At 42.0% G+C, this 42,736-nt stretch carries 32 protein-coding genes; 11 read left to right on the forward strand and 21 right to left on the reverse strand.

The features are described 5' to 3' along the window. Nucleotides 1-139: 139 nt before the first annotated feature. From pstB to HWQ36_RS26995, 7 genes are all read right to left on the reverse strand, one after another. Complete coding sequence (gene pstB, locus HWQ36_RS26965; RefSeq protein WP_292708604.1) at nucleotides 140-919, reverse strand: phosphate ABC transporter ATP-binding protein PstB; 780 nt, start codon at nucleotides 917-919, stop codon at nucleotides 140-142. Nucleotides 920-1,044: 125 nt separating this feature from the next. After that, nucleotides 1,045-1,926 (reverse strand): phosphate ABC transporter permease PstA, encoded by an 882-nt coding sequence (gene pstA, locus HWQ36_RS26970; RefSeq protein WP_292708606.1) that lies wholly within the window; start codon nucleotides 1,924-1,926, stop codon nucleotides 1,045-1,047. Between the two features lie 52 nt (nucleotides 1,927-1,978). Then, on the reverse strand, nucleotides 1,979-2,956 hold the full coding sequence (gene pstC, locus HWQ36_RS26975; protein ID WP_292708608.1) for a phosphate ABC transporter permease subunit PstC: 978 nt from the start codon (nucleotides 2,954-2,956) through the stop codon (nucleotides 1,979-1,981). A gap of 179 nt (nucleotides 2,957-3,135) precedes the next feature. After that, on the reverse strand, nucleotides 3,136-4,179 hold the full coding sequence (pstS, locus tag HWQ36_RS26980) for a phosphate ABC transporter substrate-binding protein PstS (protein WP_292708610.1): 1,044 nt from the start codon (nucleotides 4,177-4,179) through the stop codon (nucleotides 3,136-3,138). Between the two features lie 676 nt (nucleotides 4,180-4,855). Further along, nucleotides 4,856-5,065, reverse strand: coding sequence for a hypothetical protein (locus HWQ36_RS26985; protein WP_292708612.1), 210 nt, complete (start codon nucleotides 5,063-5,065; stop codon nucleotides 4,856-4,858). A gap of 39 nt (nucleotides 5,066-5,104) precedes the next feature. After that, nucleotides 5,105-5,674 carry a Uma2 family endonuclease gene (locus HWQ36_RS26990; protein WP_292708613.1) on the reverse strand — a complete coding sequence of 190 codons (570 nt, stop codon included), beginning with the start codon at nucleotides 5,672-5,674 and terminating at the stop codon, nucleotides 5,105-5,107. A gap of 101 nt (nucleotides 5,675-5,775) precedes the next feature. Continuing rightward, nucleotides 5,776-6,729: a stage II sporulation protein M gene (locus HWQ36_RS26995; RefSeq protein WP_292708615.1), complete on the reverse strand. Its 954-nt coding sequence runs from the start codon at nucleotides 6,727-6,729 to the stop codon at nucleotides 5,776-5,778. 80 nt (nucleotides 6,730-6,809) lie between these two features. On the opposite strand from HWQ36_RS26995, the gene HWQ36_RS27000 reads away from it, so the two are divergent. Both HWQ36_RS27000 and HWQ36_RS27005 read left to right on the forward strand, forming a co-directional pair. Beyond that, a complete protein-coding gene (locus HWQ36_RS27000) occupies nucleotides 6,810-7,655 on the forward strand; it encodes a hypothetical protein (RefSeq protein ID WP_292708617.1) in 846 nt (281 codons plus the stop codon). 45 nt (nucleotides 7,656-7,700) lie between these two features. Then, the gene (locus HWQ36_RS27005; RefSeq protein WP_292708619.1) at nucleotides 7,701-8,486 is read left to right on the forward strand and encodes an RDD family protein; all 786 of its coding nucleotides are present in this window, start codon (nucleotides 7,701-7,703) and stop codon (nucleotides 8,484-8,486) included. A gap of 271 nt (nucleotides 8,487-8,757) precedes the next feature. Here the strand turns inward: HWQ36_RS27005 and HWQ36_RS27010 are convergent, their stop codons facing one another. Beyond that, on the reverse strand, nucleotides 8,758-9,549 hold the full coding sequence (locus tag HWQ36_RS27010) for a DUF1868 domain-containing protein (RefSeq protein ID WP_292708621.1): 792 nt from the start codon (nucleotides 9,547-9,549) through the stop codon (nucleotides 8,758-8,760). Between the two features lie 270 nt (nucleotides 9,550-9,819). Between HWQ36_RS27010 and holA the strand changes: the two genes are divergently transcribed. Both holA and HWQ36_RS27020 read left to right on the forward strand, forming a co-directional pair. Next, nucleotides 9,820-10,809, forward strand: a complete 990-nt coding sequence (holA, locus tag HWQ36_RS27015; RefSeq protein ID WP_292708623.1) for a DNA polymerase III subunit delta — start codon at nucleotides 9,820-9,822, stop codon at nucleotides 10,807-10,809. A gap of 109 nt (nucleotides 10,810-10,918) precedes the next feature. After that, nucleotides 10,919-11,401, forward strand: a complete 483-nt coding sequence (locus HWQ36_RS27020; protein ID WP_292708625.1) for a DUF4168 domain-containing protein — start codon at nucleotides 10,919-10,921, stop codon at nucleotides 11,399-11,401. 177 nt (nucleotides 11,402-11,578) lie between these two features. Here the strand turns inward: HWQ36_RS27020 and HWQ36_RS27025 are convergent, their stop codons facing one another. Next, nucleotides 11,579-12,190, reverse strand: a complete 612-nt coding sequence (locus HWQ36_RS27025) for a LuxR C-terminal-related transcriptional regulator (RefSeq protein WP_292708626.1) — start codon at nucleotides 12,188-12,190, stop codon at nucleotides 11,579-11,581. Nucleotides 12,191-12,768: 578 nt separating this feature from the next. Here HWQ36_RS27025 and recR point away from each other — a divergent pair. Further along, entirely contained in the window at nucleotides 12,769-13,398 is a 630-nt protein-coding gene (gene recR / locus HWQ36_RS27030) for a recombination mediator RecR (RefSeq protein WP_292708660.1), read from the forward strand. A 425-nt stretch (nucleotides 13,399-13,823) separates the two neighbouring features. On the opposite strand, the gene HWQ36_RS27035 is transcribed toward recR, so the two are convergent. The 3 genes from HWQ36_RS27035 to HWQ36_RS27045 form a co-directional block, all read right to left on the reverse strand. After that, a complete protein-coding gene (locus tag HWQ36_RS27035; protein WP_292708628.1) occupies nucleotides 13,824-17,750 on the reverse strand; it encodes a tetratricopeptide repeat protein in 3,927 nt (1,308 codons plus the stop codon). 176 nt (nucleotides 17,751-17,926) lie between these two features. Beyond that, entirely contained in the window at nucleotides 17,927-18,619 is a 693-nt protein-coding gene (locus tag HWQ36_RS27040; protein ID WP_292708630.1) for a hypothetical protein, read from the reverse strand. 61 nt (nucleotides 18,620-18,680) lie between these two features. After that, nucleotides 18,681-18,806: a hypothetical protein gene (locus HWQ36_RS27045; protein ID WP_292708632.1), complete on the reverse strand. Its 126-nt coding sequence runs from the start codon at nucleotides 18,804-18,806 to the stop codon at nucleotides 18,681-18,683. A 260-nt stretch (nucleotides 18,807-19,066) separates the two neighbouring features. Here HWQ36_RS27045 and dnaX point away from each other — a divergent pair, with 260 nt between their 5' ends. Further along, nucleotides 19,067-22,150, forward strand: coding sequence for a DNA polymerase III subunit gamma/tau (gene dnaX / locus HWQ36_RS27050; RefSeq protein WP_292708634.1), 3,084 nt, complete (start codon nucleotides 19,067-19,069; stop codon nucleotides 22,148-22,150). 134 nt (nucleotides 22,151-22,284) lie between these two features. Here dnaX and HWQ36_RS27055 read toward each other — a convergent pair whose 3' ends face one another. Continuing rightward, entirely contained in the window at nucleotides 22,285-23,691 is a 1,407-nt protein-coding gene (locus tag HWQ36_RS27055) for a glycosyltransferase family 2 protein (RefSeq protein ID WP_292708636.1), read from the reverse strand. Between the two features lie 727 nt (nucleotides 23,692-24,418). Here HWQ36_RS27055 and ebsA point away from each other — a divergent pair. Then, on the forward strand, nucleotides 24,419-24,793 hold the full coding sequence (gene ebsA, locus HWQ36_RS27060; RefSeq protein WP_292708638.1) for a type IV pilus biogenesis protein EbsA: 375 nt from the start codon (nucleotides 24,419-24,421) through the stop codon (nucleotides 24,791-24,793). Nucleotides 24,794-24,903: 110 nt separating this feature from the next. On the opposite strand, the gene HWQ36_RS27065 is transcribed toward ebsA, so the two are convergent. The 3 genes from HWQ36_RS27065 to HWQ36_RS27075 all read right to left on the reverse strand — a co-directional run bounded on the left by HWQ36_RS27065 (nucleotide 24,904) and on the right by HWQ36_RS27075 (nucleotide 26,927). Next, the gene (locus HWQ36_RS27065) at nucleotides 24,904-25,167 is read right to left on the reverse strand and encodes a type II toxin-antitoxin system death-on-curing family toxin (RefSeq protein WP_292708640.1); all 264 of its coding nucleotides are present in this window, start codon (nucleotides 25,165-25,167) and stop codon (nucleotides 24,904-24,906) included. A gap of 120 nt (nucleotides 25,168-25,287) precedes the next feature. Next, nucleotides 25,288-25,485, reverse strand: coding sequence for a DNA-binding protein (locus tag HWQ36_RS27070; protein WP_292708642.1), 198 nt, complete (start codon nucleotides 25,483-25,485; stop codon nucleotides 25,288-25,290). Between the two features lie 260 nt (nucleotides 25,486-25,745). Further along, nucleotides 25,746-26,927, reverse strand: coding sequence for a hypothetical protein (locus HWQ36_RS27075; RefSeq protein WP_292708644.1), 1,182 nt, complete (start codon nucleotides 26,925-26,927; stop codon nucleotides 25,746-25,748). A gap of 215 nt (nucleotides 26,928-27,142) precedes the next feature. Between HWQ36_RS27075 and HWQ36_RS27080 the strand changes: the two genes are divergently transcribed. Beyond that, on the forward strand, nucleotides 27,143-29,062 hold the full coding sequence (locus HWQ36_RS27080) for a GTPase family protein (protein WP_292708646.1): 1,920 nt from the start codon (nucleotides 27,143-27,145) through the stop codon (nucleotides 29,060-29,062). A 395-nt stretch (nucleotides 29,063-29,457) separates the two neighbouring features. On the opposite strand, the gene nifJ is transcribed toward HWQ36_RS27080, so the two are convergent. The 3 genes from nifJ to HWQ36_RS27095 form a co-directional block, all read right to left on the reverse strand. Then, nucleotides 29,458-33,201, reverse strand: a complete 3,744-nt coding sequence (gene nifJ, locus HWQ36_RS27085) for a pyruvate:ferredoxin (flavodoxin) oxidoreductase (RefSeq protein ID WP_292708648.1) — start codon at nucleotides 33,199-33,201, stop codon at nucleotides 29,458-29,460. Between the two features lie 592 nt (nucleotides 33,202-33,793). Continuing rightward, nucleotides 33,794-34,513, reverse strand: coding sequence for a DUF6875 domain-containing protein (locus tag HWQ36_RS27090; RefSeq protein WP_366829775.1), 720 nt, complete (start codon nucleotides 34,511-34,513; stop codon nucleotides 33,794-33,796). A gap of 625 nt (nucleotides 34,514-35,138) precedes the next feature. Further along, a complete protein-coding gene (locus HWQ36_RS27095; RefSeq protein WP_292708650.1) occupies nucleotides 35,139-36,785 on the reverse strand; it encodes an alpha/beta hydrolase in 1,647 nt (548 codons plus the stop codon). Between the two features lie 642 nt (nucleotides 36,786-37,427). On the opposite strand from HWQ36_RS27095, the gene HWQ36_RS27100 reads away from it, so the two are divergent. Next, nucleotides 37,428-37,886: a hypothetical protein gene (locus HWQ36_RS27100; protein ID WP_292708651.1), complete on the forward strand. Its 459-nt coding sequence runs from the start codon at nucleotides 37,428-37,430 to the stop codon at nucleotides 37,884-37,886. A gap of 272 nt (nucleotides 37,887-38,158) precedes the next feature. On the opposite strand, the gene HWQ36_RS27105 is transcribed toward HWQ36_RS27100, so the two are convergent. Next, nucleotides 38,159-39,214, reverse strand: coding sequence for a M28 family peptidase (locus HWQ36_RS27105; protein ID WP_292708652.1), 1,056 nt, complete (start codon nucleotides 39,212-39,214; stop codon nucleotides 38,159-38,161). A gap of 196 nt (nucleotides 39,215-39,410) precedes the next feature. After that, complete coding sequence (locus HWQ36_RS27110) at nucleotides 39,411-39,998, reverse strand: hypothetical protein (protein ID WP_292708654.1); 588 nt, start codon at nucleotides 39,996-39,998, stop codon at nucleotides 39,411-39,413. Nucleotides 39,999-40,576: 578 nt separating this feature from the next. Here HWQ36_RS27110 and HWQ36_RS27115 point away from each other — a divergent pair. After that, nucleotides 40,577-41,824, forward strand: a complete 1,248-nt coding sequence (locus HWQ36_RS27115; RefSeq protein WP_292708656.1) for a sulfite exporter TauE/SafE family protein — start codon at nucleotides 40,577-40,579, stop codon at nucleotides 41,822-41,824. Further along, a complete protein-coding gene (locus HWQ36_RS27120) occupies nucleotides 41,799-42,479 on the forward strand; it encodes a hypothetical protein (protein ID WP_292708658.1) in 681 nt (226 codons plus the stop codon). The genes HWQ36_RS27115 and HWQ36_RS27120 overlap by 26 nt, the downstream gene beginning before the upstream one ends. The last annotated feature ends 257 nt before the right edge of the window (nucleotides 42,480-42,736 follow it).

Below are 42,736 nucleotides of genomic sequence, written 5' to 3' on the forward strand. Positions count from 1 at the left end.
GAGAGGGATTTAGGGTGAGGGCGAAAACTACGGTTCTCAACTTAGATGAGGTTTAGTAACTTTTTTCAACTACACTTTATGAGTATCTTCTAGCGCGAGGTAGTTTGACAAAAATCAATAAGTCACGCTAGAACATACCTTAACCGAAACGCCCTGAAATGTAGTCGCGGGTGCGAGAGTCTAGTGGGTTGTTAAAGATTTGCTCTGTAGCGCCAAATTCAATCATTTGACCAATTCGACTTTCATCGGTGCTAAAGAAAGCCGTAAAATCAGAAACGCGAGCGGCTTGCTGCATATTGTGAGTAACGATCGCAATTGTCAATTCAGACTGTAAGCTATGAAGTAGTTCCTCAACTTTCATGGTGGCGATGGGGTCAAGAGCGGAGCAAGGCTCATCCATCAGCAGAACTTTTGGCTTGACTGCTAAAGCGCGGGCAATACATAATCTTTGTTGCTGACCACCAGAAAGCCCTAAAGCTGATTTATCGAGCTTATCTTTCACTTCATCCCAAAGAGCAGCGCTGTGAAGTGCAGATTCAACAATTTCATCTAATTCTAATTTTGAATGCCTACCTGCTATTCTCATACCGTAAGCAACGTTTTCGTAAATACTTATTGGAAAAGGATTTGGTTTTTGAAACACCATACCAATTTGACGGCGTAATCGATTGATGTTGACACGAGGATCATAAATATTCTGACCAAAAAATTCTACATTTCCTTCAACTTTCACAGGCCCTTCTAATTCGCTAATGCGATTAAGAATTTTGATGAAGGTAGATTTGCCACAACCACTAGGGCCAATAATGGCGGTTACTTGTTTTTGATAAATATCTATTGACACCTTTTCAATTGCTTTTGTTGTGCCATAGTAAAAGCTGATATTTTTAACTTTGATAGCTGGAATTAGGTTACTCATGCAATTCGTAATTCGTAATTCGTAATTCGTAATTAAGACATATAAAATAAGCCTTGATCCTGGCGGCTTACCATTTTAATATCATACTTTGCCAAGATAGAAAACAATACAAAAAATTATTTATTTTACTTTAGTCTTCTCTGTCTAATAACTAAGCGAGAAATAATACTGACACATAAAATTAAGCCGAGTAAAACTATAGAAGTAGTCCATACCAATTGGCTTTTTTCTGGGTCGGGGTCGTTGTAGAGGTTAAAAATCAATACTGGTAAAGAAGCTGTTGGACTTAACAATCCTTCTGACCAATCTAGACTAAATAAAGCGGTAAAAATTAAGGGTGCTGTTTCACCAGCAGCACGAGCTACAGCTAATAAAATGCCTGTAGTAATTCCGGGGATTGCAGTAGTTACAACAATGCGAAAAGTAGTTTGGAAGCGAGTTCCACCTAAAGCAGCAGAGGCGAGACGTTGAGATGTGGGAATCAGTTTTAAGGATTCTTCCGTTGTCAGTATAATCACAGGTAGCATAATCACGGCTAAAGCAAAACCACCTGCGATCGCACTAAATCCTTTAGTTACTAAAACTATCACACCATAAGCGAATACACCTACAACAATTGAAGGCACACCTGTAAGAATGCTGGTGATAAAACGAACAATACTAGCAATTGTGTTACTTTGTCCAAATTCTGCTAAGAAAATTCCTGTCATAATCCCTGTGGGAATGCTTAAAATAGCACCAATTATCACCATAATTATGGTTCCCAGAATGGCATTGCCAAAGCCATTATCAATTACTGCTTTGACAAACATTTCTGATTTCAGTCCAGATATTCCCCGGATGAAAATTTCCCACAAAATTGATAATAAAGGAATGAGTGCTAAACCTGTAAAACCAAAGGCGATCGCATTCATTGCATAAGTAAATATTACTCGCTCTGTTGGCAGAGGACTGCATAATTCTGCTGCCAAAGATTCATCCGTTTCTGACTGGATGTAACCACTCATAAGTTTTACAAATTTTGATTGATAAACGTCTTGCTACACCAATGAAAAAGTATCATTTGTTTTCCCTGCCAACCCACTTCACCAATAGTACAGCGCCAATATTTACAGCTAGAGTCAACCCAAACAAAATCAATCCCAAATAGCTTAAAGCACCTATATGCAATCCCGGTTCAGCTTCGGCAAATTCATTAGCTAATACAGAGGGAATTGTATAAGCTGGATCGAGTAAAGAAGCGCTGATTTGAGCAGAGTTGCCAATCACCATAGTGACAGCCATTGTTTCACCCAAAGCACGTCCTAAAGCAAGCATTGCTGCACTCACAATTCCAGAAAATCCAGATGGTAGCAAGACTCGAAAAATTGTTTCCCAACGAGTGCCACCCAAAGCCATAGATGCACTACGTAATTCTTTAGGGATAGCCATTAAGACATCACGACTAATTGCTGCCATTGTGGGCAAAATCATGATGGCTAGAATAACTCCAGCAGTCAACATATTAGTCCCAGAAGGATCTTCTGTATTAAACAGTGGTATCCATTTAAAAGTGCTGGCTAGCCACTTTTGTAGAGGTTCTAGAACTGGAATAAAGACAAAAATCCCCCATAAACCAATAATTACACTGGGAATTGCTGCAATTAATTCAACAACAAATGCTAGGATGGTTCGCAGCGATGTAGGTAAGAAATTTTCACTAGTGACTAAAGCTACTGCCATTCCCACCGGGACAGCGAATAAAATAGCGATCGCACTACTTACCAAAGTTCCATAAATATAGGGTAATGCACCAAAAATCTGATTACCTGTATCCCAATCTTTTCCCCACAAAAACCCCAGTCCAAACTGCTTGATGGCTGGTAGAGCTTCTGAGAAAATTACCCAACTCATCAAAAATAGTACTGCGACAGTAATCACGGCAAAAAAGTATACTAGCCGTGTAAAACCTTGGTCAAACCAGAAATTTGTGCCACTGATACCTGTTAGATTAAAACTTTCATCGCCTAAATTTGAATCATCTGATGAATTTGCCATTACAAATCAATAAAATAGATTTTTTATTGCTACTAGAGCGAGTTATTAACTCACCCTATTAATAGAGGAAATTAGTAAGATAATCCCCCTTGTTCCCTCCTTTTCAAGAGAGAATCTTAAAAGCCCTCTTTTTAAGGAGGTTGGGGGATCTCTTCTACGTAAGTCTTAAAGATTGCAAATTAAGGCTTGACAGAGCTATTCACTGTTTGAAGCACCCGATTTACTACATCAGATGGAATTTTGGTGTAGTTGAGGTCATCGTTATACTGCTGACCGTCTTTCAATACCCAATTAATCCATTTCTTAATTGCATCAGCTTTAGCAGCATTAGCATACTGTTTGTAAACCATCATCCAAGTAAGACCAACAATCGGATAACCTTGTGTTGGCTCTCCTACAAAAACGCGGTAATTTTCTGGAAAAGTGACAGTTGACAAAGCTGCATTTGCAGATTGTAAAGAAGGAGCAACAAATTCTCCTTTCTTATTTTGTACCAGTGCTGATTTCAGATTATTTTTGAGAGCGTAGGCATATTCTACATAACCAATAGAACCAGGAGTACGAGCAACTATAGCAGCTACGCCTGGATTCCCTTTGCCTTTGAGGACATTTGGCAGATTCCATTTTGGAGCAGTGTTAGCTCCAACTCTGCCTTTAAAATAACCACTAGTAGCACTTAAGTGGTTAGTGAAAATGAAAGTTGTACCGCTACCATCGGCGCGAACAGCAAATTTAATTGCTTGATTTGGTAGATTAGCACCTGGATTATCAGCTTTAATTTTCGGGTCATTCCAATTGGTAATTTGACCTGAGAAAATTGCTGGTAATGTAGCGCGGGACAATTTGAGTTCATTAACACCTGGAAGATTGTAAACCACAGAAACAGCACCGCCTGCTGTGGGTACTAAGATTACACCGTTCTTGACTTTACTGATTTCATCATCTTTCATTGCAGCATCACTACCACCAAAGTCAACGGTTCCTGCGATGACTTGACGAATGCCGCCACCACTACCAATTGCTTGGTAGTTAATTTTCAAGTCTGGATATTTCTTCTTCACTTCACGAGCATACCGTTCGTAAAGCGGAGCCGGAAAAGTTGCTCCTGCACCATTGAGAGTTTCAGCTTGTGCGATCGCACCAAAAAATGGACTAAGTGCAACAGAAGTTGTCACCAATGAAGTAGCAACGACACGATTCAAGGTGGTGGTCGAAAAAATCATATTACCTCTGATTAAAGGAATATCTTCCTGCTGTAATTCCAGCCTTAATCAAGTTACATTTGTTGTGGTTAAACTTTCTTTAACGATTGATAAACAAAAAATTAAGATACGTTTAAATATTAATTTCCAAAATTTTTTGCTTATTGATATTTGATTGATTAGATTAGTTAGTAAAAAAGATGCTAATAAAAAAATAAATTTAATTTAAATAATTAAAAATGAGTAAATCACAAAATTTAAAAAATATAATTACAGTAGAAATGATAAATTATGTTTTTACACATATGGGATGTTTCCAACTAATCCAATTAATATTTAGGGACTTCCAAATAAAAAAACATCCAACAATTTTTTGTGGGGTGGGCCGAAAAGCCATAGGTGTCAAGTTAACGTGAAACCCTCGCAATGACGTTATATTAAGCCTACTCAATTACCAATTAAGTCGTCGGAACCCCACCCCGCTTTTGTCTAGCGACAAAATCTCCCCTCCCCGTGAACCTACGGTGTATACACAAGTGACTTATTTTGCTCAAAGCGCTCTCAGACCTAACCCCCAGCCCCTTCCCTACGAGGGAAGGGGAGCCAATCTTTAAAGCCCCTCTCCGCGTCGGAGAGGGGTTTGGGGAGAGGTCTGGCGACTTGTGTATACACGGTAGCCCCGTTCACGGGGAGGGGATTAAGGGGAGCCAGTGCGGGAACAGGGGTTTCCCCCGCCGCAGGATGCGCGTAAAGCCTTCTCTACGAGACGCTGCGCGAACGGCATAGCTTCGCTTAACGCAAAGCGTCTCCAAGAGTTGCGCTGTAGTGGAGCATCTGGCGTGTGGGGTAAAACGCCTGTGGGATAAGCATTTGCTCTTAAGTTGACACCAATGGCTTTTCGGCCCACCCCACAAGATTGGATAATTTATTTGTTGGAAATCCCTTATTACGTAGTCACCTTTAACCATCCAAAAATATCACCTACCGTCAACTGTAACCCCTGACAGAATTCTGGCACTGGTAAAACAGACTCAATTTCCTCAAAAGGTAAAGGTTGTTGTCCCGCAGGATAAACAGCAATGAATCTCTCATCAGGGTCAATTAACCAACCCATTTTAGTCCCGTGATTGAGAGCGTGTAAGATTTTTTTTGTAACTTTTGTATGGCTTTGTTCCGGGGAGAGAATTTCGATTAGCCAGTCGGGTGCTGCGGCAAATGTATTAGAAATATCACCATTTTCGTCTATAGGAAGCCTTGCCCAAGAAAATACAGCGACATCGGGAACTATAGAACGTCCTGCAAAAGTGCAACGCAATTCTGGAAAAGCCCAACCCATTTTTTGTACTTTGATAACAGAATTGATTGTGAGACAGAGTTCTCCTTGAATGGTGCTATGTTTTCCTTGAGGCATAGGTTTTGGAATGATTTTCCCATCGATGTATTCGCAATACGGTTTAGTTTCTGGTAGTGCGATAAACTCTTCTAGGCTTAATATTTTATTTGATGTTTGTACCATGATTATCCTCGCTTCAACTTATAATATTTTTTGACATCGTTAGTATTTACCTTATTTTAAAATATTTTTCAATTTACCAATCCGTCAATATCTAAATTATTTCATGCTTTCTTGCGGCTACAATACATTACCAAAAGTATAAATAATCCCATTCCTGCCAAATATTTAATTGCATCAGGTACATTAGGATTAGGTGAAAAAAAGCCTTCGATCGTACCAGCAATAATCAACATTGGTACAATGCCAAATACTAGCTGCACCGCCTGAGAACCATAAAATTTCAGTGCATCTCCACGGCGATATTTACCAGGAAATAAAATTGCTCTTGCTAATAAAAATCCTGCACCCCCAGCAAAAAAGATTGCGGGTAATTCCAAAGAACCATGCGGGAATACAAAGGCCCAAAAAGGATAAGCCAGATTATTTTGACCAACCAAAGTGCCAACAGCACCAATTAATAAGCCATTAAATACCATCAAATAGGCTGTATATAGTCCAACAGTGATGCCACCGGCAACAGCACCAAAGGATACTGACAGATTATTGATCGTAATACTACTGGATGCCAGAGGTTCAACACCGACAATTGACCCCATCCATAATTTATGATCGTCTCGCACTTTGGTAATCAAACTTTCAGGTACAATCAAAGCCATAAAGCTAGGGTTTTGCCAAGAATACCACCAAGCAACTAGTGCCCCCAGTAGGAACAGTGCCGTGGCTACAGCAATATATGCAAATGTTTTCTGAACTACAGATGGTAATCCCCATCGGTAAAATTCTAGGATTGCCTGCCATTCCTGTCGCCGCGAACCTTGGTAAATCTGCGTATAGGCACGAGTTGTTAAAGATTGTAAACTTTGTATCAAAGTATTGCCGATTTGCTGGGTACGGGCACGAGCCAAATCTGCCGCTACTGAACGATATAAACTCGCTAACTCTCTAATTTCTGCTGCCCGTAGAGACTTTAGCCCTTTTTTTTCTATCTGCTTTAATAAGGCATCCAGACGCTGCCAATTTGGTTCTCGTCGCGCAATCCAACGTTGAATATTCATGAATTTTGGGAACACTGAGTTTAACTTAGCTTAAGATAGCCTCAAATTCATCTCCGTAGTTTCAAGGGAAATTTGCCATTATGTCTGAAAATTTGGGATCTTCCGGCCAGATACAACCACTGAGTGTAGGGAATGTTGTCAGTGCTGCGGTGCGATTGTATCGTTCTCATCTGAAGACTTATCTTAATCTGGCTTTGACTGCTCACTTGTGGGCTATAGTTCCGATTTATGGCTGGGCAAAATATGCAGCCATCTCTGGACTAATTTCACGCTTGGCTTTTGGAGAATTGATTTACCAACCTGAAAGTGTCCAAGCCGCCAGTAGCCATGTTAATCCCCGTCTGTGGTCATTTTTAAGAGTTGGTTTTCAGGTAGCAGTATCTTTGCTGCTAGTTTATTTAGGATTGGCGATCGCAGGTGGTATTCTGGCTGGATTGCTGGGAGCGTTATTAGGAGGGATATTAGGTACTGCGGGTGTTGTAGTCGCAACTCCATTGGCAATAATTTTAATGGTAGTTATTTTACTGTTGGGACTAACCTGGTTCTACTCTCGTTGGATAGTAGCTGAAGTACCGCTAGCAGTTGAAGAAAATATTAATGGTGGCGAAAGTGTTGCTAGAAGTTGGGAGTTAACTAAAGCCTCGGTACTTCGTATTCAGGGCGTTGTTTTAGTTGCTTTTTTCGTTACACTGCCATTAGTGTTTGTATTAAACTATATACCTAGCTTATTCCTTATCAAGCTTGAGCCAGGTACTGTCATCTACGGAATTGTGTATTTTATTTCTTTGATTGGCAGCTTAGTAGGTGGAGTTTTGATAATGCCATTCTGGCAAGCACTAAAAGCTGTTTTATACTTGGACTTGAGGACTCGGCGTGAAGGTCTAGGTTTGCAGTTACGGCAACCTCCTACACAAGATTTTCGTTGAGTCAACATCTTAATTCAACTCTATTAATTTTCAATTGGTTAAAATATGCGCTTTTTTAATCGCATCACATTCCAGACTCCAGAAAGTGTAGAGTTGGAATTTACTTTAGCGGGAATTGGTAATCGAGCTTTAGCGCTGCTGATTGACTATACAGTGTTGGGTGTAACTTTGATTCTGTTTGTCCTTACCTGGACTGTCTTCTCAACGCAGCTGATAAATTTTATTGAAGACTTTTTTACGACTTTACCAAATTTAGATATTTGGTTGTTAGCAATTTTCTTCATTATCGCCTTTGCAATTTACATCAGCTATTTTGTATTTTTTGAAACCTTATGGTTTGGGCAAACTCCTGGTAAACGGGTTGCTAAAATTCGCGTAGTTCGAGATGATGGTAGGCTCATCGGGTTACAACAAGCAACTCTCCGGGCCCTATTGCGACCCTTTGATGAGACTTTATTTATTGGCGCTTTTTTAATTATGTTGGGTAGTCGTGAAAAGCGTTTAGGTGATTTGGCTGCCGGTACAATTGTAATTCAAGCTGAAACACCCACTGCATCCGCGACATTGACAATTTCAGAACAGGCAAAGGAACTTCATGAACAGTTAATCCAAATTGCCGATTTATCGAAATTATTGCCCGATGATTTTGCTGTGATTCGTGAGTATTTGCAGCGACGGGCTGCAATGTCATTAAAGGCAAGAGCCTCACTATCTCTAAAGTTAGCCGAGCAAGTAGTAGCTATTATTAATTTAGAAAAGTTGCCAGAAGCTGTTACACCTGATGTTTTTTTAGAAGCTGTTTATCTCGTTTATCAACAACCTGAGTTTTAAAGAAGAATTCAGAATTCAGGACGGGCTAAACGCCCCGCTATCGCTAACAGAATTCAGGAGTTAGAATCAATAAGTAAGGTATTTAGACTTACCACTCAATTGTTAGAAAAACTATAGCAATATTGAATCATTCGGGAAAAACAAGATCCCCGACTTCTTTGAGAAGTCGGGGATATGCGGGTTGCAATTGTCACAAATCAAATAGGATTGCTATATGACTCCTGAATGCTGAATTCTAAGGTTTATTGTTTAGATTAATGCTTGTGTGAGGTCAAAAATCTAAAATCGGCCAGTCTGGTTCACGATAATAGTGTGTCATGTTGTCAAATTTTCGCAATTCGACACGATTGATCGAAACTTCTGGCAAATTAAACAGCCATTTTTCATTCAATTCAGAAAGCTGTGTGCTGAAACTTGTGCGGTCTAAGTCAGATGAAACCTCCCCAAAATACGCTAATGTAACATGGGCCGTGAAATGATAATGCTGCTCAATACCCAAGGCAATCAACTTGGGATTTTGATAAATTGTTCGGCGGAATTTAATAATTTCCTCATAGCAGCTTTCATTTTGAGGTACTAAACAAACGGCTATAGCTCTTGGCATCAGTATCAGTCCCAGCATTTGCCATTTAATCGGATGACTCCTATTTGTCATCAATTGTTGATATTGCTGAAACATTTCGGCTAAACAAGAGGGTAACTCCTCGTCAAATTTAGGATTCTTTTCGCGGGCATCAAGGTAAGCATTGTCCCAAATTAAATCCGCTAAAGTTACATGAAAGCTAGCAGGAGGTACAGGTATAATCAAATTACGGTTTACAGGCAACTGCAAAAGTTCCTGTTGGTAAGTCTGTAATTTGGCATAGAAAGCAGAGTTTTCTGATTCTCCTTCTGCCGCAGGCGGTGTAATTAGCGTATAGCCAGGAAAAGACGCTGGTTGTCTCAAGCCAGAATTTGGCTGAAATTTAGAAGATTCCTGAATATGCTGGGCTTGGGATCTGTAGGCTTCTGGCAGCGTCAGTCGTGCTAACCGATTTAAGTAAGTTTGATAGTTGTCGTCCAATCTTCTATAGCCTCACGCTCTCACTTGATAGATTTTAGGGAAAATTATCCCGAATAAGAGAATGATTTTAAAAGTATTTAGTTTTTGGGAGTGGGGAGTGGGGAGGAAGCAGGGGAGCAGGGGGCAGGGGAGATGTGGTTCGACTTCGCTCACCAACCGGGGGATGAGGAAGATGGGGAGCTCTTAGCTCTTAGCAAGGGAGAAGAGTTTTCCCCCTGCCCCTCTGCCTCTTTTCCATGCCCCATTCCCCATCTACTAAGAGGTTTATCTATGCCAATCTATGTTTACTGGGGTGAAGATGATTTTGCGATGGAAAAGGTGATCGCTATGCTGCGCGATCGCGTCCTCGATCCCAATTGGATAAGTTTTAATTACACTGCATTCACCCCAGATCAAGCTGATGCTGCTATCCAGGGGTTAAATCAGGTGATGACACCCACTTTTGGCGCTGGTGGGCGCTTGGTATGGCTGATAAATACAACCCTGTGTCAGCACTGCCCAGAGAATGTCTTAGCGGAACTGGTGCGATCGCTAAAAGTCATTCCCGAAAACTCATTTTTATTACTCAGCAGCCGCAACAAGCCAGATGAACGCCTCAAATCCACGAAATTGTTAAAACAATTTGCTACCGAATTCCGAGAATTTCCCCTCATTCCCCCTTGGAAAACCGAATTACTAGTGCAATCTGTTAATCAAGTAGCCCAAACTGTGGGCGTAAAACTGACTGCCAATACTGCCCAGTTGTTGGCAGAATCCATCGGAAATGATACGCGATTGCTCTATAATGAAATAGAGAAATTACGGTTATATGCCCACGGTAGCAACAAGCCTTTAGACGTAGATACCGTTACTAAGTTAGTAAGAAATACTACTCAAAATAGTTTACAATTAGCAGCAGCAATCAGAACAGGAGATACAGCGAAAGCTTTAACAACCTTGGCAGATATGATCAATGCTTCCGAGCCGGGATTACGAATAGTTGCTACACTGATTGGACAATTTCGCACCTGGCTATGGGTCAAGACTATGATAGAAAGTGGTGAGCGTAACCAACAAGCGATCGCTCAAGCTGCTGATATCGGTAATCCCAAGCGGATCTACTTCTTACAGCAAGAAATCAAGCTGCTTTCTGTACAACAGTTAATCTCCTGCTTACCTCTACTATTGGAGTTAGAAGTCAGCCTCAAGCAAGGAGCATCAGAAATGTCAACATTTCAGACTAAAGTCATCGAACTTTGTCAAGTATGCCAAGGAGGTTGACAATAAAATATAAAAACTTGATGTATTGAACAGTTGCTGGAACTTCCAACTCCGAAAATAATTCAAAGTCCTTATAATATCCCTGATGTAGTTTTGTGTCACACACTATATGAATAAAATTTCCGATTTCCTTTCCCGATCTAGCCGAAAGCGAATCCTTTGCCAATCATTATTTTTCGGCGCGATCGCTACTGTGAGTGTGATTTCCAACACTTTTTCATTTAGTTCAAAAGCTTATGGTCAAACTCCATCACCAATAGCTAACAATACTCAAATTGACAGCTACGCTCAAGCAGTGCTAGCAATGGAACCAGCCCGTCAAAAGGCTTTTGAAACAATTAAAAACCTTATTGGCAATGGAGAAATTCCCAAAATTGTTTGTAACGATTCTAACAGCATAAATGGTCTTCCTAGAAAGGCTCAAGATATCGCAGTAAGTTACTGTAATAGCTCTCAAAAAATTGTCCAAGATAATGGTTTAAGCATCGATCAGTTTAACAAAATTACTATAGAACTACAAAATAACGATCTGTTAAAACGGCAGGTTTATAATACCTTATTACGTCTGCAAAAAAGTCCTGATTCTCCGTAGTTAAAATTAGAGAGGATCGGGGTTAAAATAACCACCCTTGTATGAAAGCGAGGGCAAGTATTTTTTCTCTAAAAAACAATCAAAAATTGATTCATAAAATACTTGTTTGTGGATAATAGGTTAATAAGTAATAATCTCTTGCATTCTACGAATCAACTTTTATTACCATCCTATTATTCAATTATCAGAAAGGTTTGCTTGTCGCTTAGTGTGAATATTTTTCATGTGCTTCTTCACGGTGTTTATGGTGATGTAAAGCTTCATCGCAATTTCTTTGTAGCTGTAGTTGCTTCTATAGAGAAACCAAATTTCAGCTTCTCGTGGCGTGAGGTCAAATTTTTTAACTTCAGTGAGTGCTACATTTTTTACAGACTCATATTGGTTTTCTATGGTAACTAATAAGCAAGGCGCTTCAAACCCATCTAAATCTAGCAGTCTCACCCTAATCCGAAAAATATTTGACTTATCAAGCACAATGTCATCCGACAAAATCAGAAGTTTATCAGAAAACAAATATCGACTACTGAGTAACGATTCACAAAGATTCCAGATAGCTGGCGGTACAAAATTCGGGTTGAAATTGTCTTGATTGAATTGACAACAAAGGCGATTAGCAGATGCATTAGTATGTACTACTTCACCAGTTTGGCTTAAAATTAATATACCGTCTTCTAAACCTTCAATTACTTCTTGTAAGAAATTAGCTCGCTTCGAGTTAAGTAAATTAATACTCTCTAGCTGTTCTGGTTCCGCTACTGTTTTTACTAATGTCTTTGTTAGGGCAATCATAAGATGTATATTAATGTCTAAAATCATGCTTGTTTGTTAGACTCGTGCAACTTAGAAGATCTACCAATCTATTTTTTGGATGATTATCTGAATAAATTGGGTGAATATTGCAGACTAATCATACTCATCAAAGTAAATGCAAGTGTTCTTTCTAACACAAACTCCTGAGAAGACTCAATCAATAATTCATATATTTTGTTTGAATTAATTTAGGTTACACATTTTAAATACAACTCTGAAATAGCCTATTTCGGAAGACGCAAAATTTGACTGGGCTGCCGTAATGCGTCTTTACTAGATTAATTGTCTAAAATCAAACATATTGTTTTGAATGGGAGCCACTTCTACTAAATAGCTATCACCCCAATAAAGAACAATTATTCAGATGAAAATAAACATATACACATAAATATTTGTATATGCGTGTATTCACTAGGTATACTAAATTGCAGACTAAATTTTACATTGATTAAAGTAAGCGATCGCACTTCACAGTTAACCTCGCCAACTTGATAGGCTCAAAAGCTTCCGTAATAAACGCCATACCAGACAGATGGAAGTACCTGAAAAATGTCATCATAGTTAAGGTAAAACATTCTGGAGATAAGACAACGGTTTACGCACGCCCTTTAGCACGGTTAATTGAGCAATTGCAACGCCTGCCGGGAGTTGGCCCTAAATCTGCCCAAAGACTGGCTTTGCATATTTTGAAGCGTCCAGAAGCAGAAGTAGAAGCTTTGGCACAAGCTTTAATTGAAGCAAAAAAACAGATAGGCTTGTGTTCTGTTTGCTTTCACTTATCTGCTGAACCTGTTTGTGAAATCTGCCGCAATGCCAACCGTGACAACAATACTATCTGTGTAGTAGCAGATCCCCGCGATGTAATTGCGCTGGAAAAAACCCGCGAATATAAAGGCAAATATCACGTTTTGGGTGGGGTGATTTCTCCAATTGATGGAATTGGGCCAGAACAGTTGACTATACTGGCTTTGCAGCGACGGGTGAATCAGCAAAAACCTAAAGAAGTGATTCTGGCAATTAGTCCAAGTGTAGAAGGGGAAACAACAACACTATATATAGGTCAACTACTGAAACCATTTACCAAGGTGACGCGGATTGCCTTTGGTTTGCCTGTAGGTGGTGATTTGGAATACGCCGACGAAGTGACCCTGGCAAGGGCATTGGAAGGACGTAGGGAGTTAGATTAAGCTAATTCGTAATTCGTAATTCGTAATTCGTAATTAAGTTTTGCAATGGGGATTTTAACTCCACCGCATAAACTTATCGCGCAATATAAGCGAGGGACTTAGACCCCTCAAAAATGTTAAAAGGTTTATATGCTAAAAGAAAGATTTTGAGGTAAGAGGTTGTTTTAAAAGTGTTTCGCTGTGACTTTAGGCCTTTGAGATCCCCCCTAACCCCCCCTTAAAAAGCTACGGTGTACACACAAGTCTGCTAGAGTTGCGCCACAGGCTTTAGATCCCCCCAACCCCCCTTAAAAAGGGGGGCAAAAAACTCTCAAAGTCCCCCTTTTTAAGGGGGATTTAGGGGGATCTAAAACTTTTGTTACCAAGAAGAGGACTTTTCAAACAACCTCTAAGGGCAATTCATGAATTGCCCCTATCTCAAAGGATTAATTCGGCTTACCCGTAATCGTAAATGCTGCCCAGTAGTAAGGATGATTATAAAGATTTTTATCTGATGCCATTTTACTATTTCTATATAGTTGTGTCGCTAAATAAGTTTGAATTCGTAATTCTTCAGGATGCAGATTATTCAAAATATCTTCATACCATTTTGTCAGTTCTCCAGCAGTTAGTTCTTTCAGCCACTGTGTTGCTTCCGCTAAGGCCGTAACTGCTGATTTATTAGGTTGTAATCTCCGGTAAAACTCTATCATTACCAAGGCACTAGCTGAAGATTCTACACTCCAGAGAGTACTAACTATATGAGGAACACCCTGGCTTACAAAACCACTAGCTAAACTCACATATTCACTGCTGATAGTGTGGTTGCTAGTACTTAAATTTTCACACGCAGAGAGAGTAATCAAGTTGTAAGTTGATAGATTTTCTCGATAGATTTCATCTAGAGTCAGTTTTTCTTCACCTGCTAATACTAATTCTGATTTTTTGGGTTCAGCCAAATTATTAATCACATGACCTGTAAAATGAAAGATGTTGTAATTATCAAACAAGGCATTTTCGACAATGTTTTTTGCCGCTTCTGCTCCCTGAATTCGTTGGATATTATTGAACATCTGGCTAACAACTTCAGACTCGATTTTGGCAAATTTTAGTGGAGGATAATCTGCACTTTCAGGATGTTCAACACTGAGCAATAACTGATTTTGCCACTGCCAAATATCTTCAGTTCTTATTGATAAACCTATTTGGGCACTAGGTAGATAGGTAACGGTGAAATTGGACTCCACATTCGGCAACTCTTCCTGGGATGGAGGAGAAAGATGGAAAAGGGTATGAATGGGCAATCTGTACAAGTCACGGTGAGGAATTAAAATCAGTTGGGTGATGCCTTCGAGTTCTTGGGCAATTGTGGAAATATTCAAGATGCCATACAACTGCACCAGCTTCTGTTCCATATCCACTCGCCAAGAATGCTGGCTTTTACTTTCTTTGTCTTGGGCTGTGGTGCGATATTCTTGGTATTGTTGATGCCAATCTTCTAGCCAATTTTCAAATTCAATTAGGCGTTGCACGGCTTCGGGTAGCGGCAATTCATTGAGACGGATAGCGTCTTCTCCTAAAGGTATTGCCCCGGCATCTTGCATGGGTGTAAACAGGAGAATTGGTGATGGCGCTTGGTCTTTGAGAATGAAAGTATGTAGGGCGACTGGACTAATATGCCAGTAAATAATTGCTGTTGTGGGATTGAATAGTTGTTGAATTGCACCATAATGGGGCGAGTAAATACGATCGTTCCAGCCAGAAAGCAGCAAGTTTAAACAAGCATTTTTGCCTTGTTCAGCAATTTCCCAAGCTTCAACTAAATCACCAGACTCTACTGCTAAATCTACTGCCAATTGATCGAAGCCTGCAAATTTCAAAGCTAGCTGTTTTTTACTTTCGTCTGAACGAGTTTCTTCACTCAGCAATTGTCGCAATAAATCTGTACCGCGTTGCAGCAATTCTTGAACTTGTGTTGTTTGTCCTAAACCCATCAATACTTTGCTTAGAGACTGCAAAACCTCTAGGTGGAACAGGGGAAAATATTCTAGTGTCAGGGTTAACAGCGCCTGCTGGTACTCAGATGCAGCTTTGCGCCAATAATCGCGGGGATTAGGATGTTTTTTGCCTTGATCGTAATAAGTATTAGCGATCGCAAAATGCAATCTACCCCAACCTTCTGGGTGGGTATCTGTCCGTAGATGTTTTAACCCTTCTTCGTAGCTGGCTAATTTTCCTTCGTAGCCACCCTGTTGTAAGGCGGGATTTGTCGCTGCGATCCTACTCGACATTAGCGATGCGTCAGAGTTCACCAAATGACCGATCGCAGTTCCCCTACCAATCCAAGCTTCCCAATAATCTTGTTTAATTTCCAAAGCGTTATCATAACAAGCGATCGCTTCGGCAAATTGTTCTAAATAAAACAGCGCTACTGCCTGGTTATACCAAGCTAGGTGGAAGTCGGGTTTGATGGCGATTGTTTGGCGATAGGATGCGATCGCTTCTTGGCGACGGCCTAAGTTGTCTAACGCTATACCTCGGTTGTACCAAGCTAAGTAAAAGTCGCCTTGAACTGAAAGGGCTTTATCCCAGGAAGCGATCGCTTCTGACCACCTTCCTAAATTAAACAGCACTACACCCCGATCTATCCAAACTTCGTGGTATTCTGGGTCAATTTCTATAGCTCTGTCGTAGGATATAATCGCCTCTGCAAATTGTTCGCCTACAGCTAGGGCTATCCCTCGGTGATACCAGTTTTCCTGGTCTTCTGGTTCCAAATGCAGCGCTTGATCGTAACTCGAAATAGCTTCGGGTAGCCAACCTAATTTCAGTAGCGCCAAACCCTTGCTAGACCACGCTTCTTGGTAGTCTGGCTTGACTTCTATGGCTTTGTCAAAAGAAGCGATCGCTTCTTCAAAATATCCTAATTCTCCCAGAGTTCCACCCCGGTTGTACCAAGCTTTGTAGAAGTCGGGTTTTAGTTCTATGGCGGTTTCGTAAGATGCGATCGCTTCTTCAAAACGTTCTAAATGGAACAGCGTCAAGCCTCGATTAAACCAATACTCTGAGACTTCAGGTTGAAGTTCAATAGCTTGGTCATAAGATGCGATCGCGCCTAACAAATCACCTGTTTTCGCTTGCTGAAGACCTTGGTAAAACCACCCTTGAGCGTTGGTAATCAGATTATCGCTATGTCGCTCAATAATACCAGGGGAATTACTGCTTTGAACTGCCAAGTTAGAAGCAAGTTGCTGGACTAAATTGGTACTCTGATCCAATTTCACCCACAACTCATCTAATGTATTAGCCACATTTGGCTCTAAATTTGTCAAAGCGCTATCCCAGGTTTCCACTGAGGGAGAAGTTGTTAATTCACTTCTTTGCCTAGTAGAAAGGAGATTTGCTCCTGTTGTACTTTGAACAACTTCTTCATCATCGAACCTCAGTTGGGCTAACGAGGTGATTGAATCTTCCTTTGCCGGGAGAGGGAGATTTTCGGGTATTGTGGTTTGGGCTTCTTCCCTTTCATACTCCAATACCAGTTCCTCTAAGTTTTCGGTGAATATTTCCTCAAAAGAGACATTTTCCGGTGCTGACGTGATTGGTTCAACATCTGGCACATCATATTCCCATAACTGCTCACCTAAGCTACGGATTAGCTCTTGCCCAGGCGAAGTTGAGATAATTTCTTCATGGGTTGTGATTTCTACGACATCTAGCTCATCATACTCCCATAATTGCTCGCCTAAATTACGGATCAGTTCTTCCCCAGGAGTGATTTCTACGACATCTGGCTCATCATACTCCCATAACTGCTCACCTAAATTACGGATCAGTTCTTCCCCAGGAGTGGTTTCTATGACATCTGGCTCATCAGCCTCCCATAAATACTCGCCTAAATTGGGGATCAGTTCTTCCCCATGAGTAATTTCTGAGCTATCTTCTGGATAATTCTCCTCATCCTCTATCTGTGTAGGTGAGTTTTGCATCATTCGGATGCCAATGTCATAAGCAACATCTCCAATTCTGCCAACACCAAGTTCCCCCAATTGCACCATCTGTGATGCTAAAAGAGGATTCGGTGCAGGTGAAGCTAGCAAGCTTTCGCCAAACATCACCAACCAATCTATCCAGCGTTCAGCCGGAATTCGATTTTCGACCCGTTGCAGATACCTCAATGCCCACTGTCGTCCTCGTGCTTGATGCACGCCTTCTAACAATTGGATAAACAATTGTTCCAAATCAGCATTGGTTAGTTCTGGTAGTATCTCCACCAGATTGCGCCCTCTCGCACCCTTGAGAGAACTACCCTGCTTACTTTCAATGAGGCGCTTTAAAAACCTTTTAAGCGACTGTGATATCCGCCTGAGCATCTGCCACACTATTGGATTTTGTTTTTCTCGATTGTAGCCATCGTTGTGTTAAAAAAATCATCAATTACGTAAAAATCCATTAGATCGGGACAGCGCTTCCGTCGCAGGTTAGCAAAAAATATACCAAAATTCAAGAGTAAAGCATTACAACGTTACAATTCCCGATTCGACTAATTTTATGTTTGCTCTGTAGTCGATTGATCGGCAGGATACAATTGATTGATCAATGCCTGGACAAGCACTTGTGGATCATCTGTCTCAACGGCAAGCTGTTGAGCAATCTGCTGTCGTAAGCTTTCATCGTCCTGCAACATTACAAACAACTCTTCTAGGGTGACAGTTTGGTATTCTCCCTCTGGGGGGTTCTCTGGTGCATCTGCTGACTCTGATATGGGGGCAATTGGCTCAGATTGTAAAGTCGTGCTAAAAGCATCTGGCCCTTCATATTCCCAAATTGGTTCGCCTTGATTGCGTGTCAACAACTGCATTCCAATACTATGGGCAACATCTCCGATTTCTCCAATGTCCAACTCACCTAGTTGTACTAACCGTGCAGCTATTTCATTATTCGGTGTAGGTGATGCTAGCAATTTTTCACCAAAGCGCCCTAACCACCGAACCCAGTCTTCAGTTGTAATCCGATGTTCAATATTATGCAGCCACTTTTGCGCCCAGGCTTCCCCTCGTGCTTGATGTACTCCTTGCAATAGCTCGGTGAAGAGAAATTCCAGATCCGTATCGCTTAGAGGTGGTGCTGGTTCTTTGGGGATATTCCCTCTAGATTTTGAGACATTCTGTTTTCCACCGAACAAGCTCTGAAAAAGCTTTTTGAGCCACTGAAATAGCCGCTTGAGCATCTGCTGCACCATCGAATATTGCTTATCCTAAAATTGTAGCGATCGCACTGGACTAACGTATAGTCATTTGTCATTAGTCATTAGTCATTAATTCTTCCCCTGCCTCCCCTGCTCCCCCTGCTCCTGCTTGGGCACGTGGAGTACATACTGCCAATTCCATTAATTCTTTCCCTGCTCCCCCTGCTCCCTCATACCCCACTCCCCATTCCCCACTCCTCCTAATTAGAACAAATGTACTAAATGCTATGCTATAATTCCCATACATTGATGTTGGAATCATAGTAGAGAATTATCTCTAGTTGCTTGCTTTCCTGAGTGCCAAAATATACGGCATTAGTTGAATCTTGCGCTATGGCAACATCGATAAATAAAGCAGGTACGAGAGTTTAAAATAATTGAATCCTAAACTCGACTCGGTGCTACTAATTAACGTTGAAAGGCATTGAAGTCTATTTTTCCATGTCTTACGAACCCCTGCACCATAAATATCGCCCCAAAAGTTTTGCTGAACTGGTGGGACAAGAGGCGATCGCTACCACCCTCACGAATGCGATCGGCACATCCAAAATCGCCCCTGCCTATTTATTTACTGGGCCAAGAGGTACGGGGAAAACTTCTAGTGCGCGGATTTTGGCTAAATCTCTCAATTGTCTCAAAAGCGATCAGCCCACTGCTGAACCCTGCGGCGTGTGTGAAGTTTGTCAGGGGATCACCAAGGGTTACACCTTAGATGTAATTGAAATCGATGCTGCTAGTAACACTGGTGTCGATAATATCCGCGAGCTGATTGAAAAAGCCCAGTTTGCTCCTGTGCAGTGTCGTTACAAGGTTTATGTTATTGATGAGTGCTTAACTGGAGATTCTCTGGTTTTGACTGATGAGGGACTTCAAAGAATTGATGATCCCACAATTAAAGACAAGAAGGTTCTGAGTTACAACGACTTATCTCTAAAGTGGGAATTCAAGAAAGTTGTCAGGTGGTTAGACCAAGGAGAACGGCAAACTCTGGTTATCAAGACGACTAATCGAGAAATTAGATGTACGGGTAATCATTTAATCAGGACAAACCAGGGATGGCTACCAGCAAAGGACGTAAAAGAAGGAGTGAAGATACTATCCCCTGTGAATGTGGATGCGGCATCCTCATTTACAAATTTGGTATCGACAGACGTACCCGGAGATTTGTTAGCGGACACCAGTTTAAAGGCACTATCAGTTATCCCAATAAATACAGTAGATTCCCCAGATTGTGTTGGACACACTCAGAAAAGCAGCAAGAATGGTTGGAATACAAAGCCTATCGCCTTCAAGAATTGCGTCCAAAACTGCGAATTACATCTAATAAAGGATACGGAAACATATCAGTTACCTGTAACACAGGTTGCCATCCCCAACTCAAAGATGTCTTTGACATCGTTAAACCGAATAGGGATAAAAAACTCGTCTCTATGGACTGGCTTAATCGAATTACCCCAGAAGGACTTGCTTGGTGGTTTTGCGATGATGGTTCACTTGCCCTCAGTCCAGAAGGAAGTCCACAAATTCAACTACATACTGAAGGATTCTCTGCCGCAGAAAACCAACTCATTGCTACTTGGCTTACAGCAATCGGATACTCAGCAACGACAAAATTTTACACCAGAAGTAGTACCGGCAAGACATACCACTATATACGGTTGGGGGCAAGCACCAGTAGAAAATGGCTGGCAGACCTTAAACAATATTCCATCCCCTCGATGGATTACAAGTTTGGAGACAGTCAAATCTGTTCACCTCGCTGGGGTTGAGCGAGTTTATGACATTGAAGTAGCAGATAATCATAACTTTGTGGCAAATGGGCTTTTGGTACATAATTGCCACATGCTCAGTACGCAGGCATTCAACGCGCTACTGAAGACCCTAGAAGAACCACCGAGGCACGTAGTTTTTGTATTGGCGACAACAGACCCGCAACGGGTGTTACCAACGATTATTTCGCGGTGTCAAAGGTTTGATTTTAGACGCATTCAATTAGAGGCGATGGTTAAGCATTTAAGTGCGATCGCCTTTAAAGAAAGTATTCATATTTCACCCGAAGCTGTAACCCTGGTAGCCCAACTTTCTCAGGGAGGATTGCGGGATGCCGAAAGCTTGCTCGATCAATTGGGTTTGTTAGCGGGTGAAGTGACACCAGATAGAGTTTGGGATTTAGTTGGAACGGTAAGCGAACAGGACTTGCTGGGACTTCTAAATGCGATCGCTCAAGATAAACCCGAAGCAGTTCTAGACTGTACTCACTACATTCTAGATCGTGGTCGAGAACCCCTAACTCTTCTGCAAAATCTCGCCGCCTTCTACCGCGATTTACTCATTGCTAAAACAGCACCCAACCGCCACGACTTGGTTGCTTGTACTCAGCAAACCTGGACGGCGTTGGTTGAGTTTGCTCAATACTTTGATATGAGCGTGATATTAGCAGGACAGCAACACCTGCGAACATCGGAAGTGCAAATTAAAAATAGCACCCAGCCGCGTTTGTGGTTGGAAGTAACATTACTAGGATTGTTACCCAGTGCGACGACGAATATTCAGCCACAAGCCCCAAGTATCGCGCCGCGAGTTAACACACCTGCTGTATCTCCAACCTATCCTCCAGCAGTTGTCCAAAATCATCCAGTCTCTTCTTTGCCGGTAGCGGAACCGCAAACAAATCATAATTCTACAAACCATAATATAGCGACTGCCCAAAATCAGCCTGTCGCTTCATCTGGCGCAGTTGAACAGCAAATAAATCACAATTCTGCTGCTAACTCAGTTTCACCACCAACCCCAGAACCTTTAGCTGAACCGGTGTCGCCTGCGATCGTTGAACCAGTAACTTCAGAAGTTGTTGGAGAAGCACAATATGATTTAACTCAGGTTTGGCAACAGGTGCTTGCTAACCTCCAGCCAAAATCAAGACAAGAAATGCTGCGTCAAATGAGCCAACTGATAGAGTTCGACGGTGTTGTGGCTCGAATTGCGATTAAACAGGCATGGTATGACAAGGGTAAATCTTATCTACCGATGATTACGGCAGCTTTCCAGCAGACTTTCCAGCGTGAAATCCAGATCAACATAGAAAAAGGAATTTCTTCAAACTCTACTTCAGTCAAAAAAAATCCTCCGCCAAAAGACTCTAGTCGCGTTCAGCAACCAGCTACTCCTAGTTACAACCAGCAAATTTCGCCTCCAGCGCCAGTACCACAGCCAGCAACGCCAGCACCAGCACCACTAAAAACCGAGCCGCTAGCAAAAAATGGAAATGGAGTAAATGGAAATGGGGCAAATGGAAATGGAGCAAATGGAAATGGAGCAAATGGAAATGGGGCGCAAACTTTGCCTCCATCAACACAGCGAACACCTGCACCTGATTGGGAAGTTGATGAAGTTGCGATCGCAGCTCAACGTCTAGCAGAATTCTTCAACGGACAAATTATCCGTTTCACAGAGGATTCAACAGAATTCTCCGATTCCATAACTACACCTGAATGGGTAGAAGAATCAGAATTGGATGATGAGTAAATTGGGAATTGGAAAGAGGCAGAGGGGCAGGGGGCGGGGGGCAGAGGGGAAAACTCTTTTCCCTTGCTCCCTGCTCCCATCTTCCTGATCTTCCCCTGCTCCCTGCTCCCTGCCCCCCTGCCTCTTCCCATTCCCTATCCCCCATGCCCCGTATGCAAGGTTTTCACCCATTTTAGGCGCTTTGGTCTTACCGACATCCGGGCAGTAGTACTGCTCATGACGACTAACCAGTGCAACATATATAAACTGCCACGCAGGGTTTGCACCAGCATCGTAAGATATGTAGAAAGTGGGAATTTTTGATCTTGACGTACCCGCTTCAGACCTGTAAACATTCCTACCATCGACATGGTAACGGACAAGCCTGTAATGGGACTTAACATTGGTGGACGATGACGCGCGATCGCCATTAACAAATCTGGTACTGTTGCTGTGGGTAAGATATACATAATCAGCATAAAAATCAGCAAATCCCAGCTTTTGCGCGTCCCCATGCGGTTTTTGAGAATTAAATCCCAATAATCCAAATAGCGTTGATAACCGCCTTCTGCCCAACGGTTGCGCTGATGCCAAAGTGCGATCGCATTTGTCACACCTTCTTCTTGCACTGCTGGATGGAAAACACACTCAATATCCCATTTATCCAAATGCAAGCGGATTGTCAAATCCAAATCATCGGTAATAGTTTCCTCATTCCAGCCACCGCAGCTTTCCAAGGCTGAACGCCGGACAAATTGACCATTGCCCCGCAGTTCGCCAATACCACCAAGAGCAGTGCGCTGTTGCTGAAACCAGGTATCAAGGCCCATTTCGGCCATTTGCCCCTTAGTCCAAAAATTATCTTTAGCGTTGGCGATCGCTTTTCGCACCTGCACCGCCCCCACTTTTTCTCTTTGAAATAAAGGTATTACCTGTTGCAGCAAATCTGGTGTAACTTGGGCATCAGCATCAAATACTGCTATAATGTCGCCCTTTGTCAGAGGCAATACCTGATTCAACGCCCCTGATTTGCCGCCACTAGCTTCTGCTGAACGCCTTAATACTTTGAGTTGCTCGTGTTTCTGTTCTAATTCTGCTAATAAATGTGGCGTGCTATCACTGCTGCGATCGTCAATAATCCATACTTCATACTGCCCACCTGGATATTCCAGATTACAAAGATTTTTGACTAATTTTGCAATTACTGCTTCTTCATTTTTCGCAGCCACTAATACAGATACAAAAGGCAAATCTCCCTGTATTTCTTTTGGATAGCAACGGGATTTAGTAAACACTACCACCAAGGCATGAAATCCTAGAATGGTGGTCAGTCCTAGAATAAATATGGAAGCCCAAGAAACTAAATGTAGAGCGATCGTGCCACTCCAGACGATAGTCAAGACTAGAGCTGCTTTGCCTCTACGACCTTGAAACCGGGATGGTAGAGACATAGAATCTGTCTCTAACACTGACTCCTCATCTACCGATAGGTCAGACAACAAGGAGTTGAGCGGATCAAGCTCTTGATAAGAATCTTCTTCGGGCCAGGAATTCGCTGGCATAGGTTAGGTTGCTTGATTCAAAAACCAGTATTTGTCTACAGTTAGTAATTTTACGGACAAATATCCCTAAGCTACTTTTCCCGATTTTAATCGGAATGGGCAAACTGCAATACCCGCTATCCCTAAGCCAAAAGCCGCCGGGACTGCTTTGTGTGTCACTGTCACCCTGGGTAATTACTTAGCATTAACCACGTTTGCTACTCTTAGACAGAGGCTTGATTCCTGTGATACCCACTTGGGCAGGAAGCTTGTAGAGTTGGACTTTCTCTAAAGAGAACTCCGGTTTAGGCAAAGTGATACCAAGGTGACAGCAGCTTGTTGTTGGGAGAAAAAGCAATAATAACATCCACAACTTTATAGTGTGGGTTTTTCATGTTATGTTATTGCGCCCAGCTTTGATCAAAGTTAATGCAGCCTCATTGTAACCGAAATTTTAATATTTCTTAGCAGTAACTTCATTTATGGGGAATGGGGCATTGGGCATTGGGCATGGGGCATGGAGCATGGGGCATGGAGCATGGGGCATAAGGGATGAGTCTTTGATACTTGCTGACGAGTCTTTGAACTCCACTCCTCTACTCTCCAGTCCCTATTCCCTATGCCCCATTCCCTATTCTCCATTCCCTATTCCCCATTCCCCACTATGTGCTTTAGATAAATCTTTTGGGAACACTACTAACATCCACTAATATCCCTAGTTGCCAACTAACTTGAGGAATATTTAACCATGTCTATTGAGCAACTCCAGCCAGCTAATCAACAACAAGCCAGTGTTTACTTACCTTACGTCCAAGGCACTAAGCGCAATTTTTTACCCTATGCCATCAGTCTTTATCAAAAAGGGGTTTTGGAGGGACACCGGAAAATAGAAGCTAGTGAACATGTCCCCTTTGTCGCCTCTTGGAATGTTGCTACTTTACCCTCAGACTTAACCCGTTGCCGAATTCAGTTTGATGGCAATGCTGATTTGAGTTATGAACTAATGATGGCTAGTTTCGAGTTTATTAATTTTTTAATTGAAGTTATGGACAACTATAAACGCCATCGCGTGACCGATTTTTCACAACCGTTTTACCGCAAGTTACTGCGTATAGATGATTGAGTAAACTACTCAGACTTGCCTACGGCTGAAGTTGATCGCTCCCAATTCATTGGGAATCGACTTCTGCGAAGCGTTAAATTCAGCCGAACTAGCAAAAGTTCGGCTCATCTTTAAATTGTTCTAAGGTTTAGTCTAAGCCAATCCGCAAATTCTTCACGCCCTAACTCACCAGCCGCTAACAGCATGACGATATGCTCCTGTTCTTCGATCAAAGCATCAATTTCCATCCCATTTAAAACAAGAAATGTTTCCATAGCCGCGTGACCAGTACGCTTATTACCATCAAGGAAAGGGTGATTCTTGATCAAAGAGAAACCCAATGCTGAAGCCTTTTCAATAATTGTGGGGTATAAGTCTTCTCCACCAAAAGTCATCTTTGGTTGCGCTACAGCAGACTCTAAAATACCAAAGGTCGCGTATACCTAATGCGCCTCCAGACTGCTCTATAACCTGACGATGCAGATTCAGGACTTCCACCGCCGTAAGGTAACGTATCATGCTAAACGTCGGTACAATTCGGCATTTTTCTTCAGTACATAGTTGGCTGCTTGAGCAAACTCGCTCGTCGCCTGACTGAGCCAGTCTTCTATCCTGGCACGTAACAAATCTTCAAGCGAGATACCATTCTCTTGTGCTAATGTTTGTAGCTTCTGCAATTGTTCATCGGAAATGTTGATCGTGATGGAAGCCACAGCCTTTACTCCTTGAATGCTATAAAAGTGCAGCATTACTAGTATTTTAGTTCTTTTCTGACAGGCGATCGCTATCTTTATTCTTGCTTGCGATCGCTGAATGTATCGAAGACAATTGCCTGATTACCCAATCTAAATATTATTTAAATAGGAATGCGATTGTTTCTTTATTCTATGTAAAGGCGACTTGATGCAAGTTATTTTACTTTCAACTGAGTTTTGACAGACTATACAAGATTACTAAATTGTAATTTTAAAGATTATTTATCTCTCAGTATTTTGGCGTAGGAATTATCACTATCTCGATTATCCCATGATGCCTTAATATGATCTGCTAAGGCGGGAATATCTTTTTCTAAACTTGACCTCCATAGCCTTGGATTATAGTCGTAAACTCTAAGCATGTGATCTACATCAAATATTGGTTTTGTACCTAATGCTCTAATCAGTGCAATAGGTTTATCTAAAGCCATCCTCCAACCAAGCTCAAACAAAACATTAGGATTATGTTCAGTTAAATCTACAATCACGAGATCAGCCTTACTCAAGTCATTTATAATTGTTGATTGAATTACATCACTCCCTTTCTTTTTTGCAGTTTCAGCTTTAAAACCTGCCTGTATTGCAGCAGGAGTAATTAATTGAGTTAATACTTCATCAAAGAAGCTTTCGGGATATTCTTCAGTTTTTTCCGAAAATGGCATTGCTACAAATGCTACTAAGGTTGTCTTTTCTTCAGGCTCTCCAAGTATAAATGCATCAGAAGAATGTTCTTTGCTCGTTGATATTTCTACCCTTTCTACCCTTGAAGATTTATTTTGTGTAGTTTCCTCCAACCTCGACAGAAAATTTAAATTAGCTTGATATACTTTATAAAATTCATCATGAAATTCTTCGTCAATGTTAAATTCAGTTATTAAAGTATTTTTAAGATATGTAATTTGTGGAAGTGTTCGTTCATCATAGTATTCATGTACTTTCTTAAATAATGGAACCCTAAAAAATGCTTGTCTGTAGCCATTTATTTCTTCTTCTGCTGATCTTGCATATACAATACTTTTTCCTATAGATGCAAGTGCAATTTTTTCAGTACTTCGAGTACCCTCAGTAAAACCATAATCACGAGAAGAAGCTGTCAAGTAATAAAAATCATTACCTTTGCCACTTTCTAAAGCTTTTGCAATATCATCAGGACTCCAAGGATTACCACCATTAAACTCTCTTATTACTTTAGGAACTTTTATAGCATCCTCTAATATATAAGTAGGAAATGGTCGTTTTGCTTTAGACTTTTTTCTTCTTCTCTTTTCGCCAGAATTTTGTTGTTCTTCTGATTCTTCTGATTCTTCTTGTTCTTCTTGTTCCTCTTGGTCTATATCTTTTGGATTTTCATCTAAAATCCCTAGTTGTGGGTGCATATCTTCACTATCTTCACTTTCCATGAAAACTCTCCATTAAGTAATTTTTGAAAAAGTATGTATAAAGCACTGCAAGAAATAAAAACATTAGTTTATACACAGTCATAACATCAATTTCCTAAAAGTGTGAACAAAAAATTAGAAGATTCAAAAGATACCATCATTGGTAGTCAATCAGTTTTGCAAACTTTCATAGTTACTATTTGTATAAGAAGGGTTATTAAAGCAGGTATAGGGTAATGGTGCGATTAAAACCGTGGCAGTGGGTCGTGTTGGCAATCCCGATCGCGTTTATCATTATTTTCTTACTGGTATCCGCCGGTTCACAAATTCACGCCTGGGGTATTAGTTGGATCTGGGGTGTGTTCACCCTCCTATTCGTTGGTTGGCGTTGGCTACTGGTAAAATGGACTCAACCAGCTGTTAATCAAGTGGAAGCTGTATTAGCTCAAGTTAAAGAAGAACTGGAATTTACAGCAGAGGATACAGTCAGACCACCAGCAGGAAGTGATGTCACAAAGCTTGCAGAAACCGCACTCCAAGAGATTCTGCAAGCGGCACAAAGCGATCGCCCGATTTGGGAAGACTGGCAAACTTTTTGGACGCGATGCCAGGATTTAGTTGTAGCGATCGCTCATATCTACAATCCTCAAATTCAATATCCCCTGCTAAACATTTACGTCCCCCAGGCTTACGGGCTGATTCGGGGAACGGTGGATGATATGGATCAGTGGATGCAAAAGTTATCCCCGGTTCTTAATCAGGTGACGGTTGGACAAGCGTACCAAGGATATGAGGTCTACCGGAAGTTGGAACCATCGGCTCGAAAATTTTGGAAAGCTTGGAACTGGGCACAGTGGGTTTTAAATCCGGTGGCGGCGGTGGCAAAACGAGCTAGTCAAGGTTCTAGTAATCAGGCAACTCAACAATTATTGGGGAATTTAAGCCAGTTATTTCGAGAAGCTGCCCTGAGAAACTTATGTCGGCAGGCGATCGCCCTCTATGGGCGTAGTACATTACCAGTTTCTGCAACGGTAGTATCCACACCAACTTTACCCAAGGCAAAAACCCAAGCACTCCGAGAAATCCTCACTCTTGCTCAACCAGCCGAGGTAGTTGAGCAAAAACCCGTGAATATTCTGCTGGTGGGGCGCACAGGTTCAGGAAAAAGTAGCCTGATTAACACGCTATTTCAGGCAGATTTAGCAGCCGTTGATGTTTTGCCCAGTACCGATCGCATTCAAAATTATCAATGGCAAACTCAAAGTGGGGAAACCTTGACGCTTTGGGATACACCTGGTTATGAACAAGTCAACCGTGCCGATCTGCGAAACTTAGTACTTGATTATGCCATCAATGCAGATTTGCTGCTGTTAGTTACCCCTGCCCTCGATCCTGCCCTGCAAATGGATGTAGACTTTCTGCAAGATATAAAAGCAGAAGTTGCAGATTTACCTGCAATTGCGATCGTCACTCAAGTAGATCGGCTGCGTCCCATCCGCGAGTGGCAACCGCCTTATGATTGGGAATGGGGTGATCGCCCAAAAGAAATTGCCATTCGGGAAGCCACTGAGTATCGCGCCAAATTGCTGGGAAGCTTCTGTAATCTAGTTCTACCTGTGGTTACAGGTGACAGCAAAACAAGTCGAGTTGCTTGGGGAGTGGAGGCGCTATCGTTGGGATTAGTAGATGCGATCGCACCTACCAAGCAACTTCGTCTCGCCCGCTTTTTGCGTAACCTGGAAGCCCGTACTGTTGCCGCAGCCAAAATCATCGACCACTACACCTTCCAGATGGCGACAACACAGGGACTAACGGCATTCCTCAAAAGTCCTGTCCTCCAGTTTGTTTCTACCATATCAACTGGATCTCCAACTTTAGCCTATATGCTGGCAGAGCAAATTCCTGTGGAACAGTTGCCGATTGTGATTGGCAAACTTCAAATGGCTTATGAGCTTTTCTCGCTCTTGAATACAGCTAACTCTAACCCGCTCAACTTTGAATTGCTATCCCTCTGGCCGCTACTGCTAGAAAATTCCACTTCACCCGATCGCAACGCCTGGGCATTTGGTCACGCCCTAGTCGAGTACTGGACTCAGAATTTGACGGTTCAACAACTCCGGGAGCGATTTGAATATTATTTAGCGATCGCCAAATAATTTTATTAGTCATTGGTCATTTGTCATTTGTCATTTGTCATTTGTCATTTGTCATTAGTACCAATGACCAATGACTCGAAGTTCCACAAGTTGCATTAGCCCCTACAGACAGTTAAGAATATTTACTTGGTAATTGCAAGAATATTTATACCTATAAAGAAGACAAAAAATGGGAATTGGGAATTGAAAAGAGGCAGAGGGGCAGGGGGCGGGGGGCAGAGGGGAAAACTCTTCTCCCTTGCTCCCAGCTAATATCTCCCCATCTCCCTCATCTCCCTCATCTCCCTGCTCCCCTGCTCCCCTGCTCCCCTGCTCCCTGCTCCCCTGCCCCCTGCTCCCCTGCCCCCTGCTCCCCTGCCCCCTGCTCCCTGCCCCCCTGCCCCCTTGCCTCTTCTTCAATCTGTGGGAATATCACGCTTTGCCAAATATTGGTACATCTGCCAACGTGCATCTACCTCAGCTTGCGCTTGTTCTAACAAGTGCTTGGCTACGTCTGGTTTGCTCTTGGTGAGCATTTTGAAGCGATTTTCTTGATACATCGAATGTTCTACAGATTGCTGAGGCGATCGCATATCCAATTGCAAAGGATTTTTACCCTGTTTAAGCAATTCTGGATTATGCCGATACAGCAACCAACGACCTGATTCTACCAGAGTTTTTTGGTGATTCATCCCGGTAGTCATGTTAATCCCGTGGGCGATGCAATGGCTGTAAGCAATAATAATTGATGGGCCATCGTAAGCCTCTGCTTCTAGAAATGCTTTGAGAGTATGTTCATCTCTAGCACCCAAGGCTACACTCGCTACGTAGACATTTCCGTATGTCATAGCAATCATCCCTAAGTCTTTCTTCGGTGCAGGCTTGCCACTGGCAGCATATTTAGCAACTGCGGCTCGTGGCGTAGCTTTAGAAGATTGACCGCCTGTATTAGAATACACTTCTGTATCCATCACTAGGATGTTCACATTTCGACCACTGGCAATTACATGATCGATACCGCCAAAGTCAATGTCATAAGCCCAACCGTCACCGCCAACAATCCAGACGCTTTTTCTCACCAAGTAATCGGCAAGGGATTTTAGATTTTGGATTTTAGATTTTAGACTTCGGCTCCTTTCGACTTCGCTCAAGGCAAGCCGCTCAGTCGAACGATTGGGGTCGAAAGTTAGGATTTCATCTAACTTCTGCTGCAACAGTTCTATCCTTTCGCGCTGTTCCCAAATGTCAGCTTCAGATTTTTGTTCAGCTTTGAGGATTGACTGAATTAAATCACCAGGAATTATTGATTGGTGAATTTCCCCATTCCCTATTCCCCATTCCCCACTCCCTAATTGTTGCAACAATTCTGCCGCAAACTCAGCTTGTTTGTCGAGGGAGAGGCGGAAGCCAAAACCGAATTCGGCGTTATCTTCAAATAGATTATTTGACCACGCGGGGCCGCGTCCTTGGGCGTTGGTTGTCCAAGGAGTTGTGGGGAGATTCCCACCATAAATTGAAGAACAACCTGTTGCATTGGCGATGACGGCGCGATCGCCAAACAATTGTGTTAATAATTTCAAATAAGGTGTTTCACCACAACCTGCACAAGCACCAGAGAATTCAAATAAAGGTTCTTGCAGTTGTTGTTGGCGAATCTGGTTTAATTTTAGCGATCGCCTGTCAGGATTGGGTAAACTCAAGAAGAAATCCCAGTTTTTTCGCTCTTGCTCTTGTAAAGGTAACTGCTGCGCCATGTTAATCGCTTTCCGCAATGGCTCAGATTTATCTTTCGCAGGGCAAATATTTACACAAATAGTACATCCTGTGCAATCTTCTGGGGCAACTTGAATGGTAAATTTTTGATTGGCAAAGTCTTTATCTTTTGCACCAGTTGATTTAAAGGTTCCTGGTGCATTGACTAACTCATCGGCTTCATAAGCCTTGGCACGGATGGCGCTATGGGGACAAACCATCACGCACTTACCACATTGAACGCAGACATCCGGCTCCCACACAGGTATCTCTTTGGCAACGTTACGTTTTTCCCACTTGGCAGTACCTACAGGAAAAGTACCATCAACTGGTAGTCTGCTAACAGGTAAATCATCACCTTCCCACACCATGATTTTACCCAGAACTTCCCGCACAAATTCGGGAGCGGAGTCTAGCAATTTTGGATTTTGGACTTCGGCTTCGCTCAGTCGAACGATTTTGGATTTTAGATTGCTGGTTGTTTGGGGGACATCTACTTTATGCAAGTTTTCTAAGGTGTTGTCTACAGCTTGCAGGTTCATGCGGACAACTTCTGCACCTTTTTTACCATAAGTCTTGTCAATCGCTTGTTTGATTTTAGCGATCGCTTCTTCTTGCGGCAAGACACCGGCCAAGGCAAAGAAACAGACCTGCATAATGGTGTTAATTCTGCCACCCATGCCACTTTCACGGGCAACCTGGCTAGCATTGATTGCGTATAACTTCAAATGCTTATCGATAATTTGCTGCTGCACCTTTAACGGCAGATTTTCCCAGACATTATCTGCATTGTATGGACTGTTAAGCAGCAAAGTCGCCCCAGGAATAGCAGCTTTCAAAATATCTATGCGTTCTAGAAAACCCCAATGATGACAACCAATAAAGTTCGCTTGGTCAATCAAATAGGTGGAGCGAATTGGCTCTTTGCCAAAGCGCAGATGAGAAACCGTCATCGAGCCAGATTTTTTGGAATCGTAGACAAAGTATCCTTGGGCGTAGTTGTCGGTTTCTTCACCAATAATCTTGATAGAGTTTTTGTTAGCTCCAACAGTACCATCTGAACCCAACCCATAGAACATTGCCCTGACAACGTTATCCGATTCCGTAGAGAAGTTAGGGTCAAAGTTTAGAGAAGTGTAAGTAACATCATCATTAATCCCAATAGTAAAGTGATTTTTCGGTTTCACCTGGGCAAGGTTATCAAAAATCCCCTTCACCATCGCCGGAGTGAATTCTTTAGAAGAAAGACCATAACGACCACCGATAATTTTGGGCAGAGGGGCAGGGGGTAGGGAGCCGAGGGGAGGATCTTCTCCCCTGCCCCCTGCCCCCTGCTCCCCAGCTTCTTCCCCCCACGCCTCATGGATAGCAGCCACAACATCCAAATACAAAGGTTCCCCGGCGCTACCGGCTTCTTTGGTGCGGTCGAGAACTGCGATCGCTTTTACACTATTTGGCAACGCTGCAACAAACCTTTGCACATCAAAGGGACGATAAAGTCGGACTTTTAGTACACCAAGTTTTTCCCCACGGGCGTTAAGGTAATCTACCGTTTCATGGACGGTTTCACAACCTGAACCCATGAGAACTATCACACGTTCGGCATCATTGGCCCCGTAATATTCATAGATTTGGTAATGCCTCCCCGTGCGTTCTCCAAATTCATCCATGATGCGCTGGACAATTTCGGGACAGGCGTTGTAGTAGAGGTTAGCGCCTTCCCGCCCTTGGAAGTAGACATCGGGGTTTTGGGCAGTTCCCCGCAATACTGGACGGTCTGGGGTCAGGGCACGGGCGCGGTGGGCGAGTATGAGATGATCGTGGATGAGCGATCGCAAATCATTATCTGAAAGCAGTTTGACTTTCTGCACTTCATGTGATGTACGGAAGCCATCAAAGAAGTGCATAAACGAGACTCGCGCCTCTAGAGTAGCAGCATGAGCGATGAGAGCAAAATCTTGACTTTCCTGCACCGAAGCGGAACACAGTAGGGCAAAACCAGTAGCACGGGCTGCCATCACATCGCTATGATCGCCAAAAATTGATAAAGCATGGGTAGCCAAAGAACGCGCAGCAACGTGAACCACAGCACTAGTCAACTCACCAGCAATTTTGTAGAAGTTGGGGATCATCAACAATAATCCCTGAGATGCCGTGAAGGTAGTACTCAGGGAACCTGTTTGCAATGCCCCATGTACAGCACCAGCCGCTCCCCCTTCACTCTGCATCTGCACGACACTAGGAATAGTACCCCAGAGGTTGGGACGACCTTCTGCTGACCAAGCATCTGCCCATTCACCCATTGCTGAAGAGGGGGTAATGGGATAAATGGCAATCACTTCATTTAGTTTGTAAGCAACACGGGCGACAGCTTCATTTCCATCAATGGTTGCAAAGGTTTTGTTCATAATATGATTTTTGTCCCCGTCTCTCAACTGCATTATCAGAACACGTAAATAGAAGAATTAAAAATAGCCAGATTTAGGTAGGCAGTGCCAAGCAAGCAGTTTATTATGCGCTTTTCAGTTAACTTTAAATAAATACTGCATATATGAATATCCCATCTGAAGTAGCGCATCTATTAATATGTCTTAATCATGTACTCAATAATCCAAGTATTGATTAGATAAGGCTTTGAGATAATTTATTCTTTTTTGTGGGGTATAGGTTCGGGATTCTTTTTGTTCGCTAAATCCAAGCTGAACTGCGATCGCTCCATGTACCAATTGCTGCAAATCCTGAACTATTCATAAGACGTAGGTTGGGTGGAGCGGAGCGTAACCCAACATATATCAGAATGTTGGGTTATGCAAAGCCTCCAACGCCACTTGCTACAATCTTAAGCCGCACAACGCAGTGGCTCCCCAACCTACAATTTTTTTGCAACATTTTAGGCTTGCCACGCCAATAAGGTGTGTTAGCAACAGTGCAACCAACACACCTTCCATTTATAAATCTCTATCCCTTCATGGGTAGAGTATTCATAATTCTGAATTTTGACTAATGCACCAAATTTTCTTGTTTAAGTTGCTCTTTGGCTAAAGCCAATGCTTTATGAGCATTTTTAAACTTTGTTTCATCCGTAAATTTATGAGCAAAACACTTTAAATAAGCTTCCAAATACTTAATACGTAAGCGTGGGTCAGCCGGACTCAGAAGAAAGGGGAGGTCAGCTTCAACCATAAACCGTATAGCCAATAAGGGTATAGGGCTACGAAGTGGACGAAAGTGTGGGTTGTGTAAACCAGGAGTTTCATTACGTTTATGAAATTCTCCTATCATCAGTCCTGACTCAACAAACAAAGGTTTAAGTTTCTGTTGGACACTATCTATTAATTTACAAGCGTCTTCTATATGGACATCAGGAAAAATAAGTAAAAAAGCTTTGTTTATTGCTAACTCCTGCTCTTTAACTTCCATTTTCAGAAAGATATCTCGATAGCTTCCAACAATCTCTTCTAGTTGTTCAGGATACAAATATTTGGTACGAATAACTGCTAGATGAATACTGTTTGACTTGAGAGAGTAAGGTACAAAAGGGCAAACTACGCCGGTTCTTCCTAAGTTAGGATGAGGTCTTGCTAAAAAATTTTTTACCCACTCTATAGTTTCAAGTAAGTAAGGACGGTCTTCGTATTCCTGGAGTTGTTCGATTTCAAGAATTGTATATAATTGCATCAGCTTAGGTGAAATAGAATAATTTTTGAAATCTGAATCCAAATTATGTGCCTGAAACTAACTATTATCTAAGTAAACAAAACAAGGCTTGACTTTTTTTATTTTTGGTTCATTTATAGCTTGTAGCAGATAAAAATACTAAAGCATTTTTGTGAATCAAAAAAATCACGCCAATAAATACACACAGACATTTTCACACAAAGCAGGTTGTGCTTATTGCTTTTTGGTATTTGAGCGAAGAGACATCATGGATTATCCCCTAGATGCTCCTACTTTTTTTTACACTCTTAAGCTTCCATGATTTTCAACAAAGATACTATAAAGTTTATATCCCAATAGTTATTTTTACTGTAAAAATTTTAGTGTTGATCTAACAGGCTAACATCAATTTAGTATAGTTATATACACGTAAAACCTCTGCCTAAATAGTTATTTTTGCCGTTCGCCCTTGGTGTCTTCGCTACGAGAAAGCATCATAAGTGTTGCTGTATTATACCCATTCTTCATGAAGATACACTTAATTTAAATGAACCCCCATTTCCGCGCTGCGTCTCCCAGAGAAGGACACAAAGCAAAAGAGCATCGTTTCTCCTAAGACAACGCCAGTTACTACAATGTAGTAACTGTCTGCCTTACAGAATTAAATATTTGTTTAATTGCCAGTTCCTTATTTATCAGCAAATTCTTGCACCACTGCCATAGCATCAGAAGGAATCTGCGTAATTAGGCGAAATGGAAATGCTTTAGTCGAAGCAAACTGAGCATAATCTGATGTCAGAAAGATAGCGTAGTTTTTAGCTTCTGGAGTCATCTGGAAAGCAAACGCTAAAGTTATAGCTTTAAGGTACTTGCGAATATCTGATGCTTGTTCGCCTACAACTTCACCGCCACTAATGGGTGTATTTGGTTGTCCGATCTGATCCATAGTCGTACTGGGGTCTTTTACACTCAGATGAGTACCCCCAACTATACCAACTAGCCATTTGGGGGATGGAATTTTGTCAAATCCCACAATCTGTTCAGTTAAAGCTGGGGTAGTTTTATCTGCGGAACCTGCTAACACTAGAGTAGGAATTTGCACCTTAGTTAACCCAGTTTCGCCAAAAATCAGAGAAGTTGTAGGATTGAGTGCGATCGCCTGTTTGATTCTCGTATCCCGCAGTTGATAGATATTTTCTGGCAGTTCTTGAGCAATGCACTGCATAGCTTCTCCTAAACTTAAGATAGCCAAGTTCTTTTTGCAGCGTTGTTTGAGCCGTTCTAGTTGTAACTCACCTCCCGCAAGTGCTAAAGCTGTACCACCACCAAAAGAATAACCAACAACCATCGCGTTCATCGTCGCAAGTTTCCCTTGTAGCGGATGATTAGCTGTTTGGTTGAGCTTTTCTAATTCGTCGAGAACAAAACTAATATCTTGAGGGCGATTTAAAAACTCTTGAGGCTTCACAGGTCTGGTTTTGCCTTGTAATGCAGAATTAATATTATCCTCATTACTACCAGGATGTTCTAAAGCAGCTACTACATAACCGTGGGATGCTAAATGTTCTGCCAGGTAACGCAAGTCCGTGCGGACTGATCCTAAGCCGTGAGAAAAGACAATTAAGGGTTTATTGACAGTTGCGTCATTTGACCAGTAAATATCAACTGGAATTTGGCGCGAGCGCTTTTGGTCATTCAGGCTTAAGTTGAGTACTTTTACTTGAGCCGTTCCTGGTTGGCTGGGATCAAAAGGGAAAGCAATCTGCGCTGTTGTAGGGTCGATTCGGGGAGCGATCGCTAGCATAAATTGCTGCGTGCGCCAAAAAGCTGTATTCAAACTCCCTGCAACTATAAAAGCTTTTGGTAAATCAATTTCTAAGCGTTTACTGGGATAAGCAGCGATAAAACTCAATATCGAAAGACCCTGCGGCGCAGTAGAGCCTAATACCAATCCTCCTCTCAGTGCTTGTACCCCAGCATTATCCTTTCGGGCTAAAGCTGTGGCGAAGTCATTGAGAATAGTTGTGCCAATCTGGGTATTTAGTAACTTATTAATGGTGACAACGTTCATCGGTATATTCATCCCTAGTGCCCCTAATAGGAAGCGACGTTGTTGTTCAGATAATCCTTTAGTATAAGACTGCAAATTCCCAGGCAATTCCCCTGTTTTTGCAGCGTTTTGCAACTCAGTAAGAGAGATGGATTCTGTAAATAAACCCAAATGCACAACAACGGTGTCAGCCGCAAGAGCCGAAGTATTTACCCCAAATTGTGTAAGTACAACTGCACTAAAAAAACCTGCAACTGTCCTTAGACTTCTCCAACTTCTTCTCATAAATATTTATACCAAGTGTTACTTAGGGGAATATAACGAATATTTGTGTATTTGACTACCCCTTTAATTGCCCAGAAATCAAAGCAGATTTTTTCCTAAACTTGATAGGAATCGCCCCGAACTGCTCAAAGCAACCAAAACTCATCAAAAGTAACGAATTGTAGAATTCATCACAGCTAAAAATTTGAGCATGAATCAGTGTTAACAGCCACAAAAGTCTGATTGTTTCTCCGCTAGGTTTAATAATGTAACGAAACTGTAGAACAAGCGAAGCGATCGCATATCCAATTTGCACTTTTTGTAAGCTGATATCCTCATGGAATTTTAGATTTTGGATTTAATAATTAAAAATCCAAAACTCTCTTGGTTACAAAAGTTTCAGCATTTCTCTCAGCTTCAGCTATGTCAAACTTTTGTTAGCAACAATCAAAAATCATCTATCCAAAGCAACTAAATTTATGTATTTGGTCATCTAAAACCTTTGAGTTACTGCGAAGTTTAAACGACCGCTTAATGTTTTGTCTTTGCCCTTTCTTTAGAAGGTGTTGCAGAGGTGTTGCAAGTGGATAGTCTTACTGCTGTAGCTGCACTATCATTACTCATTAAATTCTACCAGCCGCATCAACAATTTTTCTTGGCTTTATGCGTCGCAGACTCCCCTATATTTTAATTTTGCTACTTTCCTTGAGTATTATTACACTGTGGTGGCCTGTGAATGATTCTGATTGCAATTTCGGGGATTCTTTAGGATCAAAAACTAAAAAATTTCAAATAAACGCTACTAAGGTTATTGTTCAGCCGTGGCGTGGTCGTCACCATGTATATGGAATCTTTATGATTCCTGATGAATATAAACAAGCTCCATTTTTTGTAGTAACAGTCCAAGGTGCTGGCAGTTATTGTTCAAAACAATTTGGTTATAAAAACAACTTTAATGATATCTTTGCTGAACCAGGAACTTATTTGGTGAGAAAGTTTATTAGAACTCGAACGGCTTTGCGGCTTATTTTCCAGGGTATGTACTTCCAAATCAATGATAAACAGAACTGGACGTTGACTTTCCCTAAACCAAATACTAGTACCGCTTTGCGTAATTCGTAATTCGTAATTCGTAATTCGTAATTACCGTTGTGTAAGGGTTTTAGACATTTCAAATGGTCTGTTTATTTCCGCCGTACTGTACTAGTAAGTAAATCGGCAAGTTTTGCGGTGGGGTTAAAATATCCAGACGCTCGCGGACTCGCTCATAGCGTTGCTATGCCGTTCGCGCAGCGTCTCGTAGAAAAGGCTTTACGCTTCTCAACGAGACGCTGCGCGAACGCTAATACAAAACTTAATTACGAATTACGAATTACGAATTACGAATTATTGACTCAGCTTGGTGATTGAGTTTGCAAAACCTCATTTTTATTTAACAAACTACTAGTTGTATTGACTACAATCTGTGCTGCTCCTGTAAAAAACGATCGCTCAATAGTCGCTGGAACATCGCTAGGTTGATGATAGTGCGGAGTCCGTAAATTTGCTGTATCTGTCACCAGCACAGCACCCACACCCTGATACCAAAATGGTGCATGGTCGCTGCGTAAAGTGTCTGGTGTCAGTAAACCTTTAAAAGGAATTGGTAGTATTAGGACTGGTGGCAAATTTGATTCCTGTTTATTCAGGGCGCTTGAGGGGAGCATCTGTGAGCTTGGAAAGGCATTCAGCAAAGGCAAATGTTCTGTATCACCAACCACTGCCAAAAAGTCGCCCTTGTCGCTAGGTGGAGTAACAGGCAATCCCGCCGGGTATTTTTGACAGCCAACAGTATAACAAGCATAGCCAACCATATCCATAACGATCGCTCCGCCCAAGTTTTGCAAGCGTGCTGTCTTGCTTACAAAAGCCTGACTACCCAAAAGTCCTGTTTCCTCTTGGTCAAAAAAAGCTAGTTGTAATGTCCGTGGTGTGGGACGAGAACCGAGCAATCGAGCAACTTCTAGCACTACAGCTACACCACTAGCGTTATCATCAGCACCAGGAGATAAGGCAACAGTATCGTAATGCGCTGCGACGAGAATTGCTTTAGCGGCTTTGTTGGTTCCTATACGTTCAGCAAAAATATTTACACCCTCAGAGAACTTTTCCAATTTGGGCTTCCAGCCGAATTTTTTTAGTTCAGTTGTGATATAAGTGCGAGTAAGCGATCGCTCTGTTGTCGTGTAGCGCTGAAAATTTAACTTTTGGATATGGTTTAATAGCTTATCAGTAGACACTTGTAGGGTATTATCAACTTTTTTTAACTCTAGTTGTGGTTGCGGCGTTTCCACAGGAATGCTTTCAACAATTGCTGGTGAGGGACGCTGTTCAAAAAACGTGCTACCTCTGCTACCCAACACAGCAACAGCCACTAGTAGCAACAGCATCAGCCAAATCCATTTTTTCATCTGATTGATCCTTTGCTCATCCAAGTTCTAGTAATACCATTTCTGTTTGAAGATACGCCTATAAGACTGACGTAAAACTACAGGCTGTAAGGGTAATTCATAAATTGCCCCTATATAAACAAAGTGCAGCCTCACATAAAATTGCTATAAGTTTAATTATTTATAGTTCAATGCTATTTTCATAATTTACTTTAATTTATGACTCTACTAAGCGAATTTCCATGAGTGGAGTTAATACCTCTCCAGTCCAGAGATTTTGTAATATTGTTTGTAATATTGTTGGTTCAATCCAGTTAGAATATTCCTCCATACCTTCACGAGATTCACGATACTTGAACCGAAATCGATATGTACCTGGATAAAGTGGTTCAAAACCGTACAAGTCTTCAGATGGAAAAGGGATATCCAAATTCAACTGTTGGTCATGCTTTTTCTTGCGGTTCCGTATCCAATATAGAAAGGCATCTCGATATAGTGTTACTGCTCTTCCTGGTATTAACAGCACATAATCAGATTCAATTCGTGGGTTCAATCGCTCACAAGAGATACCTGTCCGCATTAATTGGCCATCTGGTGCGATCATTTCTGGAAACATGGAGTAAAAATTCGATGAAAAGTAAAAAAAACTTTGCGTATTATTAGTAATCCGAATACCAAGCTCTACAGGAGTATAGACACCGCGTTTGGCTTCAGGGATAGTCAATATCCTTTGTGATACCACAGTTTCAAACCTGACGTTATTCACTTCAACAGCATTGCTCTCATTTGATTCCAAAAATGTCATGTTTTTATCATTAATACAACTTATCTTTCTGCTGCTTCTAAAGAATACTTGTTTCACTGCGTAGCTAAATTAAACTCAAGAGGATGTGTATGTACCTCACCTACCCAGACATCTTCTATCTTGCTAATGTCACTTATAGGGTTGTTGTAAATTGCTTCCTCCCATACTGATTTTAAAGGGAGCATCCCAATTTTGCCAAAAGACACAGGACTGGGGCAAAAAACCTGTACAAACCTCTTCCCTTTGCGTTCTTGGCGTCCTTGGCGGTTCGTCATTTCATTCTCGGTCTAAGTCCAAACACCGTATAATAATAAACTTGCACATTTGGGATGCTCCCGATTTTAAATCTATAGGGTTACTCCAGGATGTTTACATGCAGATTTTCCTTCCTAAAGTAAACATCAAGTTTGACGCTTTGTCTTTTGACACAAGACACGACTTAACTTATAGTTCCGCACTAGAGGAGTGCTGAGTACTGACTACTGAGCAAAGAAGAAGAGAAAACAATTTCTTCTTAATTCTTCAAAATCTTTCTTCTTCCACTCAAAACTCATGACTCAGAACTCAGGACTTTTTTTATGGTAGATTTGTTGCTGATCTCAATCCTGGGGTTTCTGGGGAGTTTTGGTCATTGCTTTGGGATGTGTGGCCCTTTAACAGTGGCATTTTCCCTGTCTCATCAGCCGAAAGGGACATCACCCTCAGAAAAGCCGGACACTTGGCGACAGCAATTAAAATTTCATATCCTGCTAAACCTGGGGCGGATGTTGAGCTATGCTCTAGTCGGTGCTGGCATTGGGGCGTTAGGTTCGGTATTGCTGCAAAGTGGACAGCTAGCGGGTATTGGCAGCGACTTTCGGCGCTGGATGGCAATTTTGACTGGCGTGATGCTGATTTGGTTTGGCTTAGGACAAGTAAAACCCGATTTACTCCCGCGTATTCCTGTGTTACATCCCCTATTACAAGGCAGGCTACACGATCGCCTCAGCGCAGGAATGGTTAAGCTTTCCTTTAAAGCGAAATGGTGGACACCAATGCTTTTGGGGATGACTTGGGGTTTAATGCCCTGTGGTTTCCTGTATGCTGCCCAAATCAAAGCTGTTGAAACTGGCAATTTATGGATGGGTGGGGCAACTATGCTGGCTTTTGGCCTGGGAACCCTGCCCACTATGCTAGGTGTAGGCATCTCCACATCGTTGGTAAGTAAAGACAAGCGCAGTCAGTTATTTCGATTAGGCGGTTGGGTGACACTCACCATTGGCATCATTACCCTCCTACGGACTGGTGACACAATGGTAGATTACACCGGACACGCAGCATTATTCTGCTTAATCTTGGCGTTAATTGCGCGTCCTATTAGTGGGTTGTGGGCTTCACCATTGCGTTATCGCCGCGCCTTGGGGGTAGGATCTTTTGTACTTTCTGTGGTTCACACCTTCCACATGATAGAACACTCATTGCAATGGAATTTTGCCGCCTTTTCTTTTATGCCACCAGAATTTCAGTGGGGTATGGCTGCGGGTGCTGTAGCATTAATATTAATGTCCCCCGCCGCTTTAACGAGTTGGGAATCTTTGCAGAAATCTTTGGGCAAGCGTTGGCGACAGATTCATCTATTGGGTGTGCCAGCCTTGCTCTTGAGTACTATTCATGCTGTGTTGATTGGTTCCCATTACCTGGGTTCTTTGCAATCAACTTGGGGAAATAACTTAGCGGCAGTACTGATGGGAATTCTTACCCTCAGTGTCTTACTAGTACGTTCGCGTTTTTTTTGGTCAAAGTTAGCCGTAGAAAAGTTTTATGTCCCCCCAACAAAATCGCGGTAAATCATGCTTATTTTCTGGCTCAATCCCAACGAGTCAAAAACAGAAGCATTACCCAAACAAAGGAACAATCAAGTATTTACTATTCCTGAGTTCTTTAGTTATATCAATAACTAATCTTTACCCTGCATCTGCTCATAAGGTGGAAGTCGCTGGAGATGTTGGTGGCACCCTCCACATTGAACCAAATGATAATCCCCGGGCTGGAGAACCCTCCCAAGCCTGGTTTGCGCTTACCCGCAGAGGTGGAAGGGTGATTCCCCTGTCACAGTGTAATTGTCGGTTGGCTGTTTATGCCGAACCTTATGCAGCCGGAGAGCCACCACTCTTAGAACCACAGTTAGAAGCTGTAGCAGCTGAACGTTATCAAGGTATTCCAGGTGCTGAAATTACCTTTCCCAAACCAGGTATTTATGAGTTGCAACTAAATGGGAAACCAGTCTCTGGAGCAAGATTCAAACCTTTTAAGTTCAAATTTGAAGTTACTGTGGCAGGTGGATCTACACAGAACACACAAATTCAGCGAGATGTCAATGGTGATTTGGTAGAGGGTGAATCTCAGAAATTACCAATTTGGGCGATCGCACTGCCAATCTTCGCATTTATCGCCATCTTATTTGTTGCACTCCGAGGGACGAGAGGAGGGAGTGGGGAGTAGGCAGTAGGGAGTAGGGGAGTAGAGGGTAAGTTGTAGTAAGTCTTTGCCCTCTGCTCCTTTTCATTACATCGCTATATTTTCCCAAGTTAGTACTAACAGTAGCCCAGGCTTTTATTCATGACTAAACCACTAGCTTTTACAGTGGTAGTTTTCCAGGGTTAGCGCGTCTCAAAGCCTATTGACAAGAGGACTTGCCTGATCAGCAATCTTTGTTGGAAACAAAGTGACACCATCCGAGGTAGGGTAAGATTTAATTC

Source organism: Nostoc sp. NMS2, assembly GCF_017115105.1.
Lineage (GTDB): Bacteria > Cyanobacteriota > Cyanobacteriia > Cyanobacteriales > Nostocaceae > Nostoc.

What these genes read in the sequence shown, in the direction of transcription:
- pstB (WP_292708604.1), bottom strand. Translation starts at nt 919, where the DNA reads ATGAGTAACCTAATTCCAGCTATCAAAGTTAAAAATATCAGCTTTTAC.
- pstA (WP_292708606.1), bottom strand. Translation starts at nt 1,926, where the DNA reads ATGAGTGGTTACATCCAGTCAGAAACGGATGAATCTTTGGCAGCAGAA.
- pstC (WP_292708608.1), bottom strand. Translation starts at nt 2,956, where the DNA reads ATGGCAAATTCATCAGATGATTCAAATTTAGGCGATGAAAGTTTTAAT.
- pstS (WP_292708610.1), bottom strand. Translation starts at nt 4,179, where the DNA reads ATGATTTTTTCGACCACCACCTTGAATCGTGTCGTTGCTACTTCATTG.
- HWQ36_RS26990 (WP_292708613.1), bottom strand. Translation starts at nt 5,674, where the DNA reads ATGGTACAAACATCAAATAAAATATTAAGCCTAGAAGAGTTTATCGCA.
- HWQ36_RS26995 (WP_292708615.1), bottom strand. Translation starts at nt 6,729, where the DNA reads ATGAATATTCAACGTTGGATTGCGCGACGAGAACCAAATTGGCAGCGT.
- HWQ36_RS27000 (WP_292708617.1), top strand. Translation starts at nt 6,810, where the DNA reads ATGTCTGAAAATTTGGGATCTTCCGGCCAGATACAACCACTGAGTGTA.
- HWQ36_RS27005 (WP_292708619.1), top strand. Translation starts at nt 7,701, where the DNA reads ATGCGCTTTTTTAATCGCATCACATTCCAGACTCCAGAAAGTGTAGAG.
- holA (WP_292708623.1), top strand. Translation starts at nt 9,820, where the DNA reads ATGCCAATCTATGTTTACTGGGGTGAAGATGATTTTGCGATGGAAAAG.
- HWQ36_RS27020 (WP_292708625.1), top strand. Translation starts at nt 10,919, where the DNA reads ATGAATAAAATTTCCGATTTCCTTTCCCGATCTAGCCGAAAGCGAATC.
- HWQ36_RS27025 (WP_292708626.1), bottom strand. Translation starts at nt 12,190, where the DNA reads ATGATTGCCCTAACAAAGACATTAGTAAAAACAGTAGCGGAACCAGAA.
- HWQ36_RS27035 (WP_292708628.1), bottom strand. Translation starts at nt 17,750, where the DNA reads ATGCTCAGGCGGATATCACAGTCGCTTAAAAGGTTTTTAAAGCGCCTC.
- HWQ36_RS27040 (WP_292708630.1), bottom strand. Translation starts at nt 18,619, where the DNA reads ATGGTGCAGCAGATGCTCAAGCGGCTATTTCAGTGGCTCAAAAAGCTT.
- dnaX (WP_292708634.1), top strand. Translation starts at nt 19,067, where the DNA reads ATGTCTTACGAACCCCTGCACCATAAATATCGCCCCAAAAGTTTTGCT.
- HWQ36_RS27055 (WP_292708636.1), bottom strand. Translation starts at nt 23,691, where the DNA reads ATGCCAGCGAATTCCTGGCCCGAAGAAGATTCTTATCAAGAGCTTGAT.
- ebsA (WP_292708638.1), top strand. Translation starts at nt 24,419, where the DNA reads ATGTCTATTGAGCAACTCCAGCCAGCTAATCAACAACAAGCCAGTGTT.
- HWQ36_RS27065 (WP_292708640.1), bottom strand. Translation starts at nt 25,167, where the DNA reads ATGACTTTTGGTGGAGAAGACTTATACCCCACAATTATTGAAAAGGCT.
- HWQ36_RS27075 (WP_292708644.1), bottom strand. Translation starts at nt 26,927, where the DNA reads ATGGAAAGTGAAGATAGTGAAGATATGCACCCACAACTAGGGATTTTA.
- HWQ36_RS27080 (WP_292708646.1), top strand. Translation starts at nt 27,143, where the DNA reads ATGGTGCGATTAAAACCGTGGCAGTGGGTCGTGTTGGCAATCCCGATC.
- nifJ (WP_292708648.1), bottom strand. Translation starts at nt 33,201, where the DNA reads ATGAACAAAACCTTTGCAACCATTGATGGAAATGAAGCTGTCGCCCGT.
- HWQ36_RS27095 (WP_292708650.1), bottom strand. Translation starts at nt 36,785, where the DNA reads ATGAGAAGAAGTTGGAGAAGTCTAAGGACAGTTGCAGGTTTTTTTAGT.
- HWQ36_RS27100 (WP_292708651.1), top strand. Translation starts at nt 37,428, where the DNA reads ATGCGTCGCAGACTCCCCTATATTTTAATTTTGCTACTTTCCTTGAGT.
- HWQ36_RS27105 (WP_292708652.1), bottom strand. Translation starts at nt 39,214, where the DNA reads ATGAAAAAATGGATTTGGCTGATGCTGTTGCTACTAGTGGCTGTTGCT.
- HWQ36_RS27110 (WP_292708654.1), bottom strand. Translation starts at nt 39,998, where the DNA reads ATGACATTTTTGGAATCAAATGAGAGCAATGCTGTTGAAGTGAATAAC.
- HWQ36_RS27115 (WP_292708656.1), top strand. Translation starts at nt 40,577, where the DNA reads ATGGTAGATTTGTTGCTGATCTCAATCCTGGGGTTTCTGGGGAGTTTT.
- HWQ36_RS27120 (WP_292708658.1), top strand. Translation starts at nt 41,799, where the DNA reads ATGTCCCCCCAACAAAATCGCGGTAAATCATGCTTATTTTCTGGCTCA.